Origin of the sequence: Citrobacter sp. Cb023, assembly GCF_030336805.1 — a bacterium.
In the GTDB taxonomy this organism is placed as follows: domain Bacteria; phylum Pseudomonadota; class Gammaproteobacteria; order Enterobacterales; family Enterobacteriaceae; genus Citrobacter; species Citrobacter braakii.
This window is the reverse complement of the sequence record NZ_JAOWCV010000016.1, coordinates 56,694-114,364: the sequence shown is the minus strand read 5'-3', so window position 1 is coordinate 114,364 and position 57,671 is coordinate 56,694. Positions and strand designations below refer to the sequence as shown.

Genomic DNA, 57,671 nt, shown 5'->3' with positions numbered 1-57,671 from the left:
GACATCCATAATTTTGAGGTCAAACAGCACCTCATCGCACTCTCTTGCCAGCGATAACAAACGACTGGCTGGCGCATCGCCAGCCGTTTCAATCGCGCAGCGAACATCCCAGCGCCGCAGACGTTGCAGGAATCGTACGGCAAAGGGCGCTTGCATCAGCACTTCACCACCGGAAAGCGTCACCCCCCCGCCAGAGGTGCGAAAGAAAATATCATCTTTCATCACTTCACGTTCCAGCTCGTCCAGCGAGATATCACGACCGATACGTTCAAACGCACCGGAGGGACACTCATCAGCATCACGTAGACAGGGTGTACAGTGCAGGCATTTACTCTCCCGCCGTACTGTTTCAATTCGTGGGGAGAGAGATTCAGGGTTGGCGCACCACGGGCAGGTATGCGGACAACCTTTAAAGAAGACTACCGTACGAATACCCTGTCCATCATTCAGTGAGTAACGCTGAATATTGAATATACGCGCGACGTCCTCGCCACGTGGGTCAATAACCTCACAGCTGATGCGCGGTGCGGCGAATGATGTCATCCTGGATCTCCTTCGACAGCTCGACAAAGAAGGCGCTGTAACCCGCCACGCGCACCACCAGCCCGGCGAAATCTTGTGGGCGCTGCTGCGCTTCTCGCAATGTGTCGGCATTCACCACATTAAACTGGATGTGCTGGAGCTTGAGCTGGGTAAATGCCCGCAGAAAATCCGCCAGCTTGCGTAAACCAGCCTCACCTTCCAGTGTGGCTGGCGTAAACTTCACGTTCAGCAAAGTCCCATTGGAAAGCAATGTGTTATCCAGCTTGCTGACCGATTTCAATACCGCCGTCGGCCCTTGCATATCCTGCCCCAGCATCGGCGACAGCCCCCCGTCCGCCAACTGTTCCCCGGCGAAGCGACCATCTGGTGTCGCTCCGACGACCGAACCCAGCGGCACGTGCGCAGAGACAGTATATGAACCCGGTGTAAATTGCCCGCCGCGTGGATTCTGGTATTTCTCTACCTCTTTGCAGTAATGACGCAGCAGTTCGGCGCTGATGTTATCTACATCATCAATATCGTTGCCGTATTTTTCGAAGCGGTTAATCAGCCGGGCGCGAATTTTCTCGCCTTCCGGGGTAGCAAAGTTGTCTTTTAGCACCGACAAAAGTTCGTCAAAAGTTAAGCGCTGTTGTTCAAATACCAGTCCATTGAGCGCATGCAGCGAATCGCTCAGGTTCGCAATGCCGATCCCCTGTACGCCGGAGAAGTTATAACGCGCGCCGCCGTCGGTAATATCACACCCTTTATCCAGGCAATCGCTAATAAACGAGGAGAGCAGCGGCACCGGCGCCCAGTCGCGATGACCGATATCGCAGATATTACTGCCTTCGACCATCAACGTAATGTAGTGGCTGATTTTGGCACGAATATGCTTCAACAGGTCTTCGTACGTCAGCGCGCGATTGCCTTCGTTCTCATGCAGGCAGATTTCCATTACTTTCAGCAGATTAAACATGGCGATGTCGTGCAAACCGTATGTTCTGCCTGGAATAGACAGCTCGACACAGCCGACTACCGCGTAATCTCGCGCATCTTCCAGCGAGACGCCACGGTTAAGAAATGCGGGCACCACCACTTCATCATTAAAGATTTGCGGGATGCCGGTCCCGAGGCGAATGGTCTGTGCCGTTTTCATCAGGAACGGCGTATCGATCAACGCGTTCGTGCGCACACCGAGATTTGGTTGCGGCAGTTGTACGCTCTGATAAGCATCAAGACAGAGAAACGACAGTACGTTTACCGCACTACGACCATTTTCCGTCAATCCCCCAAGCAGTGCGGTGTAACCCGTTGGGAAGCCAGCGAAATAACGCGCGCTGCTGGTGGATCGCAGCAGTACAATGTCATTGCATTTCACCCATAGCGATTCGAGGATTTCTTTTAAGAATGCAGGATCTTCCCCCTGCGTCAGCGAGGTCTGATAAAACGGCAGCATATACTGGTCGAAGCGTCCGAGTGAGAGCGAACTGGCGTTGGACTCATATTGCAAAATAATGTTCATGTACCAGAACAGCTGACATGCTTGCCAGAAGGTTTGTGGCTTATGCTGGGCGTTATGCCGGGAGTTTTCTGTAATCGTCAGCAATTCCTGACGTCGCTGCGCATCCGGGCAGTTTTCCGCCATTTTTTCTGCCAGCAGGGCGTAACGCAGAATGTGGCTTTGCGAAGCCTCAAGCAGCAACAGAGCAGCCTGATAAAAGTGGTTATCCGGCTGCTGCAGACAATGCGCCCGCATCTGCGCTACCAGTTCGCCAAGCCCGAGATTCAACAGGCGTGGATAATCAATAATGATATGCCCCTGACCTTTATCCGTCTGGTTAACGCTAAAAATCTGCGTACGGACAGCGGCTTTTACCTCATCGGTCATCTGACCGTTGATGAAATCTTTCATCGACCGCTTTTCCCAGTACGGATACAGCACATCGCGATAGAGATGTTTATCCTCTTCGCTGATGTCAAAACGGTCCTGCGGACGGGTTGGAAACTGCTCCAGCTCGTTGAGCAGCCAGTAAGGATCCATTTCCGGCGACATTATGCCCGCCCGCGGTTTAACGGTACGGTTCCCGGCTATCAGTTCCTCATCACGAATCGATATTTCAACGTGCTCAAGAATATATGCGGTGGCTTTCGCCCGCCGCAGAATAACCGGCTCTCCCTCCGTCTGCTGGTGGCTGGCGGTATATAGCAGCGCACGCTCAAGCGAAATTTCGCGGTTATTCTGAAACAGAGCGTTTTTTAAACGTTGGATACGGTTAGTCATGAGGAACTCCTGTAGAAAAACTGATGCCAGATGGCGCTGTGCTTATCTGGCCTACGTATCAGTAGGCCGGATAAGTCGCCCCCCCCCTCCGGCAAACAAACCGTTATGCGGTTTGCGCAAGGTGTGCGCCAATCTTGTTCATGATGGCGTCGGCACGTTTCACTGCATCGCTGATGTTGACACGAACGATAGTTTTGCCCGCAAAACGCTCTTCAAACTTAATACCAATGTCTTTGGTCAGAATCACCATGTCGGCTTCTGCCACATCCGCCGCGGTCAGTTCGTTTTCCAGACCGATCGACCCCTGAGTCTCAACCTTTACTTCCCACCCCTTGGCTTTAGCGGCGCTTTCCAGCGCTTCGGCGGCCATATAGGTGTGGGCAACGCCAGAAGGACATGCAGTTACTGCGATAATCTTGGTCATGACTCATTCCTCGCTTAATTCATTTCAAAATCTAAATCCAGGTCGTCTTCTTTCTGGTCGACCTGAGACACTTTTTTCCGCGCCAGACTTTTCAGTACGTTAACGCACACAGCGGTCACTACAGCCCCCACGGCAACCGCCGCGATATAACCCAATTTTCCTTCCACGACCGGCAGAACAATCAGCCCGCCCCAGCCGGCATAACACTGCGCACCAAACAGCGCGGCGGTTACCGTGCCGCAGGCGGAACCCACCATAATGGATGGGATAACGCGCAGCGGATCGGCGGCAGCAAAAGGAATTGCGCCTTCCGTTACGCCAACGCAGCCCATCACCAGCGCGGCTTTACCGGCTTCACGTTCTTCAGAAGAGAAATTCTTACGACCAATCAGCGTCGCCAAACCTAAGCCCAGCGGCGGCACGCAGATCCCTACCGCGGCGATTGCCACCACGGTATAAACACCCTGCGCCACGCAAATCAGCATGAAGGCGTAGGCAACTTTGTTAATCGGCCCACCCATATCGAAGGCCAACATCAGTCCCATAATTACCGCCAGCAGCACGATGCTGCCTTGCTGCATACCCTGCAGCCACTCGGTTAGGCTAGTGGTTAACGCACCAACGGGTTCTCCCAGGCCCCACATCATGATGCCTGCGGTGATAAAAGTGCCGACAATAGGAATAACGAAGATAGGCATTACCGATCGCAACACCTTATGTACGGGGATCTTCTTCAGATAATGGACGACGATACCGCCAATAATCCCGGCAATTAGCGCGCCGAAAAAACCTGCGCCGAAGCTGTTTCCCACCCATGCGCCAATCGCACAAGGGGCGAGAGCAGAACGTTCAGCAATGGAATAACCAATGTAAGCGGCAAGGAATGGCACCATCAACGTCAGCCCTGCGACGCCAATATCAAACAGTTTCTTGAGATTAGGATCGGTCGCCGCATCCGGTACCGCGCCCTTGCCATACAACATGACGGAGACCGCCAGCAAAATTCCACCCGCGACTACGAAGGGGATCATATGCGAAACACCCGTCATCAGGTGCTGACGGGTATTTTTCAGGATTTGTACCAACTCTTTCATAAGTCGCTCCCAGGCTGCCTAAAGCCCATATCCATAAACTTGTTGCGGAAAACAATAGGCAATCCGACGCGGCGCAAACAGTGGATAAAAAGGCCATTTGCTGGACTTTTGTAATGTCAGCGCAAAAATGCGATCCGCCTCATAACTTGTAGTTTCTCGGAGTTTATAGAGGACATGCTGACTTGTGAGGGATATCTCACTTTGATGGTTACATTACATTTATCCAGTTTTTGGCAGATTTGTCAGATGGCAGGTTCAGGCGTTGCCCTTTTATCCTGTAGCGAGAAATCGTTATGGGAGATGAGGCTATGGCCCTGATTGTGGAATTTACCTGTGAGCTGCCCAATGGCGTACATGCGCGCCCGGCAAGTCACATAGAAACGCAGTGCAACACCTTTACTTCGCACATTGAGTGGCACAACCTGCGTACCGAACGTAGGGGTAACGCCAAGAGCGCATTGGCACTGATTGGCACCGATACTCTGGCGGGTGATAGCTGCCAGTTGCTGATTTCCGGTGCAGATGAACAGGCAGCCCACCAGCATTTAACCCAATGGTTACGTAATGAATTTCCACACTGCGATGCACCGCTAGCGGAAGCCAAAAGCAACGAGCTGGAGCCACTTCCTGCATCCCTCACCAATCTAAACCCACAGCTTTTTCGCGCTCGCACCGTCTGCAGCGGCAGTGCGGGAGGCGTACTTAGTCTGCTCTCTTCGCTGGATCTCAACGCCCTTAACAATCTCCCATCCGCTAAAGATATTGAAACCGAGCAGGCGGCACTGGATAACGGCTTAACGCTGCTGATGAAGAATATTGCGTTTCGGTTACTCGACAGCGACGGCGCAACCAGTGCGATTCTGGAAGCACACCGCTCGCTGGCAAGCGACCTCTCACTGCGTCAGCACCTGCTCGCTGGAGTATCTCGCGGGTTAAGCTGCGCCCAGGCGATTGTCGAAAGTGCCGGACATTTTTGTGATGAATTCGCCCGCTCCAGCAGCAGTTATTTACAGGAACGTGCGCTGGATGTGCGCGATGTCTGCTTCCAGCTTCTGCAGCAAATTTATGGAGAGCAGCGTTTCCCTGCGCCGGGAAAACTAACCCAGCCTACGGTCTGTATGGCGGACGAGCTCACACCGAGCCAGTTCCTCGAACTGGACAAAACATTGCTGAAAGGCTTGCTGTTAAAAAGCGGCGGTACCACTTCACACACGGTGATTCTCGCCCGGTCATTCAACATTCCTACGCTGGTTGGCGTGGATATTGAATCCTTGATGCCATGGCTGCAGCAAACGGTTTATATCGATGGTAACGCAGGAGCGGTCATTGTTGCCCCTGATGAATCCGTCGTACGTTACTACCAGCAGGAAGCCCGTATCCAGGATGCCATTCGAGAACAACAACGTATCTGGCTGACCCAGGAGGCGCGCACGGGTGATGGCATCCGCATGGAAGTCGCCGCCAACATCGCCCATTCCGTGGAAGCGCAAGCAGCCTTTGGCAACGGTGCGGAAGCGGTTGGCCTGTTTCGCACGGAAATGCTGTATATGGACCGTACCTGCGCCCCGGATGAGAACGAGCTATACAACATTTTCTGCCAGGCGCTGGAGCCCGCGCAGGGACGCAGCATCATTGTGCGCACCATGGATATCGGCGGTGATAAACCCGTTGATTACCTGAATATTCCTGCCGAAGCCAACCCGTTCCTCGGTTATCGCGCGGTGCGTATCTATGAAGAATACGCCGCTTTGTTTACCACACAACTGCGATCGATCCTGCGCGCATCAGCGCACGGTAGCCTGAAAATCATGATCCCAATGATCTCCTCTATGGAAGAGATCCTGTGGGTCAAAGAGAAGCTGGCCGAAGCCAAACAGCAACTGCGTACTGAACACATCCCGTTTGATGAGAAGATCCCGCTCGGTATCATGCTGGAGGTTCCGTCAGTGATGTTCATCATCGATCAATGCTGCGAAGAAATTGATTTCTTTAGTATTGGCAGTAATGACCTGACGCAATACCTGCTGGCGGTCGACCGCGACAACGCCAAAGTTACCCGCCATTACAACAGCCTGAATCCAGCCTTCTTGCGCGCACTGGATTACGCCGTACAGGCGGTACATCGTCAGGGGAAATGGATTGGCCTGTGCGGCGAACTTGGCGCTAAAGGTTCAGTACTACCGCTGCTTGTGGGACTGGGTCTGGACGAGATCAGCATGAGCGCTCCCTCCATTCCCGCCGCCAAAGCGCGGATGGCGCAACTTGACAGCCGCGCCTGCCGTCAGTTGCTGAATCAAGCAATGGCGTGTCGAACGTCGCTGGAGGTCGAACATCTGCTGGCCCAGTTCCGCATGACCCAACAGGATACCCCTCTGGTTACCGCCGAGTGCATCACGCTGGATAGCGACTGGCGTAGTAAAGAGGAGGTCATCAAAGGGATGACCGACAACCTCCTGCTGGCAGGTCGTTGCCGCTATCCGCGTAAACTGGAAGCCGATCTGTGGGCGCGCGAAGCGGTCTTCTCTACCGGATTAGGTTTTAGCTTCGCCATTCCACACAGCAAATCAGAACATATTGAGCAGTCCACTATCAGCGTAGCGCGCCTGCAAGCGCCGGTACGTTGGGGTGATGATGATGCGCAGTTCATTATTATGCTGACGCTCAACAAACACGCCGCGGGCGACCAGCATATGCGTATTTTCTCGCGTCTGGCACGGCGCATTATGCATGAAGAATTCCGTAACGCGCTGGTTAACGCCGTCTCTGCCGACGCTATCGCCAGCCTGCTGCAACATGAACTTGAACTTTAAAGAGGGTGTTTTTGTATGGAACTTTACCTTGATACCGCCAACGTCGCGGAAGTCGAACGTCTGGCACGCATCTTCCCAATCGCGGGTGTCACCACCAACCCAAGCATTGTGGCAGTAAACAAAGAATCCATCTGGGATGTGCTGCCGCGCCTGCAAAACGCCATTGGCGAAGAGGGCATTCTGTTTGCCCAAACCATGAGCCGAGACGCACAAGGCATGGTGGAGGAAGCCAAACGTCTGAGCAACGCGGTCCCCGGTCTGGTGGTAAAAATCCCGGTGACATCCGAAGGTCTGGCCGCGATCAAGATGCTGAAAAAAGAGGGTATCACCACGCTGGGAACCGCCGTGTACAGTGCCTCTCAGGGGCTGCTGGCAGCGCTGGCGGGGGCGAAATATATCGCGCCTTACGTTAACCGTATTGACGCGCAGGGCGGCGACGGAATTCGCACGGTACAAGAACTGCAAACGTTACTGGAACTGCATGCGCCCAACAGCATGGTACTGGCAGCCAGCTTTAAAACCCCTCGTCAGGCGCTGGATTGCTTACTAGCAGGATGCGAAGCAATCACCCTGCCATTAGACGTAGCGCAACAAATGCTCAATACCCCTGCGGTAGAGTCAGCAATAGAGAAGTTTGAACATGACTGGAACAATACATTTGGTCACATCAACCTGTGAGGGAAATAAAGTATGGATCGCATTATTCAATCACCTGGTAAGTACATCCAGGGTGCCGATGTTATTACCCGTCTTGGCAACTACCTCAAACCACTGGCAGAGCGCTGGCTGGTCGTTGGGGACAAGTTTGTCTTAGGCTTTGCCCAGGGCGCACTGGAAAAAAGCTTCCAGGATGCCGGACTGGCGCTGGAGATTGCACCGTTTGGCGGCGAGTGTTCACAAAACGAAATCGACCGTCTGCGCGGCGTGGCAGAAAAAGCGCAATGTGGCGCAGTACTTGGTATTGGCGGCGGTAAAACGCTGGATACCGCCAAAGCGCTGGCGCACTTTATGGGCGTGCCTGTCGCCATTGCGCCAACCATCGCCTCTACCGATGCACCGTGCAGCGCGCTGTCCGTTATTTACACCGATGCCGGTGAATTCGATCGCTATTTGCTGCTGCCCAATAACCCGGACAGGGTCATTGTTGATACCAAAATTGTCGCGGGCGCACCGGCGCGTCTGTTAGCCGCGGGCATCGGCGATGCGTTGGCGACCTGGTTCGAAGCGCGCGCCTGTTCACGCAGCGGCGCAACCACCATGGCGGGCGGTCAGTGCACTCAGGCGGCGCTGGCGCTGGCTGAGCTGTGCTTTAATACGCTGATAGAAGAAGGTGAAAAAGCGATGCTGGCTGCCGAGCAGCACGTGGTAACGCCTGCGCTGGAGCGCGTTATTGAAGCCAACACCTATCTGAGCGGCGTCGGTTTTGAAAGCGGCGGTCTGGCAGCGGCGCACGCCATCCATAACGGCCTGACGGCAATCCCGGATGCGCATCACTATTACCACGGCGAGAAAGTGGCTTTCGGCACGCTGACGCAACTGTTCCTGGAAAATGCGCCGGTCGATGAAATTGAAACCGTTGCGGCGCTGTGTCATTCCGTTGGCCTGCCGATTACCCTGGCGCAACTGGACATCAAACAGGATATTCCGGCGAAAATGCGCATTGTGGCTGAAGCTGCCTGTGCCGAAGGCGAAACCATCCACAACATGCCTGGCGGCGCAACGCCGGACCAGGTGTATGCCGCCCTGCTGGTGGCTGACCAGTACGGTCAACGTTACCTGCAAGAGTGGGAATAACCGGCCAATAAAAATCCCCGCAATTGCGGGGATTTTTTGTTCATACTATGCCGGACCCGCGCAAGCGACATCCGGCATGGTCTGTTACAGCAGATCGAAACGATCCAGGTTCATCACTTTCACCCATGCGGCAACGAAATCTCTCACGAACTTCTCGTGAGCATCGCTGCAGGCATAAACTTCAGCCACTGCGCGTAGTACAGAGTTAGAACCAAACACCAGATCGGCGCGAGTTGCGGTGTATTTTACTTCGCCGCTCGAACGGTCACGACCTTCAAACAGCTCTTGTGACTCATCAACCGCCTTCCACTCATGACGCATATCCAGCAGATTGACGAAGAAGTCAGTGCTGAGTACGCCAGGGCGATCGGTAAAGACGCCGTGCTGGCTACCATCAAAGTTGGTGCCCAGTACGCGCATACCGCCCACCAGCACCGTCATTTCCGGTGCGGTTAGCGTCAACTGCTGCGCTTTGTCGATCAGCAGCGACTCGGTGGTCGACACGTCAGGACGAGCGCGGTAGTTACGGAAACCATCGGCAATCGGCTCAAGCAGTTCAAACATCTCAATATCCGTTTGATCCTGACGCGCATCCACACGACCCGGCGCAAAAGGTACCTTGATGCTGACACCCGCAGCGCTAGCCGCCTGCTCGATACCGACAACACCGGCCAGCACGATAATATCGGCCAACGAGGCAGTATGGGCAGACTTATAAATACCTTCCAGCACAGGCAGAACGCGTGCCGCGGTGGCATTCACATCCCAGCCGCGTTGTGGGTCCAGCGCCAGACGTGCACCGTTAGCGCCGCCACGTTTATCCCCGCCACGGAAAGTCGATGCCGAAGCCCACGCTACCGATACCAGTTCGCCCACGGACAGTCCGGAAGCAGCGATGGTCGCCTTCAGCTTCAGGATATCTTCTTCGCTTGGGTTGAAGAACGCATGCGGCAGCGGGTCTTGCCAGATCAGATCTTCTTTTGGCACTTCCGGGCCAATGTAACGCGATTTTGGCCCCATATCGCGGTGCGTCAGTTTAAACCACGCACGGGCAAACGCTTCGTTGAACGCTTGCGGATCGTTCAGGAAACGGCGAGAGATCTTCTCGAACTCAGGATCGAAACGCAGCGTCAGGTCGGTAACCAGCATCGTCGGCTTGCGTTTTTTCGACGGATCAAACGGATCGGGAATAATTTCTGGCGCGTCAACCGCTTCAAACTGAATCGCGCCTGCCGGACTGCGAGTCTGCACCCACTCATATTTGAACAGGTTCTCGAAGAAATAGTTGCTCCATTGGGTAGGCGTCTGCGTCCACACCACTTCCAGACCAGAAGTAATTGCATCCGCGCCCGCGCCACTACCGTAGCTGCTGGCCCAACCCAGGCCCTGCGCTTCAATCGGTGCGGATTCTGGATCGGCGCCAACGTGCGATGCCGCTGCTGCGCCGTGGGTTTTGCCCAACGTATGACCGCCGCCAATCAGCGCCACGGTTTCTTCGTCGTTCATCCCCATGTTACCGAAGGTCGCGCGAATAGCCGCTGCCGCAGAAAGCGGTTCGCCGCTATGGTCCGGCCCTTCCGGGTTCACATAAATAAGGCCCATTTCGGTGGCGCCCAGCGGCGCTTTTGCCAGCTCTTCCGGGTGACGGTGAGTCAGCCAGGCTTTTTCATCACCCCAGTTTACGTCGAGATCCGGTTCCCAGACATCTTCACGACCGGCACCAAAGCCAAAGGTACGGAAACCTGAGTTTTCCAGCGCCACGTTACCCGCGAGGATAAACAGGTCGGCCCAGGAAATTTTCTGACCATATTTCTGCTTGATTGGCCACAGCAGACGACGCGCTTTATCAAGGCTGACGTTGTCCGGCCAGGAGTTCAGTGGTGCAAAACGCTGCTGTCCGCGACCCGCTCCACCGCGTCCATCGATAGAGCGATAGGTTCCCGCGCCGTGCCATGCCATGCGGATAAACAATCCGGCATAGGTTCCCCAGTCAGCGGGCCACCACGGTTGAGATTCGGACAGAAGGGCTCTGAGATCCCCTTTCAGGGCAGAATAGTCGAGTTTACTAAACTCTTTGCGGTAGTCGAAGTCCTCACCCAGCGGGTTCGAACGGTTGGAATGTTGGTTTAAAAGATCAACGCGGAGTTGATTTGGCCACCAGTCGCGGTTGTTCGTTCCTGCTCCCGCGCTCTGATCGTGACCGCCTTGATGAAAAGGACACTTACCGGCAGTTGATGCGTTTTGGCTATCGTCGGACATGCTCATCTATATGCTCCCTTTACAGTGTTCTGACTACGATATACACCACCAGAGATAAGATATAGTCGAAATAACCCACAGATTCGATAGCTAATTCCTTTTATATTTTAAGTTACAGAGATGTAGATCAAAATGATCAACAAAAAGCCCTCCGTAGAGGGCTGGGGCATCTGTTTAGTTAGGTCTTACACCCAGTGTGTGACAAATAGCGTAGCTCATCTCGGCACGGTTGAGGGTATAGAAGTGAAAATCCTTCACCCCTTCGCGACTGAGAATTTTCACCATATCCATGGCGATATTCGCGCCTACCAGCTTGCGGGTTTCCGCGTCATCATCAAGACCATCAAACATGGTCGACATCCACGCAGGAATGCGGACGTTGGTCATGTCAGCAAATTTTTTCGCCTGCTTAAAGTTAGATACCGGCAGGATGCCCGGAATAATTTCCACATCGATTCCCGCAGACACGCAGCGATCGCGAAAGCGCAGATAGCTTTCTACATCGAAGAAAAACTGGGTGATCGCGCGGTTTGCACCGGCATCAACCTTACGCTTCAGGTTCAGCAAATCCGCCTGAGCGCTTTTGGCTTCCGGGTGCACTTCCGGGTAAGCCGCAACGGAGATATCGAAGTCTGCAACGTCTTTCAGCAGAGTCACCAGGTCGGAAGCATACATATCCGGTTTACCGCTTCCCGGCGGCAGATCACCGCGCAGGGCAACAATATGACGAATACCGTTATGCCAGTAGTCCTGAGCAATGGTACGCAGCTCATCACGGGTCGCATCAATGCATGTCAGGTGCGGGACCGCTTCAAGACCTGTGCGATCCTTAATGCCTTTAATAATGCTGTGCGTACGGTCGCGCTCACCAGAGTTTGCACCGTAAGTAACTGAAACAAACTTCGGCTTCAGGCTGCTCAGGCGATCGATGGAGTTCCACAGGGTTTGCTCCATTTCACTGGTGCGCGGCGGGAAAAACTCAAACGAAACGTTAATCTGACCCTGCACTTCTGCCAGGCTCTGATTCAGGGCTTCCCGCTGGTTGGCGTGAAAAAAGCTCATACCTTACCTCATCAATCTTTTGTCGTTATATGTTGTGTTGTGAACTGCTATACGTTTAGACGTCTAGATGTAAAAATGACGGAAAAGCATGCTGGCGTCAACACAAAAATCATCGTTAAAGGTGAGGAATACTCAGCCAACGTGAAAAAAATTCACATCAGCTTGAAATGGTGAGAGATTGCGTCGCGACCGTCTGTAGCCACTCTACTTTTGTTACGTTCTCAGGCAGCGTCGCTAACCCCATGCTAAGCCGCAATTCTGTATCAGTAAGCGGAAGGAAGATCACGCCCTGACGCTGGATAGCGGAAAAGGAGGCCGGAACCAGGCTCAGACCGTCACCCTGCGCGATCCGTGCCAGCAGCACGTCATGTTCCATCGGCTCCTCAATAAGGGTAGGAGAGTAACCGGCACGACGAAAAATGTGTCGAGTGTAATCAAAAAAAGCAGGGTTACGTTCACGTTTGAACCAGAACAGCGGTCGGTGGTTCAGCGACGTTAACGAGAGCGAAGGCAGAGCCGCCTCTGGCCAGAGCGCGGGTAAGGCGGCGATCATCGATTCTTGCCAGCCGAGCGGCGTGACGCTAAGACCCGAATTCTCAAGCGGTAGCGCCACCAGCGCTGCATCCAGTTTTCCCCGACGCACCTGACGCGCCAGTTCAGGCGAACCATGACGGACAATATGTAGCTTCTGTACACGCGTAGCAAGCTGCGACTCAAGCGCCGCAAAAACGCCCTGCTCAAACGCCGTACTTAGCCCTAAGCGCAGAGATTGCTCTCCCGTCTTCGCTATCTGACTCAACGCCGTCCAGGTTTTATCCTGTAACGCCAATAGCGGGCGCACGATTTCAAGGACGCGCTGGCCGTCCTCCGTCAGCGTAAGTCCACGGGTATGACGGACAAAAAGCGTCACCCCCAGGCGCTCTTCAAGCTGGCGAATGTGGCGACTCAGCGGCGGCTGCGACATAAATAAACGCTGCGCCGCTCGACTCATGTTGTTCTCTTCCGCCACCACGGAAAAATAGCGTAGAAGGCGGATATCCAGAGAGTGCAAAGGCGATGTTGTCATACCGAAAAGGTATCACGGAAACGGTATTACCCCAATCATTCCGCACGCTCTATCCTCATGCCACAGACCACACGAAAGAGGAAGAAATGGTGCCTTCAGAACGCTTTATTACCGGTCAGGAGATGTTGCAAAAAGTAGATGGAAAAGGCGGAGATGCGGTAGTCGAAAGTCTGCAGGATATTGCGCCAGACTTCGCCCAATACCTGATTGAATTTCCTTTTGGCGACATCTATTCAAGGCCGGGGCTGGATTTACGCAGTAGAGAAATTGCCACCGTCGCCGCGCTCACCGCCATGGGTAACGCCGCACCGCAGCTTAAGGTACACATCGCCGCCGCGCTGCACGTTGGCTTAACGCAGGAAGAGATTATTGAAGTGATGATGCAGATGGCTGTTTATGCGGGATTCCCGGCAGCACTCAACGGCCTGTTCGCTGCAAAAGAGGTGTTTGCCTCCCACAGAGGTTAAAACAAAGGCCAGCGGAATATCTGCTGGCCTGACCTCACTACGGTTTCACATCTTCCACACGCATGCCTTTGAGTTGCTCATCCGTCAGCGTATTTCCCGCTTTGAAATAATCCACGACCGCATTAGAGACATAGTAACCGCCGGATGTGTTACGCGCTTTACCTTCAGTAAATGTCGTGAAACCATCACCGCCGTCAGCCAGGAAGCTATTGGTGGCAATGTGATAAACCGTGGCATCCTCAATGGGTTTGCCGTTTAACGTCAATACGCTAACCCGCAGACCAACCGGTTTACTGCTGTCATACTTCATCTCCAGTCCTTTGGACACCTGCAATACACCGTTGCTTAAACCCGCGCCGTGCTCCATCAGGCTACGTAACTGCTTCCCGGTGAGATCCATGGTTGCCAGCTCATTCGGGAACGGGAAGGTGCTAATGACTGCGCCCATGGTGATGACTCCAGCAGGGATTTCATTCCGGATGCCGCCCGAGTTAGTGAGCGCTAACTGGGTATCTTTACCCGCCGCAACCAGCAACGCATCTGCCGCCAGATTTCCCAGCGAAGAAGATTCACCGTAAGCACGCGTCAGCTCAACCGGCGCGTTGGCAACCGTCTGCTGCACCACTTTATCGAGCTTTTTATTCCAGCCATCAATGACCTGTTTCGTCTGCGGGTCTGGCTGCCACTCATCAGCAAAAATGGTTTTCAGCTCGAAGTTCTTCACGGTAAATTGATGCGGTTTTTGCTGGTAATCCAGCACCAGTTTACCCACATCAATGCCGCCGCTGTCGGTAGACAGAATCAGGGTGTTACCTACTTTAATCGGCTCCGGCGTGCCCACATGCGCATGACCGGTGATCAGGATGTCCAACCCCTGCACCTGGCCTGCGGTCTGGATGTCTTTATCCAGCGCACGGCGTACATCGGTGCCCCCCAGACTGGACTGACGCGCTGGCGTGCCTTCATGGATCAGCGCCACGGTGAGATCGACTTTGCCTTTCAGCTCATCGATATAGCGTTGCAACCACTTCACTTCATCCCGCGCCTCGATCCCGACACGTGTCGCAGCGGAAACCGTATCATCAAAAGCAAACACGCCGTGCAGGCCAATCACGCCTATCTTTACGCCATCTTTTTCAATAATGGTGTAAGGCTTATCCCAGAACATTTTGCTGCTGTTTTGGTAAAAGATGTTGCCCTGCACGATCGGAAACTTTGCCTGGCTCAGCTGCAGCAGCGTATTGTCCCAACCGTGATCGAATTCATGATTACCCATGGTGACAGCGTCAAAATTCATGGTGTTCATGATATCGATAATCGCCTTCCCCTTGGTCAGGCTGCTGATATATGGCCCGGTGAAATAGTCGCCAGCATCCAAAAACCAGGTGGCGCTATTTTTCGCTTTCTCCTGCTTCACCATCGCCGAGATATTGGCCCAACCGCCAATATCTCGTGTGCCATTGGCAATCCATGGCACTTTATAAGGTTCGACATGGGCATGGAGATCGTTGGTATAAATAATCGTGACATCTTTGGCACTCGCCCAGAGCGGTAAAGATACCAGAACACCGACAGCAAGCATTTTTAGCTTCATAACCAATCCCTTTCAGTCATATAAAGATTCGCTACGTTACGTTCTGAAAGGTTTTTTTATGTGAGAAAACTCACATCCATCGGTGATAGTTGCAGGCCAAAATCAACGACCATTAAAAATCGTTGGTAACAGGATGACGTCACTGTTCACTATCAATTGCTGCAAATCCTTTGGCTGCAAAAATCTGGGGCTGGCGAGCTCAGCTGATTACAGCTGGCCAGAATATCGGCTGGGTTATGCCGCACTGCATTGCCGGGCATGCGGCAGCCTTCCACCGCTGTTTGATGAGGAACAGTTCCGTTGCTGGTTGTCGGCATATTTAGCGGATTTCGCCGCTAATCGTGGTCAGTTTTGCCCATGTTGCTACCAACGAGAAATCATCCGCTATGGGCATAATCCCCAGGGCAGCCAGCGCGTCCAGTGCCGAAACTGCAAAAAAGTGTGGACACCAAAGCAGGCGCCTCCCACCGGCATCGTTTTGCCAGAACAAATAGCGACGATTCCCTTGCTCGTCCCTTTTCAGGGCGTTAGTGCAGGCCAGCAACTCTATGTATTACTCTCTTTTGACGCTATTCGCGGCAATGTTCTGCATATTTCCAGCAACTTCACGCCGCACACTGCCGGCATATCATTGCTTTACCGCTGGCGTGGCACTGCTGAGCCAACAGTCATTCACGACGATATCATTGAGCGAGTGAGTCAGCGGGAAACCCAGTTTTTACGCCGCAGCCAGTTTGATGAAATCCAGTACGGCAGCGCCATACTCAAACGGAACGCCAGCGGCGCGATTTTACGCCCGGTCATTACTGCCCATGGGCATTTCCGCCTGCTGAGCCATCTGTGGCCAGAGGTAAAAACCCATATTATTGCCCACGAATGCTTCCTGCGCGGCGCAGCGATTACCGCATGGGCGGAACAGTTTCGCCATCATCGCGCCTCGCTGTGGTTTATTGATGAAGAAATGAATAGCGATCAGCGCACGCTGCCCTGGCAATTGCTGGGTAAAACGTATCAGGGATGGTGGCGAAATCAGTGGCAAATCTGGCAACGAGGCGATATGCGTAAAATGGTGTGTTTGTTAACGCAGGGGCGGGTTGAAGAAAGCGCGTCAATAACCCTGGCGGCAAGCCATCATTTTCTCGCCTGGTTGCGGCAACAGACGGAATTTCAGCAAAGTACCCGTTACTCTGCCCATTCGGTGTTTCAGGCGATAAGGTCGCTGGCAGATAAATACAACGCCCTCATTGAGGGCGATGTTTACACATGTTATCCGGCAACAAAAACTACAGCAGTTGCGCCAGGCGGTTGATATCAGACTGAATCGCCCCGGCGGTCACATCGCGGCCCGCCCCCGGTCCGCGAATGACCAGCGGGTTATCACGATACCAACGGCTTTCAATGGCGAAGACGTTATCGCACGGCAGTAGTGCCGCCAGCGGGTGCTCAGGGCGTACCGCTTCAACGCCAACGCGTGCCTTACCGTTAGCGTCAAAACGCGCCACATAGCGTAGCACCAGTCCCATTTCACGTGCCGCTTCCAGGCGTTGCACCATCTGCTCGTTCAGCTCATCGCCATTTTCAAAGAAATGGTCAATAGAACCTGCTTCACAGTGCGCAGGCACCAGCGATTCTACGCGTACCTGGTCCGGTTCGATGTCGTAACCCGCTTCACGCGCCAGAATCACCAGCTTGCGCATCACATCTTTGCCGGAAAGATCCACGCGCGGATCAGGTTCAGTCAGACCCTGCTGCCACGCCTGATCCACCAGATCGGTGAACGGGACCGTGCCATCAAATTGCAGGAACAACCACGACAACGTGCCGGAGAAGATCCCACTGATCGACAGAATAGTATCTCCGCTATCAATCAGATCGCGCACGGTATGGTTGATCGGCAAGCCTGCGCCTACGGTGGCGTTATACAGCCAGTGGCGACCGGTTTTTTCAAAGGCGTCATGAATCTGGCGGTAATTATTACTGCTGCTCGCCCCCGCCAGCTTGTTGGCGCTGATAACGTGGAAGCCATGACTGGCGAAATCCAGATACTGCTCCGCCAACTGCTCGCTGGCAGTGACGTCCAGCACCACTAAATCATCATACGGGTGAGCGCGCATCCACAGGAACAATGACTCTTCATCCTGTTCTACCGCCTCGTCATCGAAGAAGGCCAATGCGCGGCTGGCATCCAGCCCTTCGTAATTCAGCAGGCTACGGCGACTATCAACCACTCCTGCCAGCACGAACTCTAATCCGGTACGCGCCGAGAGCGTGCTCTGCTCGCGGGCAAACAGCTCCAGCCAACGCGACCCAATGTTGCCTTTGCCGAACAGCACCAGACCAATGCGTTTTTCCGCGCGGAAGATTGACTGGTGCAGACCCTGAATCAGGCTCTCCGTTGGCCCGGTACGCAAGACGGCGACCAGACTAATGCCCTCTTCCGACTGCCAGGTGAATTCGACCGGCTGACCTTTCAGCTGTTGCCAAAAGCGATGGCAGTGCAGCGGGTTACGGGTGACGCCCGCCCCAACCATCGCCACCAGCGCCAGCCCCTGGCGCAGACGCAGCTCGCCCGGCAGGCCAGCTTCATCCAGAATTTTCAGTGCGCCATCAGCGACTTCGGAGGTATAGCAAAATTGCAGCAGTTGGCGGTCAGGATGCACACCCACTGCCAGCGGACGCACCTGGGTGCGTTTTAAAATCTGATCAATCTCTTTATAGGCCAGTTTAAAGTCCTGGCCAGTGGGAACCTGAAACTCAATCAGGCAAACGTCGTCATGGCTGGTCACAATACGTGCCCCGGTACCGGAAGCCAGCACGCGTTCAATACGCGTCGATCCCTGCTCCGGCGTATAGCTACAACGCAACTGGAGATCGATATCGCTGCCGGAAACTGGTTGGAGGGTGCGGGCATGGAGAACCGGAGCCGCCAGACGCGCTAGCTCGCTGGCTTCATCCAGACGCAGCAGCGGCAGCAGACAGGCATCTTTTACTTTACGCGGATCCGCGCTGTAAACCCCGGCGACATCGCTCCAGATGGTTACGCGGGAAACCCCCGCCAACGCGCCAACCTGCGTCGCCGAGTAGTCGGAGCCGTTACGCCCCAGCAGTACCGTCTCACCGGCGTTGCTGCGACTAATGAAACCGGTAACGACCAGGCGTTTGCCCGGATGCTGCGCCAGCAGTTGCTGCAGCAATGGGTAAGAAAGACCTTCATCCACCTGCGGCTGAGCGCCGCGCTCGGCACGTAAAAAATCGCGCGCATCCAGCCAGGCTGACTCCAGCCCCTGTTGGTTAAGGACGGCAGACATCAAACGCGCCGACCACACCTCGCCATGCCCGACGACTTCAGCATAGACGGCATCATTCACGCCGCTGTCGAGTAATCCGGCCAGGCGCTCCAGATCGTGAATAAACGCGCCGATCAGCCCATCCGCCACCTCAGGAGGTAACAAACCGCTGATAAGCTCACTCTGATAGCGACGTAACGCCTGTTGAACCTGATGCGCAGACAGACGATCGGTCTGGCTTAATTTTAGCCAGCTAATCAACTGGTTAGTGGTACTGCCTGCGGCTGAAACAACCATCATGTCATCAGGCTGCGAGTACTCCGCCATAATGCCTGCGACACGCAGATAACATTTCACATCAGCCAGACTACTACCACCAAATTTGTGCAGTTGACGACCCTTCGTCCCTGCCTGCGCAATCACACTCATGTTTACCCCTTGTTTGCAGCCCGGAAGCCATTTTCCAGGTCGGCAATTAAATCTTCGCCATCTTCAATACCGGTGGAGATACGCAACAGCGTTTCCGAAATTCCGGCAGCAGCACGCGCTTCTGGCGCCATTCCCGCGTGTGTCATGGTTGCGGCATGGGAGATCAGACTTTCAACGCCCCCTAACGATTCCGCCAGCGTAAACAATGACAACCCGCCGAGGAAGCGACGCAGCGTTTGCTCATCGCCATCCAGCTCAAAACTCAACATCGCGCCAAACCCTTTTTGCTGACGCGCGGCAATCTCATGGCCCTGATTATCCGGCAATGACGGGTGATACAATTTTTTCACCAGCGGCTGAGTTTGCAGATAATCCACAATCGCCTGAGCATTACGTTGCGCCACCTCCATACGAGGTGACAGAGTACGCAGGCCGCGCAACAGCAGATAACTATCAAACGCGCCGCCGGTCACACCAATATTATTCGCCCACCATGCCAGTTCAGTGACCGTTTCCGGATCTTTTGCTATCACCACACCAGCCACTACGTCGGAGTGACCGTTTAAATATTTCGTGCATGAATGCAACACCAGATCGGCGCCTAATGCCAGTGGATTTTGCAGTGCCGGGCTTAAAAAAGTGTTGTCCACCACGCTGACCGCACCAGCCTCGCGCGCCAGCTGGCAGATTTTCGCGATATCCACCACGCGCAGCAGCGGGTTGCTTGGGCTTTCTACCAGCACCAGCTTCGGTTTTTCCGCCAGTGCCGCCTGCAACGCCTGCTCATCTCCTTGATCGACAAACAGTACGCGATAACAGCCACGCTTTGCCAGGCTGTCAAACAGACGATAGCTCCCGCCGTAGCAGTCGTGCGGCGCGACCAGCAGATCGCCAGGCTTGAGGAATACCGTGGTCACCAGATGAATCGCCGACATGCCGGTATTGGTCAGTACTGCCCCCGCCCCACCTTCCAGTTCCGCCAGCGCACGCTGAACGACATCACGCGTTGGGTTACCACGGCGCGAATAGTCATGGGCGCGAGGCTCATTAAAACCGGTAAAGTTATAGGTGCTGGAGAGGTGGATCGGCGGGACAACGCAACCGTATTGTTCGTCGTCATTTAACCCGCTACGCACTGCGATGGTGGCCTGTTTACGCGTCATATTGAGGAGATCCTGGCTGAGTCGGTGAAAAGTCAGACACCAGAGTAATCATAGTTACGATAGCCGTCAATACATCTGGACATCTAAACTTCTTTGCGTATAGATTGAGCAAACCGGAAATAGCCGTTAAAATTATATGCATTAGCGTACATCTGCGTCGGCTTACTTCGTGTCAGGGCCACGCCACTACGATAAACTACGCGCAATTATGGTCCGGGCTCAGGTTCTGGCCTCAATATTAATGACAAAGAGGATTAGGTATCTCATGGCTGAATGGAGCGGCGAATATATCAGCCCATACGCTGAGCACGGTAAGAAGAGTGAGCAAGTCAAAAAAATTACGGTTTCCATTCCTCTGAAGGTGTTAAAAATCCTTACCGATGAACGCACGCGTCGTCAGGTTAACAACCTGCGTCACGCCACCAACAGCGAACTGCTGTGTGAAGCGTTTCTGCATGCTTTTACCGGGCAACCATTACCCAACGATGACGACCTGCGTAAAGAGCGCAGCGATGAAATCCCGGAAGAAGCAAAGGTAATCATGCGTGAACTGGGTATCAACCCGGAAACGTGGGAATACTGATTTTTCAAGACAGATGAGAAAAGGCGGGATTACTCCCGCCGCTTCTCACTACGTTACTTACTGATACCATTAAGCTTATTCAATGTTTCTTCCATTTTGAGCGTCTCTTTACGGTTCAATGGATAGAAATAAATCAGAATGACCGCTGCCAAGAACAGGCATAAAGCCGGTAACAGATTTGCCATCGTATAGATGTTTTCCTGCACAATGCTGGTTTGCACAGCGCCACCCGTTGACGAAGATTGATAACCAATGATGGCCAGCATAAAGCCGCCAATAGCCCCAGCGCACGCCTGGCCAACCTTGCGGGCGAAGAAGTTCACGCCATAAACGGTCCCATCCTCACGATCGCCAGTGACATACTGGTGATAATCACACACATCGGTCATAAACGCCCAAATCATCAGGTTGAATAACCCGGCTCCCAGCGTCGCCAGGAACAGGAAAACCAAATAAACCTTCGCGTCGGTAATGTGGGTGAAGTACATAATCACATACATGGCTACCGCAAAGAGCAGCGCGCCTACGCTGGCTTCTTTCTTACCAAAGCGCTTCGTGAGCCAGGATGCCGAGGGTGCCAGCAAAACCAGAGAGCCAAAGGTGAAGAGCAATGCAACGGACATGGCCTCTTTGTTATGGAAATAGTCATTAAACAGGTAAGTCATGTTGGTACCAGACAACCCCTGATTAATCACAATCAGCAGATCCACAACCACTAAAACAATTAGCGCTTTATTGCGTATCAGCCCCTTCAGCAGCACAGAAACCGGCATGCTCTCTTTTCTTTCCACCCGCACGCGTTCCGTCGTTAACTGACAGGTCAACGTTAAAAAGATAAACCCCAGCACAGAACAACCAATGGCAATCCAGAAGAAATGCTGTCCAGAGATCACCTGGCTTCCGTCCACCAGAGTGGTGTACATCAGGATCGGAATAAAAAAGCCGGTTGTCCCGCCACCGATGGCGGACCCAACGCTGCGCCAGGTTGACAGCGATACGCGATCTTCCGGATTCGAGCTAATCGCCGCAGACATGGCGCCATACGGAATACTCACTGTCGATAACAGCGAACCGTAAATAAAATAGGAACAGCAGATGTAGATAATTTTCGCCGTATAAGAAAAATCATGCACAAACGGCAGGAACAGAACGACCGCAATGATGCAAAACGGGTACTTCATGCGGCGCACCCAGGGGTTAAATCGTCCATGAGCCGTCAGTTTAGAGGTATCACATAAGCGCCCTACGCCAACGTCGACAAACGCATCAAAGAGTTTGGTCACAAAATAGAGTGAACCAACAATAACACCGGAAATACCGAGTACGTTGGTGTAATAAATCATTAAAAAACTATTTACCAGTCCAAGAATAAAACAGGTTCCGAGGTCACCACATAAATAACCGAATTTATCTCTTAATCCGAAAGGCCTGACGGCAATATTTTGATTGCTTCCGATCATTGTTCCATCATTAGACATGATGTTAACTCCTTAGACACATTATTCACGCAAACTATGCGTATACCGATGCTCAGCGTAATAAATCGATACGAAGTGTATTAACGGTCAGAAGTTATAACCGAGACCAACGCGATAGCGGGTCTGACGATCGTCTGTGGTTGTGGTGTTATACCCCGAGGAAACGTTACCCACCTCAACAAATGGAACCCATGAGCCTATTTTATACGCCACACGGAAGTTATATTCGTAATCGTCTTTTCGGTTGTTATATAAATCTTCGCTATCGGCAATTTTATAAATGCCATTTAGCTCAAACATCCAGTCATTGATGTTATAACCGAGCCATGCTTCCGGACGATAGACCATGCGGTCATCCTTGCCGTCAGTGTTTCTGCGCATGTACTCCTGACGATAGCGGAACGCGGTCCACCAATTGTCATTGATGTTATACTGCACGCGGATATAAGGCTTATAAATCGCGATGTTATCGCCCGTTTCGATCGCAATACCCGGCTGCCAGACAAGGTCTTTCCAGGTGAACTGGTAGCTCGCCGTATACTCGTTGCCATTACTTTCCATATTATTCCACGCATCATTAGATTGCGTATTTTCGGAACGTGAAATGGCCTCGACTGCGACACCAAAACCAGTAGCAAAACGATGCGACATATAAACACGGTCGTAATTACGACCATCATCATAATATTCATGTCGATAATCAACATAACCCGCTTGCGCGGCCGCAGAGAATAATGAAATCAGTAATAACGCGGATTTAAATTTCATGACCATCCCTCTTCACACTAAATCTAGGAAATTGCCCATCTCGCTCCGTCCATAAATGAGGAAACGATGAAGGAAAAGAATAATTTTATATTTCCACGAAAGTGTATTTTAGAAAGAAGGAAGAAACCTTTGGTATTTTGCCAAAGATTGGCATAAGTGGCAAAAACAAGAAGATAAAAAGGACGCAGATCACCAGTTGAAACATTTTATCGCAAAAATAAAAACACTGTTTTATTTATTAAATAAAAGACATCATTCAATACATCAATACGAATTTCAGTCTGCAGGCGCAGATACAAAAAAAGCGCCATAAGGCGCTTTTTTCTGACAGCTGAAACTTACTTGCTGCCTGGGATGCTGAAACGCTTGTTGAAGCGATCAACACGGCCACCGGTAGCAACATCACGCTGCTTGCCAGTATAGAACGGGTGGCACTGACCGCACACGTCCAGGTTCAGATCGTGACCGACGGTAGAGCGGATTTTCATGACGTTACCGCAAGAGCAGTTTGCAGTAATTTCTTCGTATTTCGGGTGAATATCTTTTTTCATGGGAAAACCTCGGTTTAAGGCCGCGTCGCTCTTCCAGCCCTAACGCCAGACACCACGCGATGTTAATTATTCCCCGTCACCTTTCACGCTGCATCAACAGCCTGAAACTCTCGGGTAATGGTCATTGTTTGACGCAATCAATTTGCATCAAAGGCGGCGAATCATACAGAAATTAACCTGCTCATGCAAACTGATCCGCATTCTACCCTTCACTAATGTGTATACTAACCCGCCAGATTTCAAGTCAGGATGATTCAATGCCCGTTGCGCACGTTGCCTTACCCGTTCCGCTACCTCGCACCTTTGACTACCTGCTGCCGGAAGGCATGAGCGCCAAAGCCGGGTGTCGTGTACGCGTGCCCTTTGGCAAGCAACAGGAGCGCGTGGGCATCGTTTTATCCGTCAGCGAGCACAGCGAACTGCCGCTGAGCGAATTGAAAGCCGTTCTCGAAGTGCTGGACAGCGAGCCGGTTTATTCGACCTCCGTCTGGCGTCTGCTGCTGTGGGCGGCTGACTATTATCACCATCCTATCGGCGACGTACTGTTTCACGCCCTGCCGATTCTGCTGCGCCAGGGACGCCCGGCGACAAACGCGCCCATATGGTACTGGTTTGCCACTGAAGAAGGTCAGGTTATTGATCTCAACAGCCTCAAGCGCTCTCCCAAGCAACAGCAGGCGCTGGCTGCGCTACGCCAGGGAAAAATCTGGCGCGACCAGGTGGCTGAGCTCGAATTTAATGATGCCGCATTACAGGCGCTGCGGAAAAAAGGGCTGTGCGATCTGGCGAGCGAAACGCCTGGTTTTAGCGACTGGCGTACCCACTACGCGGTTTCCGGTGAGCGTCTTCGACTGAACACCGAGCAAGCCACCGCCGTCGGGGCGATTCACAGCGCCGCGGACAGTTTTAGCGCCTGGCTATTAGCGGGCGTGACGGGCTCAGGCAAAACAGAGGTCTATCTAAGCGTACTGGAAAATGTCCTGGCCCAGGGCAAGCAGGCGCTGGTAATGGTGCCGGAGATTGGCCTGACGCCGCAAACTATTGCCCGTTTTCGCGAACGCTTCAATGCGCCGGTCGAAGTCCTGCACTCCGGTTTGAACGACAGCGAACGTCTTTCGGCCTGGCTGAAAGCAAAAAATGGCGAAGCGGCGATTGTTATCGGCACGCGCTCGTCACTGTTTACACCGTTTAAAAATCTCGGCGTGATTGTCATCGACGAAGAGCATGACAGCTCTTATAAACAGCAGGAAGGCTGGCGCTATCATGCGCGCGATCTCGCGGTTTATCGCGCCCACAGCGAGCAGATCCCGATTATTCTCGGCTCAGCCACTCCGGCTCTGGAAACGCTGTGCAACGTGCGACAGAAAAAATATCGCATGCTGCGCCTGACGCGCCGTGCCGGAAATGCGCGCCCCGCCACTCAGCACGTGCTGGATCTCAAAGGTCAGCAGGTGCAGGCCGGACTCGCCCCTGCGCTTATCACCCGTATGCGTCAGCACCTGCAGGCGGATAACCAGGTGATTCTGTTTTTGAACCGCCGGGGCTTTGCTCCTGCGCTGCTGTGTCATGACTGCGGCTGGATTGCCGAATGTCCGCGCTGCGATCACTACTACACGCTGCATCAGGCACAGCACCATTTACGCTGCCACCACTGCGACAGCCAGCGCCCAATACCACGTCAGTGCCCTTCCTGCGGCTCAACGCATATAGTTCCGGTTGGACTCGGCACCGAACAGCTTGAGCAGGCTCTGACCCCTTTTTTCCCCGGCGTGCCAATCTCACGCATCGATCGCGACACCACCAGCCGTAAAGGGTCGCTGGAGCAGCATCTGGCGGAAGTACATCGCGGCGGCGCACGAATTCTGATCGGCACGCAAATGCTGGCCAAAGGCCACCACTTCCCGGACGTCACCCTGGTGGCGCTTCTGGACGTTGACGGCGCACTATTTTCTGCAGATTTCCGGTCGGCAGAACGCTTCGCCCAGCTTTACACGCAGGTCTCCGGGCGAGCAGGACGCGCCGGGAAACAGGGCGAAGTGGTGCTACAAACGCACCATCCTGAGCATCCGCTGCTGCAAACTTTGCTGTACAAAGGTTATGACGCGTTTGCCGAGCAGGCGCTGGCCGAGCGACAAACGCTCCAGCTTCCACCGTGGACCAGCCATGTGATCGTGCGGGCAGAAGATCATAACAACCAGCATGCGCCAATGTTCTTACAACAGTTGCGAAATCTGATCCAGGCCAGTCCGCTTGCCGATGACAAACTGTGGGTGCTCGGCCCGGTTCCCGCCCTGGCCCCCAAGCGCGGCGGTCGCTATCGCTGGCAAATTTTGTTGCAACATCCGTCGCGAATTCGCCTGCAGCATATCGTCAGCGGCACGCTGGCGCTGATCAATACGTTACCCGATGCACGTAAGGTTAAATGGGTGCTGGATGTCGATCCCATCGAGGGATAATCCCTCACGATGCGAGGCGGATCGTAAAATTAAAGATCCATCACACTTTTTATGAAAATTCTGTAACCGCTTCCATTAACTATCTGATAAAAATGTTTCAGATGAAGGCTATTCAAGGACGAGTCTGTGCCAGCAGCTCTCTGGCGAGGAGAAAGAGTGAAACCGAATAAGCAGGTTGCCGCCGCTACGATGAAAGATGTTGCTCTGAAGGCGAAAGTCTCAACGGCAACCGTATCCCGCGCATTAATGAACCCGGACAAAGTCTCGCAGTCAACCCGTAACAAGGTTGAACAGGCTGCGCTGGAAGTGGGATATTTACCCCAATCAATGGGACGCAACGTTAAGCGTAATGAATCACGTACCATTCTGGTGATTGTGCCGGATATCTGCGATCCGTTTTTTAGTGAAGTGATTCGCGGCATAGAAGTGACCGCCGCTGAGCAGGGATATCTGGTGCTTATCGGCGACTGCGCCCACCAGAATCAGCAGGAAAAGACCTTCCTCAACCTCATTATCACCAAACAGATCGATGGCATGGTGCTGCTCAGTTCGCGACTGCCGTTTGATGCCAGCGTGGAAGAGCAGCGCAACTTGCCGCCGATGGTCATGTCCAACGAGTTCGCGCCAGAGCTGGAACTCCCCACCGTGCACATTGATAATCTCACCGCCGCCTTCAACGCGATGAACTATCTGCTGGAACTGGGGCATAAACGCATTGGCTGTATCGCCGGACCAGAGGATATGCCGCTGTGCCATTACCGTCTGCAAGGTTACGTTCAGGCATTGCGTCGCAGTGGAATTACGGTCGATCCGCATTTCATCGCGCGTGGTGACTTTACCTATGAAGCGGGAGCCAATGCGCTTAAGCAACTCCTTGAGCTTCCACAGCCACCTACTGCGGTCTTTTGCCACAGCGATGTCATGGCGCTGGGGGCACTCTCTTACGCCAAACGTCAGGGTCTGAAGGTACCTGACGATTTATCCATCATTGGCTTTGATAATATTTCGCTCACGGAATTTTGTGATCCACCCCTGACAACCGTCGCACAGCCGCGTTTCGATATCGGACGTGAAGCTATGCTGTTACTGCTCGATCAATTACAAGGTCAGAACGTCAGCAGTGGCTCACGTTTACTGGACTGCGAGCTTATTATTCGGGGCACTACCCGGGCACTGACGTAAAGTAAAGTGCTTTCGGACTCCCCTGTCTGGTCAAAGGCCCGCCGCTTAAGTAACATGGCGGGCTGACGAACGAATAAATACAGCGAAACGATAGTGGCACAACGAGATTATGTACGTCGCGGCCAACCGGCACCTTCGCGGCGCAAGAAGAGCACATCACGGAAAAAACAACGCAATACGCCTGCGGTATCGCCCGCTATGGTTGCTATTGCTGCAGCCGTACTCGTGACCTTTATCGGTGGTCTGTACTTCATTACGCATCACAAGAAAGAAGAGTCCGAAACGCTGCAAAACCAGAAAGTCACCGGTAATGGCATCCCGCCAAAACCGGAAGAGCGCTGGCGATACATCAAAGAGCTGGAAAGCCGTCAGCCTGGCGTACGTGCGCCTACCGAACCGTCTGCAGGCGGCGAGGTACTGAACGCCGATCAGCTTACCAATGAGCAGCGCCAGTTGTTGGCGCAAATGCAGGCCGATATGCGCCAACAGCCAACGCAGCTCAACGAAGTACCATGGAACGAACAAACTGCGGAACAACGCCAGCAAACGCTGCAGCGTCAACGTCAGGTGCAACAGCAGCAGTGGAATAACACCCAACAGCAGGCTCAACAGCCGCGCCAACGGGTAACGGAACAGCCGTACCAGCAGCAGCAAACGCGTACTGCGCAAACCGCACCGGTACAGCAGCCGAAGGCGCAGCCAAAACCTGCGGCCCAACAGCCGTATCAGGATCTACTGCAAACACCTGCGCATACCACCGCCGCTCAGCCGAAAACGCAGCCGGCCGCGCCGATAACAAATGAAACGCAGCCGCCAAAACAGACGGCGGAGAAAAAAGATGAACGCCGCTGGATGGTACAGTGCGGCTCATTTAAAGGCGCTGAGCAGGCAGAAACCGTGCGCGCGCAGTTGGCTTTTGAAGGCTTCAACTCACGTATTACCACCAATAACGGCTGGAATCGCGTGGTCATTGGTCCGGTCAAAGGCAAAGAGAATGCCGACAACACCATCAGCCGCCTGAAAGTTGCTGGTCACACAAACTGCATTCGACTCGCCACTGGGGGTTGAAACCCCCAAAATCCCCCCCATCTATACTTGCATTACGCCCCGCATACTGCGCGGGGCCTGTGTTTTGCATTTGTAACCAAGGGGTCTGCTCGTGACAACAATAGTAAGCGTACGCCGTAACGGCCATGTGGTAATCGCCGGTGATGGTCAGGCCACACTGGGTAACACCGTAATGAAAGGCAACGTGAAGAAAGTCCGCCGTCTGTACAACGACAAAGTCATCGCGGGCTTTGCGGGCGGTACTGCGGATGCATTCACGCTGTTTGAACTGTTTGAACGCAAGCTGGAAATGCACCAGGGTCACCTGGTGAAAGCTGCCGTTGAACTGGCAAAAGACTGGCGTACCGACCGTATGCTGCGCAAACTCGAAGCGCTGCTGGCCGTTGCGGATGAAACTGCATCACTCATCATCACCGGTAACGGCGACGTCATACAGCCAGAAAACGATCTGATTGCCATCGGCTCCGGCGGTCCCTACGCCCAGGCTGCTGCACGCGCTCTGCTGGAAAACACCGAGCTTGGCGCACGCGAGATTGCTGAGAAAGCGTTGGATATTGCAGGGGATATCTGCATTTATACCAACCACTTCCATACCATCGAAGAATTGAACTCCAAAGCGTAAGGATCCCCCATGTCTGAAATGACTCCACGCGAAATTGTCAGCGAACTGAACAAACACATCATCGGCCAGGACAACGCTAAGCGTTCCGTGGCGATTGCCCTGCGTAACCGCTGGCGCCGCATGCAGCTCAACGAAGAGCTGCGCCATGAAGTTACGCCGAAAAACATTCTGATGATTGGCCCAACCGGCGTCGGTAAAACCGAAATCGCCCGTCGTCTGGCAAAACTGGCCAACGCGCCGTTCATCAAAGTTGAAGCAACGAAATTCACCGAAGTCGGCTATGTTGGTAAAGAAGTTGACTCTATCATCCGCGATCTGACCGATGCTGCCATCAAAATGGTCCGCGTTCAGGCCATCGAGAAAAACCGCTTCCGTGCCGAAGAGATGGCGGAAGAGCGCATTCTCGACGTGCTGATCCCACCGGCTAAAAATAACTGGGGACAGTCAGAGCAGCCGCAGGAACCTTCAGCAGCGCGTCAGGCGTTCCGTAAAAAACTGCGTGAAGGCCAGTTGGATGATAAAGAGATCGAAATCGATCTCGCGGCCGCACCGATGGGCGTTGAAATCATGGCGCCTCCGGGAATGGAAGAGATGACCAGCCAGCTACAGTCCATGTTCCAGAACCTGGGCGGTCAGAAGCAAAAACCGCGTAAGCTGAAAATCAAAGACGCGATGAAGCTGCTGATTGAAGAAGAAGCGGCCAAACTGGTGAATCCGGAAGAGCTGAAACAGGAAGCTATCGACGCCGTTGAGCAACACGGAATCGTGTTTATCGACGAAATCGACAAAATCTGTAAGCGCGGCGAATCCTCCGGCCCGGACGTGTCCCGTGAAGGCGTACAGCGCGACCTGCTGCCGCTGGTTGAAGGCTGCACGGTCTCCACTAAACACGGTATGGTGAAAACAGACCACATTCTGTTTATCGCCTCTGGCGCATTCCAGGTAGCGAAACCGTCTGACCTGATCCCGGAACTGCAGGGTCGTCTGCCGATTCGTGTCGAGCTGCAGGCGCTGACCACCAGCGATTTTGAGCGTATCCTTACCGAACCGAATGCCTCCATCACCGTCCAGTACAAAGCGCTGATGGCGACCGAAGGTGTGGACATCAACTTCACCGAATCGGGCATTAAACGCATTGCCGAAGCGGCCTGGCAGGTCAATGAAACCACCGAAAACATCGGTGCACGTCGTCTGCATACCGTTCTCGAGCGTCTGATGGAAGATATTTCCTATGATGCGAGCGATTTAAACGGCCAAAGCATCACAATTGATGCCGAATATGTGAGCAAACATCTGGATGCGCTGGTCGCAGATGAAGATCTGAGCCGTTTTATCCTATAATCGCGTTCAATGCATTTTCATCACTGTTGATGGGGCTGATAAAGCCCCATTTTTATTGGCGCTAAATATGACTGAACAACAAAAAATTAGCCGCTCACAAGCCTGGCTGGAAAGTTTACGACCTAAGACCTTACCGCTCGCCTTCGCGGCGATCATCGTCGGTACGGCATTAGCATGGTGGCAAGGATACTTCGATCCGCTGGTTGCTCTGTTGGCATTGATTACAGCAGGACTGCTGCAAATTCTGTCCAACCTCGCTAACGACTATGGCGATGCCGTCAAAGGCAGCGACAAGCCCGACCGCATTGGACCACTGCGCGGTATGCAAAAAGGGGTTATCACCCAACAGCAGATGAAGCGTGCGCTGATCGTTACCGTGGTGTTGATCTGTCTGTCGGGTCTGGCCCTGGTTGCTGTGGCCTGTCACACGCTGGCGGATTTTGTCGGTTTCCTGGTACTTGGTGGCCTGTCGATTATCGCGGCGATCACCTACACCGTGGGTAATCGCCCTTACGGATATATCGGTCTGGGCGATATTTCCGTGCTGGTATTCTTTGGCTGGCTTAGCGTGATGGGAAGCTGGTATCTGCAGGCGCATACGCTGATTCCGGCGCTGATTCTGCCTGCCACCGCCTGTGGCCTGCTGGCAACTGCCGTGCTCAACGTCAACAACCTGCGCGATATCAACAGCGACAGAGAGAACGGCAAGAACACGCTGGTAGTACGTTTAGGTGCCGTCAATGCCCGCCGCTACCATGCCTGCCTGCTGATGGGTACGCTGGTCTGCCTGGCGCTGTTTAACCTGTTTTCGCTACAAAGTCTGTGGGGATGGCTGTTTATCCTTGCCGCTCCGCTGCTTTTCAAACAGGCGCGTTACGTGATGCGCGAAATGGATCCTGCGGCAATGCGTCCGATGCTGGAACGCACCGTAAAAGCGGCACTATTAACTAACTTGCTGTTTGTCGTTGGAATTTTCTTAAGTCAGTGGTCTCTTTAACTGACAAATATCAATTAACAATTGATGATTTTGCCAACAGTACACATAGCGCGATATACTAAAAATTCTCGCAGCAACTGAACGTTAAGCCTATGAAATACGATACATCCGAGCTTTGTGACATCTATCAGGAAGATGTCAACGTCGTGGAACCGCTGTTCTCTAACTTTGGAGGACGGTCGTCGTTTGGCGGACAAATCATCACGGTAAAATGTTTCGAGGACAACGGGTTGCTGTACGATCTGCTCGAACAAAATGGCCGTGGTCGCATTCTGCTGGTCGATGGCGGCGGTTCTGTCCGTCGTGCGCTGGTCGATGCCGAACTGGCACGACTGGCCGTACAGAATGAATGGGAAGGTCTGGTCATCTACGGCTCAGTCCGCCAGGTAGACGATCTGGAAGAACTGGATATCGGCATTCAGGCGATTGCCGCAATTCCGGTAGGTGCTTCAGGAGAGGGGATTGGGGAAAGCGATGTGCGCGTCAACTTTGGCGGCGTGACATTCTTCTCCGGCGACCACCTGTACGCCGACAACACCGGGATAATCCTCTCCGAAGACCCGCTCGATATCGAGTAAGTGAAAAAGGCCATCAGCAAGTTTGATGGCCTTTTATTTTCTTCATTCATCCGATTTGTAGTGAATGACCTTAACATCATAATTCCCAGCTCTTGCTTCAACAACGACACTCATCATCTCGCGACTTGCAGGATAAGATTCAACGTATGCGTTTAATTTTTCTTCTGCTCTGTGAATATCATTCTTAGGTATCCCCGTAAAAACTATTTCACTGCGTTGAAGATGGCTACCCTCATCTGTATGGCTTACAAAAAACCAGTCGCTGGATACCCTTGGAACCTGTTTAATCAATTTCGGCGTTAATAACTGATAAATTAATAAATCATGCTGCGTATAACATTTTTTTGTAAAGACACTCACCATGAAATAACAATAAAGCAGCGCAAAAAAAAGCATAGATACAATAATAACACCTAATCGTCGAAACGTCATATACGGCGTTCCCGAACATAATTTGGATTCACAACTGGTTTTATTACATCCATAAATAAGTGTAAGGCCAAAAATCCTGTAAGGATTCGAAACGATGTGACGTACTCAAGAATATAGACAAAGCAATACCTTGCAGAATTCGCTCCTGCAATCCTCGTCGCACCATGAATCTACGATATATACCAGCATTGATATTTAGACCGTGAATGCTTTTAGACATACTTTGATGGTAATTTACTTCATAAAATTCACTATCACCACCACGAGGTCTTGTCATTTCAAACCATAATTTTTCAGCGCCTGCCGGATTAGCGTGGCCTAAATCAATCCACCCTAGATTATCTGTATAGATAAGACCATATCTAATATCTCTGGTGATAAATCGATCCGAATTATCAATAATATCGTTTCTTTTTGTCATATCGTATTCTTTGAAATTTGAGAATTACGATATCCTAAAGTCTACATAGTAAAAAGGCATCCATTATGGATGCCTTTTTAAAGAAATCAGAATTAGACTTCTTCCATACGCCCCAACAGGGCATGCAGACGATCCTGCCAGCCGTTCTGCTGTTCTTTCAGGTTGTTGTTCTCACGCTCCAGCTCTTCACGCTGCTGCTGTGCAGACTGAACTTCCTGCGACAGTGAGTTGTTCTTTTCTTTCAGCTCTTCGATTTCCATCTGCAACAGCGTGATGGTATCAATCGCCTGCTGTACTTTTGCTTCCAGTTTCTCAAACACTTCTAATGACATCGTCATACCTCTCCTGAATTGCAAGGCGTTGATGGATAAAAATCCTCGTCCCGATAACCGGCGACGCCTTAATAAAAACGAGCGCACTCTACTTAACACCGATTGTATGAAGCCGCGTCATCCCTGTCCAGCGGCATCCCGCGCAGATTGCGGTTTGCAACACTTTTCGTCTTTCTCCTGGTGACATTACTATCATAACTCTTAAGTGTTAACGAATTGATCATTGAAATGATTCAGCTCACACTATTTTTGTATAACAAATACCGCGAAATGGCGCGATAACGCTCATTTTGTTGATGGAGTACACACATTTCAATTTCGATATTTCTCGTTTTTGAGCGTTAACGATAAATTAACAGTGTGCCTACCGGCTCCGGGGATGTCAGTGACCTTCTCGCATACAATAAACATTAAACTCTCTTCAGGATCCGATTATGAGTCAAACATCAACCTTAAAAGGCCAGTGCATTGCTGAATTCCTCGGTACCGGGTTGTTGATTTTCTTCGGTGTGGGATGTGTCGCTGCACTCAAAGTTGCTGGGGCTACTTTTGGTCAGTGGGAAATCAGTATCATCTGGGGTCTGGGGGTAGCGATGGCTATCTATCTGACTGCAGGCGTTTCTGGTGCACACCTGAATCCAGCGGTAACCATCGCACTCTGGCTGTTCGCCTGTTTTGATAAACGCAAAGTTGCACCTTTTATTATTTCGCAAATTGCCGGCGCCTTTTGCGCAGCGGCACTGGTTTACGGGCTTTATTACAATCTTTTCATCGATTTCGAACAAACTAACCATATCGTGCGCGGCAGTACCGAAAGCCTGGGTCTGGCAGGTACTTTCTCGACCTATCCGAACCCGCATATCAATTTTGTGCAGGCCTTCGCGGTTGAAATGGTCATTACCGCTATTCTAATGGGGCTGATTCTGGCTCTGACCGACGATGGTAACGGTGTACCTCGTGGTCCGCTGGCACCACTGCTGATCGGCTTGTTGATCGCCGTTATTGGTGCTTCCATGGGTCCGCTGACAGGTTTTGCGATGAACCCGGCACGTGACTTCGGACCGAAACTCTTCGCCTGGATGGCCGGATGGGGTGAGATTGCCTTCACGGGTGGTCGTGATATCCCTTACTTCCTGGTCCCAGTGTTTGGCCCGATTACCGGCGCGATTTTAGGCGCATGGGCATATCGCAAACTGATTGGTCGCCATTTACCGTGCGATGTCTGCGCGATTGAAGAGAAAGACGTTGCGACCAACACTCAACAAAAAGCTTCGCAGTAATGTGACTACGGGACAAATAATCATGACTGAAAAAAAATATATCGTTGCGCTCGACCAGGGCACCACCAGCTCCCGCGCGGTCGTAATGGACCACGATGCGAATATCGTTAGCGTTTCACAGCGCGAATTCGAGCAAATCTACCCGAAAGCAGGTTGGGTAGAACATGACCCAATGGAAATTTGGGCGACCCAAAGCTCCACGCTGGTAGAAGTTCTGGCGAAAGCCGATATCAGTTCCGATGAAATTGCAGCGATCGGTATTACCAACCAGCGTGAAACCACCATCGTCTGGGAGCGTGAGACCGGTAAACCTATCTATAACGCAATTGTGTGGCAGTGTCGTCGTACCGCGGATATCTGCGAAAAGCTCAAGCGCGACGGTATGGAAGAGTACATCCGTAATAACACGGGTCTGGTAATTGACCCATACTTTTCTGGCACTAAAGTGAAGTGGATCCTCGACCACGTAGAAGGCTCACGTGAGCGCGCTCGTCGCGGCGAACTGCTGTTCGGTACGGTAGACACCTGGCTTATCTGGAAAATGACGCAGGGACGCGTACACGTAACGGATTACACCAACGCCTCACGTACCATGCTGTTCAACATCCACTCCCTGGACTGGGATGACACGATGCTGGATGCGCTGGATATTCCGCGTGCAATGCTGCCAGAAGTGCGTCGTTCTTCTGAAGTGTACGGCCAGACCAACATCGGTGGTAAAGGCGGCATTCGTATTCCTATCTCCGGTATTGCCGGTGACCAGCAGGCCGCTCTGTTTGGCCAGCTGTGCGTAAAGGAAGGGATGGCGAAAAACACTTACGGTACCGGCTGCTTCATGCTGATGAACACTGGCGAGAAAGCCGTTAAGTCCGAAAATGGACTACTGACCACCATCGCCTGTGGACCGACCGGGGAAGTGAACTACGCGCTGGAAGGTGCGGTATTTATGGCTGGCGCATCCATCCAGTGGCTGCGCGATGAAATGAAACTCATCAGCGATGCATTCGACTCTGAATATTTCGCCACCAAAGTGAAAGACACCAACGGCGTATACGTCGTTCCGGCATTCACAGGCCTTGGCGCACCGTACTGGGACCCGTATGCACGCGGAGCCATCTTCGGCCTGACCCGTGGCGTAAACTCCAACCACATCATCCGCGCAACGCTTGAGTCTATCGCTTACCAGACCCGTGACGTACTGGAAGCGATGCAGGCTGACTCCGGTATTCGCCTGCACGCCCTGCGCGTCGATGGCGGTGCGGTCGCCAACAACTTCCTGATGCAGTTCCAGTCCGATATTCTCGGCACGCGCGTTGAGCGCCCGGAAGTCCGCGAAGTCACCGCATTGGGTGCTGCGTACCTTGCCGGTCTGGCAGTAGGTTTCTGGCAGAATCTGGATGAACTGCAGGAGAAAGCGGTCATCGAGCGTGAATTCCGCCCTGGCATCGAAACCACCGAGCGTAATTTCCGTTACAGCGGCTGGAAAAAAGCAGTCAAACGCGCCATGGCGTGGGAAGATCACGACGAGTAATTCGTCATTGCCGGATGGCGACGTTACCTTGTCCGGCAATATCTTCGTGCGGGGGCAACCCCGCACACACATCAATAATCTAGTCCCCTCCCCTGTGCTACACTTCGCGCCATTCCTTTCTGCTACGAGTTTGCAATGAGACGAGAACTTGCCATTGAATTTTCACGCGTGACCGAAGCGGCCGCGCTGGCTGGCTATAAATGGCTGGGCCGCGGCGATAAAAATACCGCTGATGGCGCGGCGGTGAACGCCATGCGTATTATGCTCAACCAGGTCAACATCGACGGCACCATCGTGATTGGCGAGGGTGAGATTGATGAAGCGCCGATGCTGTTTATCGGCGAGAAAGTCGGAACCGGCCACGGTGATGCGGTCGACATCGCCGTCGATCCTATCGAAGGCACGCGTATGACGGCAATGGGCCAGGCGAATGCGCTGGCGGTGCTGGCTGTAGGCGATAAAGGCTGTTTCCTGAACGCGCCAGACATGTACATGGAAAAGCTGATTGTCGGCCCTGGCGCAAAAGGGTCCATCGACCTGAACCTGTCGCTGGAAACCAACCTGCGAAACATTGCAGCCGCGCTGAACAAACCACTGAGTGACCTGACCGTCACCATCCTGGCAAAACCACGCCATGACGAGGTTATTGCAGAGATGGCGAAACTGGGCGTGCGCGTCTTCGCCATTCCTGACGGCGACGTTGCGGCCTCGATTCTGACCTGTATGCCTGACAGCGAAGTTGACGTGCTTTACGGTATTGGCGGCGCACCGGAAGGCGTGGTTTCCGCGGCCGTCATCCGCGCGCTGGACGGCGACATGCAGGGCCGCCTGCTGGCGCGCCATGACGTCAAAGGCGACAGCGAAGAGAACCGTTGTATTGGCGAACAGGAACTGGCCCGCTGCACCGCGATGGGCATTGAAGCGGGCAAAGCGCTGCGTCTGGATGAAATGGCGCGCAGCGACAACGTCATTTTCTCCGCTACCGGCATCACCAAAGGCGATCTGCTGGAAGGGATTAGCCGTAAAGGCAATATCGCAACCACCGAAACGCTGTTGATCCGCGGCAAATCACGCACGATCCGCCGCATTCAGTCGATTCACTACCTCGATCGCAAAGATCCCGATGTGCAGGCGCACATCCTGTAATTGATTTGATCAATAGAGCCTTCCAGCCCATCCGGGCTGGAAATCTTTCGTCCAACGAACGAAGATAAGGCAATCAAAGCAGACAGGAGAAAACCATGGCAGATTGGGTAACAGGCAAAGTCACAAAGGTGCAGAACTGGACCGATGCCCTGTTTAGTTTGACCGTGCAAGCTCCGGTTCTTCCTTTCACTGCAGGTCAGTTCACCAAGCTTGGCCTTGAGATCGACGGTGAGCGCGTCCAGCGCGCCTATTCCTACGTGAATGCGCCCGATAACCCCGACTTAGAATTTTATCTGGTGACGGTTCCCGACGGCAAACTCAGCCCTCAACTGGCGGCGCTAAAGCCTGGCGATGAAGTTCAGGTGGTGAGTGAGGCCGCTGGATTCTTCGTGCTGGATGAAGTCCCTGATTGCGAAACGCTATGGATGCTGGCAACCGGCACGGCTATCGGCCCGTATTTGTCGATTCTGCAACTAGGCAAAGATCTGGGTCGCTTTAAAAATCTGGTGCTGGTCCACGCCGCACGCTATGCCGCCGATTTGAGCTACCTGCCATTGATGCAGGCGCTGGAAAAGCGCTACGAAGGTAAATTACGCATCCAGACGGTTGTTAGCCGTGAGACAGCCGTAGATTCGCTGACCGGGCGTGTACCGGCGCTGATTGACAGCGGTGAACTGGAAAAGGCGGTAGGGCTGCCAATGGATAAAGAAACCAGCCATGTGATGTTGTGCGGAAATCCACAAATGGTACGCGACACGCAGCAACTGCTGAAAGAGACCCGGCAGATGACCAAACACCTGCGCCGTCGACCGGGCCATATGACTGCTGAACACTACTGGTGAGGGTTGCCGGGAGGCGCTTGCGCTTCTCCGGTCGACAACTACTGGCGCTCGGCTTTGTACTTTACGTCCTGCGTATCCTTACCATATTTATTTTCGTCCTGGGTGCCAACGAACGCGCCCAGATCGATGAGCATACCGACCAGAATGAGCGTCGGAACAAAGCGACCAACCGCCCATTGCCAGACGCCGGGTAACACCGCCCAATTTCCGGCCAGCAGCATCCACGCCAAAATCATCAGCAGCGCCCACGCTCCAGAACGTCCCCGATCGTGCAGGCGTTTTACCGTCACTGCCGCCGTCGGCCATAGCAGACAAACCAGACAAAATGCCGCAGTCTGAATATCGAGTAATTGCTTGCTCGCCAGCGAGAACAGAACCAGCATTCCGACGATCCACAGACCTATCCAAATCCAGAAATCACGGCGCCCGATGCGCCCTTTAAATGAGAATAACCACTGCTGTATGGTCATGTAAGTTCCTTTATTATTACCTTCCAGAACAGTTTACCCTTTTGACAAGCCCGACAGTTACCGTTTTAATCGTGAGCAGTCATAACGAAAGGTACGATTGATGAAGCAAGGATTTACACTGTTTTTATTATTGTTTTCAGCCTTCACCGCGAGCGTTGCGGCACGGGCGGAAGAGCCATCGACGGCAACCACGGCCCCCTATTTACTGGCGGGTGCGCCGACCTTTGACCTGTCGATTAGCCAGTTTCGCGAAAACTTTAATACGCAGAATCCGAAGCTTATCCTGAATGAGTTCCGCGCCATCGACAGCAGCCGCGATCGGGCAAACCTCACCCGCGCGGCCAGTAAAATCAATGAAAACCTGTATGCGTCCTCCGCCCTTGAGCGCGGCACGCTAAAAATCAAAAGTATGCAGATAACCTGGTTGCCGATTCAGGGACCAGAACAAAAGGCGGCCAAAGCGAAAGCGCTGGAATACATGACCGCCGTCATTCGTACCGTCGCGCCGCTACTGACGAAAGAGCAGAGCCAGAAAAAGCTGCAAAAACTGCTCGCTGCCGGCAAAGGTAAACACTATTACGCCGAAACAGAAGGCGCAATTCGCTATGTTGTGGCAGATAACGGTGAAAAAGGGCTGACCTTCGCTGTTGAACCGATTAAGCTGGCACTATCAGAAAGTCTTGAGAAGGCGAATTGATGACAAAAAGCAAAGCCTTTCCGCAGACGAATCTCTATACTGTTTCACAGACCATGCTGCCCTGACGGGCGGCCATATTCCTTAATTCGCTGACAAGCGTGGAGAAATGAAATGCGACATCCTTTAGTGATGGGTAACTGGAAACTGAACGGCAGCCGCCACATGGTAAACGAACTGGTTGCTAATCTGCGTAAAGAACTGGCTGGCGTTGCTGGCTGTGCAGTAGCAATCGCTCCGCCGGAAATGTATATCGACCTGGCGAAACACGCCGCTGCCGGTAGCCACATTATCCTGGGCGCGCAGAACGTTGACCTGAACCTGTCTGGCGCATTTACCGGTGAAACAAGTGCTGAAATGCTGAAAGATATCGGCGCGCAGTACATCATTATCGGTCACTCTGAGCGTCGTACTTACCACAAAGAGTCTGACGAGCTGATCGCTAAAAAATTCGCCGTACTGAAAGAACAAGGTCTGACTCCGGTTCTGTGCATCGGTGAAACCGAAGCAGAAAACGAAGCGGGCAAAACTGAAGAAGTCTGTGCACGTCAGATCGACGCCGTTCTGAAAACTCAGGGCGCGGCAGCATTCGAAGGCGTCGTTATCGCTTACGAACCAGTATGGGCTATCGGTACCGGTAAATCTGCAACTCCTGCTCAGGCTCAGGCTGTTCACAAATTCATTCGTGACCACATTGCTAAAGCTGACGCGAAAATCGCTGAACAAGTTATCATCCAGTACGGCGGTTCCGTAAATGCAGCTAACGCAGCAGAACTGTTCGCTCAGCCGGACATCGATGGCGCGCTGGTTGGCGGTGCTTCTCTGAAAGCAGATGCCTTCGCGGTCATCGTTAAAGCAGCAGAAGCGGCTAAACAGGCGTAATGCTGTTGAGGCGGGTAGCGCTTCGCTGACCCGTCCTCCAAGACTGTAGGCCCGGTAAGCGTTAGCGCTACCGGGCTTTTTTTTACAACTTACCCAACACGCTAAACCACAGATAATCCAGCGGCAGAAGAAGCAGATATGTTGCCGTCGCCAGCGCGATACACAGCAGCATCCCCGCCCTCGCAGGCACTTTCCCAAGCGCCATCGCCACCACAATCGGCGAAGCCTGATACGGCAGTAGCGGTGTGGAATACCCCAATACCTGAATCATAATTACCGACAGCAGCGGGAACCCAGTCGCATCGGCAAAACTTTGCGCCAGAGTGGTATACAGCGCCGGAACGCCGTTCGCCGTCATAATAAAATTGAGTGCGGTGGTAATGCCGGTCAGCGCGAGAAAGCTGGTAAATGGTTTTTCCGCATCCAGCGGCATCACCTGTAACAGCGCCTCGCCCACTGCATTGCCAATGCCGGTCTGGGTAACGGTAATTGCCAACCCCAGAATCCCCGCCACGTAAATGCAGGTCCTGATATTTACCCCGGAGGAAAACTCGTCGCCATTGATAAAACCAACCCGTGGTAGCAGCGTGATAACCGCCGCCGCCAGCCCGGTCCACGCAGGCCCTATACCGTGCCAGCTTTCACTTACCCACAGCAGCAGCACCACTGCTAGCATCCAGGCCAGGCGTTTTTCATCCCGGCTCATTGGTTCCGCTGGCGTGAGATCGCGCGGTGCGTGGGGCTTGCCAGGGAACAGCCAGCAGATAAGCATGATGAGCACCGCGCCTTTAAGCCAGCCCAGAACCGGCGTATGCAGCAGCAAATAGGGAAGATAATTGAGGTGGATGCCGTAAGAGCCTTCCGCCGCGCCGCTCATTACCAGATTGGGCACGTTAGCGGGTAAAATGGTCGCGGAAAGCTGGAACGTCCCAAACCCGACGGCCAGCGCCAGACCATACCAGGCGCGCGTACCCTCGTTAATTCCGGCACGCTTCGCCATTGCGGCAACAATCGGCATCAGCAGCGCAATACGCCCCATATTGGACGGCATCACAAACGCCAGCGCGTAACTGAGCAGCACCACGCTCGCCACCATTAACGGCCAGGAATCGGTCAATCGCGATGACAGCGCTCTCGCCGCCCTGTCCGCCAGCCCCGTTTTGCGAATCGCGATACCCAGCACAAAACCACTAAAGACCAGCCAGAATGCCGAAGACGCAAATCCGCCAAAGATCACATCCGCAGGGGCGATTTTGGCGACCATTGCTACGGCAAAGAACAGCAGCGCCGTTATAAACTCCGGCAGTAGCGACGTAGCCCAGAGCAGGATGGTAATGCCAATCACCAGAGAGGGGATAAACAGAGGGTGTGTAAGCCAGAGCGACATGCCTGTCTCCTGTTGTTTTTTTCAACAAGAATACGGGGACAGACATGCGGAGTAAATGCCAGATTAGGTGGGGTTAACGCAGAATATCACATTGATGATCCTGAATTTCCTCAGCGGAGGCGAGATTGAGCGACAACAGATTGCGCTGGGTCGCCAGCAGGACAAAGGACTCATCGCTCTGACGCACCATCGCCAGCGCATAGCTGCCCATGTGCTCACGCGCATCCGGCACCTCTTCTGCCAGCATCATAAACGGGCTGCGTTGCGCCAATTCATTTTCCGTGACGCGACGCGCCAGATATTCATGACCGCGCAGCCCATCCGGTAATGGCAGCCAACGAGTGCTGATTTTCGCCAGATTGTCATCCAGCTGTTTTCTGACATCGGTTCGCAGGCAGGAGATATGAATATGCAGATGATTTTGCGTACGCCCGCTACGCGAGTTAATGGTCAGCGATACCGCTTTGTCAGGGATTTCCGGACCGTATTTTTGGCTCATAAAGCTGCGCGCCTGCCAGGCCAGCCAGAAAAAGTTCGGCGTACCTGATTTCAGCAGCAGCGGGCTTTCCGTTCCGTTGATGCGCCAGGTCGGCATCAACAGGTATTGCAGTGGGCCGTTACGATCTTTGAACACCACATATCCGGCATCCGGCTTCACTTCGGCGCACGGCGTGGGATCCTGCTGCTGCAACTGGTGCGGCAGGCATTGCTGAAGAACAATCTGGCGTAATGCGTCCGGGTTACCGGTGAATTTCCAGTACCCGATACCTGCAGCAGCGGCGACTACAATCACCGCCAGTAAAAGATAGCCTGCTTTTTTCATTACGCGTTCCCTGTATCTCATTGAAGGGCAAGAGTAACGCAAAACCATGACAAATAAAAAACCCGGTCGCGTTATGCCACCGGGTCGGTAAATCACAGACTTATTTAGCGCTTGCTGATCTGGTCAAACGTACCACCGTTAGAGAAGTGCTCTTTCTGCGCTTTCGTCCAGCCGCCAAACTCTTCGTCGATGGTGAACAGTTTCAGCTTCGGAAATGCATTTTCGTATTTCTTCGCAACGTCTGCATCACGCGGACGATAGTAGTTTTTCGCTGCAATTTCCTGACCTTCCGGTGAGTAGAGATATTTCAGGTAGGCTTCCGCCACCGTTTTGGTGTCTTTCTTTTCCACGACTTTGTCGACCACGGAAACGGTCGGTTCCGCGAGGATAGATTCACTCGGCGTCACTATCTCGAATTTGTCTTTGCCCAGCTCGTTTGTCGCCAGCAGGGCTTCGTTTTCCCAGGCGATCAGCACATCACCGATACCGCGCTCAACGAAGGTATTGGTTGAGCCACGCGCACCGGAGTCCAGCACTTCAACATTCTTATACAGGGCCTTCACGAAGTCTTGTGCCTTGGCCTGATCGTTGTTGTTGTGGTGCAAGGCGTAGCCCCATGCCGCCAGATAGTTCCAGCGTGCGCCGCCTGAGCTTTTCGGGTTTGGTGTAATGACCGACACGCCTGGTTTGATCAGATCGTTCCAGTCATGAATTTGTTTGGGGTTGCCTTTGCGGACCAGGAAAACGATGGTGGAGGTGTATGGCGCGGAGTTATCCGGCAGACGCTTAATCCAGTTTTTATCGATACGACCACGTTCAGCAATGGCATCCACGTCGTAAGCCAGCGCCAGCGTCACGACATCGGCTTCAATACCGTTAATGACGGAGGTCGCTTGTTTACCCGAACCGCCATGCGACTGGCGGATCACGACGTTGTCGCCCGTTTCCTGCTTCCAGTGCGCGCTAAAGGCCTTATTGTACTGCTCGTACAGTTCACGCGTTGGATCGTACGATACGTTAAGTAACTGAATATCCTTTGCCAGAAGGCTGGTCGATGCCAGCAATAATGTTAACCCTACGCCCCATTTGTTCATCGCCCAGCTCTCTTATGTGGTGTTGTGATGAGCAAAGCGTGCCAGAAAGGTATCCAAACATTAAAGAATAAAAAAAGATTTGCTATAACTTGGGGGAATAAATGCGGGGAATTGTGCCGAATGGTGGTTAGCGGCTCATCAGGCCTACAAGTCTTTGCAACCTGTAGGCCTGATGCGCTTAGCGCCATCAGGCGCGGAAAAAACAATCAGTACAGTTTTTTCGCGCAGTCCAGCCAGTCACCTTTGAACGGACGCTTCATGTTTTCAATCGCGTCGATGATGTCGTGGTGAACCAGTTGCTCGTTCTGAATACCTACACAGCGACCGCCGTGACCGGCCAACAGCAGTTCAATGGCATATGCGCCCATACGGGACGCCAGGATACGGTCGTAAGGCACCGGAGAACCACCACGCTGGATGTGACCCAGTACGGTTGAGCGCGTTTCACGACCCGTTTCTTTCTCGATGTAATGCGCCAGTTCGTCAACGTCACACATGTGCTCAGTGATCGCCACAATCGCGTGTTTTTTACCTTTCGCGATGCCTGCTTTGATTTCAGCAACCAGATCGTCACGGCTGAATTCCACTTCCGGAACCACCACGAACTCACAGCCGCCAGCAATGGCAGCCGCCAGGGTCAGATCGCCACAGTAGCGGCCCATCACTTCAACGATGGAAATACGCTGGTGAGAAGAAGAGGTATCACGCAGACGGTCAATCGCTTCGACTACGGTACCCAGAGCGGTGAAATAACCGATGGTGTAGTCGGTGCCTTTGATATCGTTGTCGATAGTGCCCGGCAGACCGATGCATGGGAAGCCCATTTCAGTCAGGCGTTTTGCCCCCATGTATGAACCGTCACCACCGATAACAACCAGCGCGTCAATGCCACGCTTTTTCAGGTTTTCGATAGCCACGGCACGCACGTTTTCGTCGCGGAATTCCGGGAAGCGGGCAGAACCGAGGAATGTACCGCCACGGTTGATCATGTCGGACACGCTGTAGCGGTCAAGTTGAACCATACGGTCTTCATACAAACCCAGGTAGCCATCATGGATCCCCATGACTTCCAGCCCTTCCGTCAACGCTGCACGTACAACACCACGGATTGCTGCGTTCATGCCCGGCGCATCACCGCCGCTTGTCAACACACCGATTTTCTTAATCATGACTACCTCTGAACTTTGGAATGCAAAATGAAATCTGCTGCCGGAAGTCGATTCCGCATATCGAAACGATCCAACGAATATGCAGATAGTATAACAATCACTTCCTGCTGAATTGATTCAGGTCAGGCCAAATGGTGGTAATTTATACACAAAATGCTGGCCCGGTTCACTTTTTTTACAACGAATTATAAAAGCTCAAACATCTTGCCTTCCTTGGGTACGACCGAACAGGGATCCTGATGAATGATGACATCCGATCCCGGGAAACGCCGTAAAATTGCCTGCTCTACCTGTTCAGCCACTAAATGCGCCTGAACGAGCGGCAGATTATCTTCCATTTCCAAATGAATCTGAATAAAGCGGGTCGGCCCTGACTGCCGCGTGCGAAGATCGTGAGCGCCGCTGACTCCAGGCCATGACGTCACAATATCAATAATTTCCTGACGTTCTTCATCGGGTAAAGCGCGATCCAGCAAAGACTGTACCGCCTCATAACCCATGCGTAATGCACTATATAAAATATAGATGCCAATCCCGAGCGCAAACAAGGCATCTGCGCGATGCCAGCCGTACCATGCCAGCCCAAGCGCCACGAGAATTGCACCGTTCATCATAACATCAGACTGATAATGAAGCATATCCGCCCTAACGGCCTGACTTTGCGTGCGCTTCACCACCCAGCGCTGAAACGAGACCAGAATGATTGTACACACTAACGCAATGATGGTGACAACCACCCCGACGCCAGGATCTTTCATTGGCGTGGGTTGGATGAGATGCTGAATCCCGGTCAGGAATAAAAACAGCGCCGAACCGGAAATAAACATGCTTTGCGCCAGCGCCGCCAGCGATTCCGCTTTTCCGTGTCCGAACGTATGTTCATCATCGGCCGGTTGCAAAGAATAGCGCACCACCAACAGGTTGGTTAACGACGCGGCGATGTCCACCAAAGAATCCACCAGCGCTGCCAGAATACTGACCGATCCGGTGTACCACCACGCAAAAATTTTGATCAAAAGTAACAGCGATGCCATCACGGTCGCCGCGATTGCCGCCCGGCTAACCAGCCGCCCATAGGTTTGATTCATAAACACTCCTGCCAGGATATGCCGCTAGTATAACGGATGAAGTAAAACAGTCAGGCAATAACCGAGTGACAAATTTTGGGCAAAAAAAACCCCCACATCATGTGGGGGAAGACAGGGATGGTGTCTATGGCAAGGAAAACAGGGTTACTACTGGGAACGTGAGTTGCTACTACTCAATAAATTCAACGATGAGCTTTTTTTCCAGTGCGCTACGTCGCGCAGTTGCTCCATTCGTTGTTCATGTCTCTCATTTAAAACCGCTTGCTGCTCGGGCGTTAACAGGCGATACATCTGGTTGCGAACCTTGGCTATTTCAACCTGGCGGGCAACCTGTTCTTGCGCCATTCTTTCTGCCTGAGCGCGCACAGCGCGTTCATCAAATTTCTCTGCGGTGACAAGGCGATGCATTGTCTCCATTTCGCTAACATTAACAGGAGGCTGTTCGTGTCTTGCCTGCTGCATTAAATCTCGCATCTGTTGACGTTGATGTTCGGTTAAACTGATACCGTCGAACATGTGGCTCTGAACGCTGCGTTGCGCGGAGCCTTCACCCAGGTGCCAGTGATCGCCTGTGACGACTTCAGCTGCATGGCTTAAAGTACTCAGTGCCAGCGTTGAGGCCATGACGGCAGCGGTAACTTTGCCCATCACTTGCTCCCAAAATCTTTTCTGTCGCGATTCAACGAGAGACAGTTTACGATTCGGGCTGCAAACATGCGTCAGGGGGTGTAAAACAACGTAAAGTCATAGATTAGCGACGCCTGATGACGTAATTTCTGCCTCGGAGGTACGTAAACAATGAATAAAATCCTGTTAGTTGATGATGACCGAGAGCTGACTTCCCTGTTAAAGGAGTTGCTCGAAATGGAAGGTTTCGATGTGCTGGTTGCCTATGATGGGGAACAGGCGCTTGAGCTTCTGGATGACAGCATCGATTTACTTTTGCTCGACGTCATGATGCCGAAGAAAAATGGCATTGATACGCTGAAAGCACTTCGTCAGACACACCAGACACCCGTAATCATGCTGACCGCTCGCGGCAGCGAATTGGATCGCGTACTTGGCCTTGAACTGGGCGCGGACGACTATTTACCCAAACCGTTTAACGACCGTGAACTGGTCGCGCGCATCCGCGCTATTTTGCGTCGCTCACACTGGAGCGAACAGCAGCAGAACAGCGACAACGGTTCGCCGACTCTGGAAGTGGATGCGTTAAGCCTTAATCCGGGTCGCCAGGAAGCCAGCTTTGACGGGCAAACCCTGGAGTTAACCGGCACCGAATTCACCCTGCTCTATTTGCTGGCACAGCATCTCGGTCAGGTGGTTTCGCGTGAACACCTGAGCCAGGAAGTGCTGGGCAAACGCCTGACGCCTTTTGATCGCGCGATCGACATGCATATCTCGAACCTGCGTCGTAAGCTGCCAGAACGTAAAGACGGACACCCGTGGTTTAAAACCCTGCGCGGTCGCGGCTACCTGATGGTCTCCGCTTCATGATAGGGAGCTTAACCGCACGCATCTTTGCCATCTTCTGGTTGACGCTGGCACTGGTGTTGATGTTGGTACTGATGTTACCCAAGCTTGATTCACGCCAGATGACCGAGCTACTGGACAGCGAGCAGCGCCAGGGGTTGATGATTGAGCAACACGTTGAAGCTGAACTGGCGAACGATCCACCCAACGATTTGATGTGGTGGCGTCGCTTGTTTCGGGCGATAGACAAGTGGGCGCCGCCAGGACAGCGGTTATTGCTTGTGACGACGGAAGGACGCGTGATCGGCGCAGAACGCAACGAAATGCAGATCATTCGTAACTTTATTGGTCAGGCCGATAACGCCGACCATCCGCAAAAGAAAAAATACGGTCGCGTTGAGATGGTCGGGCCTTTCTCCGTCAGAGACGGCGAAGATAACTACCAGCTGTATCTCATTCGACCTGCCAGCAGCTCACAATCTGACTTTATCAATCTGCTGTTCGACCGACCGCTGTTGTTGCTGATTGTCACCATGTTAGTCAGCTCTCCGCTACTGCTCTGGCTTGCCTGGAGTCTGGCGAAACCGGCGCGTAAGTTGAAAAACGCGGCAGATGAAGTGGCCCAGGGCAACCTGCGCCAGCATCCGGAACTGGAAGCCGGTCCGCAGGAATTTCTGGCGGCAGGCGCCAGCTTTAACCAGATGGTGACGGCGCTGGAGCGAATGATGACCTCGCAGCAACGCCTGCTGTCGGACATCTCCCACGAGTTGAGAACGCCGTTGACGCGTCTGCAGTTGGGCACCGCGCTGCTGCGCCGTCGTAGCGGTGAAAGCAAAGAGCTGGAGCGTATTGAAACAGAAGCGCATCGACTGGACAGCATGATCAACGACCTGCTGGTGATGTCACGTAATCAGCAGAAAAACGCGCTGGTCAGTGAAACGGTGAAAGCCAATCAGCTGTGGGGCGAAGTGCTGGATAACGCCGCCTTTGAAGCCGAGCAGATGGGTAAATCACTCACGGTGAATTTCCCGCCGGGCCCGTGGCCGCTGTACGGCAACCCAAATGCGCTGGAAAGCGCGCTGGAAAACATTGTGCGCAACGCCCTGCGTTATTCACACACGCAGATTGAAGTTGGCTTCGCGGTGGATATCGATGGGATTACCATCACCGTAGACGACGATGGCCCGGGCGTTAGCCCTGAAGACCGAGAACAGATTTTCCGTCCGTTCTATCGTACCGATGAGGCGCGCGATCGCGAGTCTGGCGGAACAGGTCTGGGTCTGGCGATTGTTGAAACCGCAATCCAACAGCATCGTGGCTGGGTGAAGGCCGAAGACAGCCCGCTGGGTGGTTTGCGGCTGGTAATTTGGTTGCCGCTGTATAAACGCGCTTAACAGGCTTCCCCGGTAACGTCGTACCGGGGAAGTTCTCACATTATGCTGCCACAGTCGCAGCCGCTAGCTTTTGCTTTTTAATCCGCTTCACCAGAATGGTCGAACAGATAAAGCCCATTAAGCTGAACGCAATCATCACGCTAAAGACATAGTTATAGCCCGTGATGCCGCTATTGGTATCCAGTAAATAGCCGTATAACGTATACGCAAACATGGCGGGCATATAACCGATAATACAGCCAAATGCCATCGCCGAACCGGCATATTCACGCGGGGTACCAATCTCATCCATTGGTGCAAAGAAAATGGCGCGCTGTGAGAAAATAATCGCCCCAAATCCTAGCGTCGCCGCCATACCGATATACACATTCATCGTTTGATGTGGCAACAGCATAAAAACAACCATAGCAGCAGCAGAGATCAGAAACGTCCACTTCAGGTAAACCGTAGGTGATTTAGCAACCTTATCCGCCAGCAGCCCACCAATCGGCCCTCCCACCATTTTCAATGCATACTGGTTGATGATGCCGTACGCGCCGACGAGTGCTACCGGCAGCATGTAGATATCTTTTAAGAATGGGATGAAGTAAGTCAGGCCACAGTACGCGGCGTAAACGAAGAAAATCCCTAAAGAAGCCAGCCAGACGTTAGGGCAGGACAACACATGTTTGATACCCTTTAAGACTTCCATGTTGGCACTGGTTTTCTCGCCGCCTTTCACTTTGTCATCATCGACAATAAAGTAAGTGAGAACGCCCGCAGCCAGCGTAATTAGCGTATAAAACAGCAGTCCAGCCTGCATCCCCGCTTTACCTTCACCAAACTGGACGAAAACAAACAGAGCGCCAGAAGCGACGATAACATCCACCACGCCGCGTCCTGCTTCTAAAAAGCCAAACATGCGCCCTTGTTCTTCTTGCGTACCTAGCAGACGCACAGCTTTCAGTAACACCGGCCAATAAACCACATCGGCAAAGAACGCCATTGCGGCAAAGCAAATAAGATAACCGGTAAATGACGGTAGCGTCGCCAAATATAAACCGCATAGCCCAACGCCGATCAGACCAAATGGTAATAATATTTTCTTGGAATAACGGTCTGCGATATAGAGCGACAGAAAAAGCCCGGTTGTCTGAACAATCGTATAAACAGTAAAACTTAAACCAATTTGCGTATTGGTTAAACCCCAGTCACTTTGCATTGGCACATAGAAAACATCTTTCATACTTGAAAGTTTGAATATTGTGCCGCCGCCTAAAATTAAAAAACAGAGCCTTGCCCATTTGTTCATGAACATAATTAAACCCTCATTGCTTGTTGAGAGAAATATTTAAATCAAATCATATAACTAATAAATTAAGAGAGTTATTTTCATAACCCTTTTCGCATTTAATAATATTTAAAGAAGTTTATTTATTACTTGTGAACTTGTCGCATAAATCACGGATATACTTTATTTGAGCAAGAGCATGTTCTTTTTCCTGCGCCAGTCGCGCATCAATCATGTTACTGTCGGGCAGCGGCGTATAGCTTGCATCGCGCCATGGGATCCAGGGATTATCACCTTCATCATCAAAACGAAATGCCGGAGCATAATATTCAACTTCCTCTTCCAGACCAAAAGCATTTACTTGCGGTTTATCCTCACCTAAAAGTAATAATGCCTTAAGCATCTCTTCCATTGGTAAGTCACCGTATCCTGAACGACAAGCCTCATGCCCCCAGCCTTTACCTTCTTTAATAATTTTTGCGTCTTTGATATGCACCTGAGTGATTAGAGGGGACATGACTTCTAACGCAGAAAGCGGCTGCTCATTGGCGTTAATCATGTTGCCAAAATCAAACAGAATAGAGAGATTCTTCATTCCACTATTATTAACCAGCGTCACCAGTTCATGGCCTTGCAGATCTTCATGCTGTTCGATAGTAAAGCTTAGTCCGCAATCGTCATACTGAGACAACCACGCAATATCATTGGCAATCTTTGCCATGACATCGTTGAGATGTCCTTCATAGCGCGGGTAGAAACGTACTGAAGTTGCGCCAGTTGCCACAGCAATACGGATCGCATCCGTCAATGTCGCCTTGTCCGATGCGCTCGTTTCAATATGTACATCGAGGTTATATTTTTTTGCCTTTTCTTTAAAATCGTGCAACTGCCGATCGTTTAGTTTCTGCAGCGATTGGGACTCACCATCCTCAACATGTATTTTCACTCCCTTTAATTGTTGCTGATGCGCAATATCCAGAAGATCGCCCGGAAGGACTCTCTCATAGCGCATATTCAGATGAAAGGCATAAGCATGTAGGTACAGTGGTATATTTCTCGCACGTTCAGCGAGAAGTTCTTGGTTGCATTTTCCCATTATTTTTCTCATTCATCACGAATAACAAGTTCCACAGATTCAAGTCGCCAGTATTCAAAATCAACCTGAACCACTTTTTTATCTCGGGTAGCCCGATGTTTTTCTACTAAAATTCCATAAGTATTAGGCGCAACGCCCAACTCTTTGCAGGCCACTTCTGGCATATTGACCGGTTTAAAAATCATTTCTTTGATATTTAAAGCATGACCAAACGCATCTTCCCAGACGCTGGCAAAAGACTGATTGCCCAATTTGTTAATGAATCCTGGCGCAACATCAGCATCAATATAGGACTCATGGTAAAACACTTTATGCGAATCAAGACCACACCAACCGGTAACTAAATAGCGATCACCGGAGGAGAGAAAAACATCATCAACATGGTGCGGAACCGTCGCAATCGTTTCTTTGGTTAAATAACCCCAAAAAGGCTTGCGCCCCTGAGCACAGGCTTCAGCATTAAAGCTGGAAAGTGATTTGGGATTATAAATAAATCGCTTCGATGAAATAAACCAACCACTGCGGTTCTTTCGGAAGATACGCGCATCGATCTCAAGCTCAATCAGAACCTGACGTAAAGTCATGCGCTTCGCATCCAGCAACTCACATAACTCTCTCTCCGAAGGCAATTTAGAGCCCGCTGGCAAATTATTCTCGTTTAACCAGCTTTCAAAGCGCTCTCTAAGCACATCAACATTGTTTTTCTTTTTCATCTTGCCCATCTGGTTTAAACCAATTTAAAGCTAAGATATTTGAGTGCAGGAAATACTCAAGTTTTTTTTCAACGCAGAGTTTCTTTTTGTGGGCCAGGTATCAAGAATGGACTGAAAACATGGCGTGACAGGCAGGTTTTTTACCCGCTTTAGTATGCAGAGATAAGAACCACGAGAGAGGCAAATCAGGTGTTACCACCTGTTTTAATTGCATGGCCAGAATGGCTTTATTTTCCCCACAAACGGCGGGAATTGTCTTCGTTCTTGCCGCTTAAACGACGCTTTTGCATCGTTCTGGTCCAGCTTTTCGATAACCCGGCAGCCGAGAGTAAACGGTGATATTGTGAGTCATCAAACGGCATATGCCAGGCAATGGCAATCGCCTCCTGCACGCTGACGTCGCTGACGCGTGAAGCCAGGATCAACGGCGCGTCCGCCGACACCTGGCCTGGAGCGATGACGCTGCACAACCAGCCCGTCTTGCCTGCATCCTGCATCTGGCTAGCCATATCGCTGATGCCAAAATGGAAATTCAGCTTAAAGCACGGCGAGCGCGGCTGCGTGACCTGAATCAGCGCATCTCCCCACTGGAAAATGTCGCCAATAAATACATTCTCTTCCGTTAGCCCCTGAGTAGAGAGATTCTCGCCAAACGCGGGCGCGACAAAGCGCTCTGCCTGCTCCGGAAACTCTTGTCTCCAGTGCTGATAGTGTTCACGCGGATAGTGGCACAGCGCGCGATCCGGCCCACCGTGAATTTTCGTTTCCGCCTGTTCATCACCCGTCAGCCCCAGTTCGGTCAGCATCAGCTCGCCGTCAACCTGGACCTTAGCAATCGCGCTGGGACGGCTTCCCATGTAGTCCCGAACCTTGCCTGTAAAAACATCGACCGGATATCGCATCTGTTCCCTCTCCCGATAAATTTCCCCCATTACACCACATTTATTTTACCCCAGTCGCTCAAAATGAGAGCACGGTTCACATGAAACTTAGGGACACATGCTATCAATGTAATCTGGTTTTGAAACATCATTTCAAATAAGGAGTCAACAACGTGACTGGTCAATCGCAATTTGCTGGCGTCTGGTGTCCTTCCATTACGCCAATGGATAATGACGGCAAGATCGATCTTAACGGTCTAAGCCAGCATCTCAAACGCCTTACCGAGGCCAAAATCGACGTGATTTTGCTGATGGGTAGCATCGGGGAATTTGCCTCCTTTACGCTCGAAGAAAAGCTGTTACTAATCCGCGAGGCCCGCGCTATGAGCTCGCTGAAGATGGTCGCCAACGTCTCATCCACCTGCCAGAATGATGTGCTGTTGATGGCGCAGGAAGCGTATCGCGCCGATTACGATGCCGTGATGATCCTGCCGCCTTACTACTATGGGCAAACGGCAAAACAGCTGCTGAGCTACTTCCGTCAGTTGGGGCAGAAGCTCAGCGGTAAATGGTTTGCCTATAACTTTCCGGCGCGCACTGGCTGCGATTTAACACCTGAACTGGTTGCCACCCTCGCCGCCGAGTTCCCCAACTTCGCAGGCATTAAAGATACCGTCGACTGCCAGTCCCATACTCGCAGTATGATCCAGACCACCCGCGCCGTACGGGAGGATTTTGCCGTGTTGTCCGGCTATGACGAATACTACATTCCTAACCTGCTGGCAGGCGGCGCGGGGGTGATTTCAGGATTAAACAACGTCATGCCTGAACTGTTTGTCAGCGCACGGGAAGCATTTAAACAGGGCGACCTGACAGCACTTCGCGACATTCAGGACCAGATTGGCACCTACATGTCCATCTACGCCATCGGCGAAGATTTCGTCACCACCATCAAAACCGTGGTATCGCGTAAGTTTGGCTATTGCACCGGCGTGTCACGAAATGCCGGCGGAGAGTTGAACGAGGGTGAGTGTCGGACCATCGATGAGGTATTTGTCGTCAAAGCGTAAATCGTTAAGCCGGATGGAACAGACCATCCGGCAAAAGAGGCTTACTTCACGGCGCTACGAATATCAATTTCCGCCGCCCTGGATTTTACTCTTTTCGACCAGATGGAAGTGATAATCGGCACCAGAATGGAGGTTACAATCACCGACGTGGCGACAAGGGAAGTTGCTGCCGGCGCCATCGGTTTAAATGCCGGAACCATTTCAGCAATCAGCACTGGCGTAGCGACCGCCGCACCAGCTGAGCTGGAGGCCGCAATCCCCGCTGTGCCATCGCCGCCGCCAATCAGTTTATCGGCGATAATCAATGGAATACCGGTAATAATAATTACCGCCACGCCCAGCAAAATACCCAGTACACCGGTCTGCGCAATCACGCTCAAATCAATGGTGTTACCAAGTGCGAAGGCAAAGAAAGGAATCAATGTCTGCACCGCTTTGCTGAAGAACTCCCGCAGCTCAGGGTCCAGATTCCCCAGCGCAAAGCCAATCAGGAACGGTAATACGGCCCCCACAAACACGTGTGGTTCAAACGAAGCGATCCCGGCGGTTCCCAGAATCACCATAGTCATCAGCGGGCCAGACTCCAGCGACATCAGGACAAACGCCCCGGCCTCTTCTTTGGTGCCGTACTGCTGCATAATCGAGGCATACAGCCCGCCGTTGGTCATATCCATGGCTGCCACCAGCGCCAGCGTAGACAAGCCGGCGAAGAAACCAACTTCTACACCATGTTCCGGCAGAATACGTGAAGCAATCGCCGCGACCACCCACGCTACCAGAATCTTGGTTATGACCAGCGTGCCTGATTTACGCAGCACGGTACCGGTGGCGCTTAGCTTGATCGACGCCCCCATACAAAAGAACCAGACCGCCAGAATAGGCACCGTACCGGTGATCATACCGTTGGTAAAGGAGCCGAAGTATTTCCCGGCGCCGGGGGAAAAGGTGTGACACAACGCGCCCAAAAAAAGCGGCACCAGCATCATGCCGCCTGGGATTTTCTCTATCGTTTGTTTGATCTGCATTTCCATCACCTGTAGACATAAAAATGGGGCAATTTTTATGGGCGATTGCATCTTGCTTATGAGATGCGCCCGTCTTGATGAAACGAAGATAGACATTCATAGAGACTATAAAAGTGATCCCACTCGCATAATAAAACCTTGTTTCAATTTAAATGGATCATTGTTTTTATGTTGATTTTGATCACAAAAAAACCCCCACAAGCATCGCTTGCAGGGGCTTACTAAAGCGTAGAACTTATTTTTTCGCTGCGAAACGCGCGGCAGCTTCGTCCCAGTTCACCACGTTCCAGAACTCTTTGATGTAGTCCGGGCGGCGGTTCTGGAATTTCAGGTAGTAAGCGTGTTCCCAAACGTCCAGGCCCACGATCGGGAAGCCGGAGGTGCCAGAGATAGCTTCACCCATCAGCGGGGAATCCTGGTTAGCAGTGGAAACAACAGCCAGTTTGTCACCTTTCAGAACCAGCCACGCCCAGCCGGAACCAAAACGGGTTGCCGCAGCTTTTTCAAATTCAGCTTTGAAGTTGTCCACGGAGCCGAAGTCACGTTCGATAGCCGCTTTCAGGTCGCCCTGCAGCGTAGTACCGGTTTTCAGACCTTTCCAGAACAGGCTGTGGTTAGCGTGGCCGCCCGCGTTGTTACGCAGTACGGTTTTCTTGTCTGCTGGCAGTTGATCCAGTTTGGTGATCAGCTCTTCAACAGGCAGGCTCGCGAATTCAGGCAAGCTTTCCAGCGCAGCGTTCGCGTTGTTTACGTAAGCCTGGTGGTGTTTGGTATGGTGGATTTCCATCGTCTGCTTATCGAAGTGCGGTTCAAGGGCATCATAAGCGTACGGCAGGGATGGCAGTGTATAACTCATAATCATCTCCAGTATTGTCGGGCGGCCAGTGTTAACGCCGCGTAAGCAGTTGGGTCATTATAGTTAATTAAATGATATTGAAAATGATTATCAATGCCGTACTTTTTACAAGGTTTTGATGACTCAAGTCCATTGCTAAAGATGTGAGCCGAATCACCCACTTAACGTGATGATTGCCAACATGCGCCAAATGGCGGCAATCGTTAAAAGGTTAACTACCTGCATAATTTTTAAACTCGTTTGGTCGGAGGGGTAATTACCGACGATAAAAAATAACGAGGATTAAGTCATGAGTAACGCGATTACGATGGGTATCTTTTGGCATTTGATAGGCGCAGCCAGTGCCGCCTGTTTCTATGCCCCGTTCAAGCAAGTCAAACATTGGTCATGGGAAACGATGTGGTCGGTTGGCGGGATCGTCTCCTGGCTTATCCTCCCATGGACCATCAGCGCCATGTTACTTCCCGATTTCTGGGCCTACTTCAGCTCCTTTAGCCTCTCCACGCTGGCGCCGGTGTTTCTGTTCGGTGCGATGTGGGGGATTGGTAATATCAACTATGGCCTGACCATGCGCTATCTCGGTATGTCGATGGGCATCGGCATTGCGATTGGTATTACGCTGATTGTCGGCACGCTGATGACCCCGATTATTAACGGCAACTTTGATGTACTGATCAACACCTCTGGCGGACGCATGACGCTGCTTGGCGTGCTGGTCGCGCTGATTGGCGTGGGCATTGTTACCCGTGCGGGTCAGTTAAAAGAACGCAAAATGGGCATCAAAGCGGAAGAGTTCAATCTGAAAAAAGGTCTGGTTCTGGCGGTCATGTGCGGCATTTTCTCTGCCGGGATGTCATTTGCGATGAACGCTGCTAAACCAATGCACGATGCCGCCGCCGCGTTGGGCGTTGATCCGCTGTATGTCGCCCTGCCAAGCTATGTGGTTATCATGGGCGGTGGCGCGCTAGTCAACCTGGGTTTCTGCTTCATTCGTCTGGCAAAAGTGAAAAACTTGTCGATAAAAGCTGACTTCTCGTTAGCCAAACAGCTAATTATCACCAACGTGCTGCTCTCCGCACTTGGTGGCTTGATGTGGTATCTGCAATTCTTCTTCTACGCTTGGGGCCACGCTCGTATTCCGGCACAGTATGACTATGTAAGCTGGATGCTGCACATGAGCTTCTATGTTCTGTGCGGCGGAATTGTCGGACTGGTATTGAAAGAGTGGAAAAACGCGGGTCGCCGTCCGGTCAGCGTGCTAAGTCTTGGCTGCGTAGTGATCATTGTCGCGGCAAACATTGTTGGTCTGGGAATGGCCAGCTAATCATGTTGGGTACTGAGATGACGCCACTGGCTCGGCGTCATCCCGGTTTCGCGCGTGAATACCACCGAAAAGTAGTTACTATCCTCAAAGCCGCAGCGCATGGAAATCTCACTAATCATCAACCGACTATGCTTGAGCAGATACTGTGCATGGCACACCCGCACCTGGCGCTGATACTGGTTGATAGTCATCCCGGTCTGGCTACGGAACTGCTGGCGCAAAACGCGTTCGCTGCACCGTTCACGCTCGCAAAACGTATCCAGTTCGAACGCATGCTCATGGCTACCGGCTAACGCGGTGATCAGTTTATCCAGCAGCGTTTCACTTGACGTCGCCGGGAGCGTATCCGTGGCATAACGATGACGTTTAAGGTGAGTTACCAGTTGACCAAACAGCAGCTCAGCCATAGTAAAGGCCTGCGCATCGCGCTGATTACTTTCATGCTCAAGCTGGCTTATCACCTGTCTGGCCTGGGTCATGCCAACGCTGCCGAGTCGCCAGTGCGGCTGCCTCGGCGTACCGTCAAATCCGGGGATCGCCCCTTGCCAGTCAACATTCAGCGTTAACCGCTCCGGGCAGTAGATGATATTTTGCAGCACAAGGTCGTTAACGGAGGTGTAGGAGTGTTTATCTTCGGCGCGAATGTAAAACAGATCGCCACGGGTTATCCGGTACGGACGATCGTTTAGGACATGCAGACCATTGCCGCGCCAGACCAGAACCAGCTCGCAAAACTCGTGGGTATGCTCAGCAAAGACATCCTGCGGATAACGATCGGCCACGGCGACAGCCTGCTGCTCATGCGCAAAAAAGTCTGATTTCGAAAGAACCAGATGATTCGCCATCACATCACCTCAACCTGTACGCTTGCCGGATGCGCTGCGCTTATCCGGCATGAAAGGGTATGATTATCAGCAAACGGACGGTAAAAAACGTTGATAGCTTTCGCGTTACTGAAGGCTGCTTCCCGCTATAAGGTCACGCCCCTGACGAATATCGCGTGGCGACCACTCGAACTCTCGGCGAAAAAGCGTCGAAAAGTGGTTACTGTCACCGAAACCGCAGAGATAAGCGATATCAGTCACGCTGTCATCACTGT

At 52.5% G+C, this 57,671-nt stretch carries 54 protein-coding genes (2 of these 54 cut by a window edge); 23 read left to right on the top strand and 31 right to left on the bottom strand.

What is annotated here, in order from left to right:
• The 4 genes from OGW44_RS00625 to OGW44_RS00610 form a co-directional block, all read right to left on the bottom strand.
• A protein-coding gene (locus OGW44_RS00625; protein ID WP_115191119.1) for a [formate-C-acetyltransferase]-activating enzyme crosses the window boundary here: on the bottom strand, positions 1-543 show its 5' portion. It extends 336 nt beyond the left edge of the window; 543 of the gene's 879 nt are visible here — the first part of the coding sequence; the start codon lies at positions 541-543; its stop codon lies off the left edge, out of view.
• Positions 509-2,806 (bottom strand): formate C-acetyltransferase, encoded by a 2,298-nt coding sequence (locus OGW44_RS00620; protein WP_185655080.1) that lies wholly within the window; start codon positions 2,804-2,806, stop codon positions 509-511. The genes OGW44_RS00625 and OGW44_RS00620 overlap by 35 nt, the downstream gene beginning before the upstream one ends.
• Before the next feature lie 103 nt (positions 2,807-2,909).
• On the bottom strand, positions 2,910-3,230 hold the full coding sequence (locus tag OGW44_RS00615; RefSeq protein ID WP_016155279.1) for a PTS fructose-like transporter subunit IIB: 321 nt from the start codon (positions 3,228-3,230) through the stop codon (positions 2,910-2,912).
• 14 nt (positions 3,231-3,244) lie between these two features.
• Complete coding sequence (locus tag OGW44_RS00610) at positions 3,245-4,324, bottom strand: PTS fructose transporter subunit EIIC (RefSeq protein WP_003825153.1); 1,080 nt, start codon at positions 4,322-4,324, stop codon at positions 3,245-3,247.
• Positions 4,325-4,632: 308 nt separating this feature from the next.
• Between OGW44_RS00610 and ptsP the strand changes: the two genes are divergently transcribed.
• From ptsP to gldA, 3 genes are read left to right on the top strand one after another with little or no spacing between them, the layout of a single operon-like run.
• Positions 4,633-7,134 carry a phosphoenolpyruvate--protein phosphotransferase gene (gene ptsP / locus OGW44_RS00605; RefSeq protein WP_185655087.1) on the top strand — a complete coding sequence of 834 codons (2,502 nt, stop codon included), beginning with the start codon at positions 4,633-4,635 and terminating at the stop codon, positions 7,132-7,134.
• A gap of 15 nt (positions 7,135-7,149) precedes the next feature.
• Entirely contained in the window at positions 7,150-7,812 is a 663-nt protein-coding gene (fsa, locus tag OGW44_RS00600) for a fructose-6-phosphate aldolase (RefSeq protein WP_185655079.1), read from the top strand.
• A 12-nt stretch (positions 7,813-7,824) separates the two neighbouring features.
• Positions 7,825-8,928: a bifunctional L-1,2-propanediol dehydrogenase/glycerol dehydrogenase gene (gene gldA, locus OGW44_RS00595; protein ID WP_185655078.1), complete on the top strand. Its 1,104-nt coding sequence runs from the start codon at positions 7,825-7,827 to the stop codon at positions 8,926-8,928.
• A gap of 84 nt (positions 8,929-9,012) precedes the next feature.
• On the opposite strand, the gene katG is transcribed toward gldA, so the two are convergent.
• From katG to OGW44_RS00580, 3 genes are all read right to left on the bottom strand, one after another.
• On the bottom strand, positions 9,013-11,193 hold the full coding sequence (gene katG, locus OGW44_RS00590) for a catalase/peroxidase HPI (RefSeq protein ID WP_016155274.1): 2,181 nt from the start codon (positions 11,191-11,193) through the stop codon (positions 9,013-9,015).
• A gap of 168 nt (positions 11,194-11,361) precedes the next feature.
• A complete protein-coding gene (metF, locus tag OGW44_RS00585; RefSeq protein WP_016155273.1) occupies positions 11,362-12,249 on the bottom strand; it encodes a methylenetetrahydrofolate reductase in 888 nt (295 codons plus the stop codon).
• 157 nt (positions 12,250-12,406) lie between these two features.
• Complete coding sequence (locus OGW44_RS00580; RefSeq protein ID WP_185655077.1) at positions 12,407-13,315, bottom strand: LysR family transcriptional regulator; 909 nt, start codon at positions 13,313-13,315, stop codon at positions 12,407-12,409.
• An 89-nt stretch (positions 13,316-13,404) separates the two neighbouring features.
• Between OGW44_RS00580 and OGW44_RS00575 the strand changes: the two genes are divergently transcribed.
• Positions 13,405-13,782 carry a carboxymuconolactone decarboxylase family protein gene (locus OGW44_RS00575; RefSeq protein WP_185655086.1) on the top strand — a complete coding sequence of 126 codons (378 nt, stop codon included), beginning with the start codon at positions 13,405-13,407 and terminating at the stop codon, positions 13,780-13,782.
• 37 nt (positions 13,783-13,819) lie between these two features.
• Here OGW44_RS00575 and OGW44_RS00570 read toward each other — a convergent pair whose 3' ends face one another.
• Entirely contained in the window at positions 13,820-15,376 is a 1,557-nt protein-coding gene (locus OGW44_RS00570) for a bifunctional metallophosphatase/5'-nucleotidase (protein WP_019077905.1), read from the bottom strand.
• A gap of 133 nt (positions 15,377-15,509) precedes the next feature.
• Between OGW44_RS00570 and OGW44_RS00565 the strand changes: the two genes are divergently transcribed.
• Complete coding sequence (locus OGW44_RS00565) at positions 15,510-16,685, top strand: cytoplasmic protein (protein ID WP_185655076.1); 1,176 nt, start codon at positions 15,510-15,512, stop codon at positions 16,683-16,685.
• On the opposite strand, the gene metL is transcribed toward OGW44_RS00565, so the two are convergent.
• Together metL and metB are read right to left on the bottom strand one after the other, a co-directional pair.
• Positions 16,660-19,092, bottom strand: a complete 2,433-nt coding sequence (gene metL, locus OGW44_RS00560; protein ID WP_016155268.1) for a bifunctional aspartate kinase/homoserine dehydrogenase II — start codon at positions 19,090-19,092, stop codon at positions 16,660-16,662. The two genes, OGW44_RS00565 and metL, sit on opposite strands and share 26 nt — an antisense overlap.
• A 2-nt stretch (positions 19,093-19,094) precedes the next feature.
• Complete coding sequence (gene metB / locus OGW44_RS00555) at positions 19,095-20,255, bottom strand: cystathionine gamma-synthase (protein WP_003028818.1); 1,161 nt, start codon at positions 20,253-20,255, stop codon at positions 19,095-19,097.
• A gap of 265 nt (positions 20,256-20,520) precedes the next feature.
• Between metB and metJ the strand changes: the two genes are divergently transcribed.
• Entirely contained in the window at positions 20,521-20,838 is a 318-nt protein-coding gene (gene metJ / locus OGW44_RS00550) for a met regulon transcriptional regulator MetJ (RefSeq protein WP_003825168.1), read from the top strand.
• Positions 20,839-20,891: 53 nt separating this feature from the next.
• Here metJ and OGW44_RS00545 read toward each other — a convergent pair whose 3' ends face one another.
• From OGW44_RS00545 to rpmE, 3 genes are all read right to left on the bottom strand, one after another.
• The gene (locus OGW44_RS00545) at positions 20,892-22,316 is read right to left on the bottom strand and encodes an MFS transporter (RefSeq protein WP_131347343.1); all 1,425 of its coding nucleotides are present in this window, start codon (positions 22,314-22,316) and stop codon (positions 20,892-20,894) included.
• 87 nt (positions 22,317-22,403) lie between these two features.
• Positions 22,404-23,084: an oligogalacturonate-specific porin KdgM family protein gene (locus OGW44_RS00540; RefSeq protein ID WP_016155265.1), complete on the bottom strand. Its 681-nt coding sequence runs from the start codon at positions 23,082-23,084 to the stop codon at positions 22,404-22,406.
• A gap of 338 nt (positions 23,085-23,422) precedes the next feature.
• Positions 23,423-23,635 carry a 50S ribosomal protein L31 gene (rpmE, locus tag OGW44_RS00535; RefSeq protein WP_008787040.1) on the bottom strand — a complete coding sequence of 71 codons (213 nt, stop codon included), beginning with the start codon at positions 23,633-23,635 and terminating at the stop codon, positions 23,423-23,425.
• Between the two features lie 257 nt (positions 23,636-23,892).
• On the opposite strand from rpmE, the gene priA reads away from it, so the two are divergent.
• The 7 genes from priA (at position 23,893) to rraA (ending at position 31,879) form a co-directional block, all read left to right on the top strand.
• A complete protein-coding gene (gene priA, locus OGW44_RS00530; protein WP_185655075.1) occupies positions 23,893-26,091 on the top strand; it encodes a primosomal protein N' in 2,199 nt (732 codons plus the stop codon).
• Positions 26,092-26,247: 156 nt separating this feature from the next.
• Positions 26,248-27,273, top strand: coding sequence for a DNA-binding transcriptional regulator CytR (gene cytR / locus OGW44_RS00525; protein WP_016157916.1), 1,026 nt, complete (start codon positions 26,248-26,250; stop codon positions 27,271-27,273).
• A gap of 93 nt (positions 27,274-27,366) precedes the next feature.
• The gene (ftsN, locus tag OGW44_RS00520; RefSeq protein WP_071600361.1) at positions 27,367-28,341 is read left to right on the top strand and encodes a cell division protein FtsN; all 975 of its coding nucleotides are present in this window, start codon (positions 27,367-27,369) and stop codon (positions 28,339-28,341) included.
• Positions 28,342-28,432: 91 nt separating this feature from the next.
• Complete coding sequence (hslV, locus tag OGW44_RS00515; RefSeq protein ID WP_003028805.1) at positions 28,433-28,963, top strand: ATP-dependent protease subunit HslV; 531 nt, start codon at positions 28,433-28,435, stop codon at positions 28,961-28,963.
• Between the two features lie 9 nt (positions 28,964-28,972).
• Complete coding sequence (gene hslU / locus OGW44_RS00510) at positions 28,973-30,304, top strand: ATP-dependent protease ATPase subunit HslU (RefSeq protein WP_003028803.1); 1,332 nt, start codon at positions 28,973-28,975, stop codon at positions 30,302-30,304.
• A 67-nt stretch (positions 30,305-30,371) separates the two neighbouring features.
• The gene (gene menA / locus OGW44_RS00505; protein WP_016157915.1) at positions 30,372-31,301 is read left to right on the top strand and encodes a 1,4-dihydroxy-2-naphthoate polyprenyltransferase; all 930 of its coding nucleotides are present in this window, start codon (positions 30,372-30,374) and stop codon (positions 31,299-31,301) included.
• A 92-nt stretch (positions 31,302-31,393) separates the two neighbouring features.
• Positions 31,394-31,879 carry a ribonuclease E activity regulator RraA gene (gene rraA, locus OGW44_RS00500; protein ID WP_008787034.1) on the top strand — a complete coding sequence of 162 codons (486 nt, stop codon included), beginning with the start codon at positions 31,394-31,396 and terminating at the stop codon, positions 31,877-31,879.
• Between the two features lie 42 nt (positions 31,880-31,921).
• On the opposite strand, the gene OGW44_RS00495 is transcribed toward rraA, so the two are convergent.
• The 3 genes from OGW44_RS00495 to zapB form a co-directional block, all read right to left on the bottom strand.
• Positions 31,922-32,311, bottom strand: coding sequence for a hypothetical protein (locus OGW44_RS00495; RefSeq protein WP_047415575.1), 390 nt, complete (start codon positions 32,309-32,311; stop codon positions 31,922-31,924).
• A gap of 43 nt (positions 32,312-32,354) precedes the next feature.
• The gene (locus OGW44_RS00490) at positions 32,355-32,732 is read right to left on the bottom strand and encodes a hypothetical protein (protein ID WP_233623859.1); all 378 of its coding nucleotides are present in this window, start codon (positions 32,730-32,732) and stop codon (positions 32,355-32,357) included.
• Positions 32,733-32,824: 92 nt separating this feature from the next.
• On the bottom strand, positions 32,825-33,070 hold the full coding sequence (zapB, locus tag OGW44_RS00485; protein ID WP_019077914.1) for a septal ring assembly protein ZapB: 246 nt from the start codon (positions 33,068-33,070) through the stop codon (positions 32,825-32,827).
• Between the two features lie 428 nt (positions 33,071-33,498).
• Here zapB and OGW44_RS00480 point away from each other — a divergent pair, with 428 nt between their 5' ends.
• From OGW44_RS00480 to fpr, 4 genes are all read left to right on the top strand, one after another.
• Positions 33,499-34,344, top strand: a complete 846-nt coding sequence (locus tag OGW44_RS00480; RefSeq protein WP_016155255.1) for an MIP/aquaporin family protein — start codon at positions 33,499-33,501, stop codon at positions 34,342-34,344.
• Positions 34,345-34,366: 22 nt separating this feature from the next.
• Positions 34,367-35,875: a glycerol kinase GlpK gene (glpK, locus tag OGW44_RS00475; protein WP_016155254.1), complete on the top strand. Its 1,509-nt coding sequence runs from the start codon at positions 34,367-34,369 to the stop codon at positions 35,873-35,875.
• Positions 35,876-36,010: 135 nt separating this feature from the next.
• Positions 36,011-37,021 (top strand): class II fructose-bisphosphatase, encoded by a 1,011-nt coding sequence (gene glpX, locus OGW44_RS00470; protein ID WP_103928813.1) that lies wholly within the window; start codon positions 36,011-36,013, stop codon positions 37,019-37,021.
• A gap of 95 nt (positions 37,022-37,116) precedes the next feature.
• A complete protein-coding gene (fpr, locus tag OGW44_RS00465; protein ID WP_185655074.1) occupies positions 37,117-37,863 on the top strand; it encodes a ferredoxin--NADP(+) reductase in 747 nt (248 codons plus the stop codon).
• Between the two features lie 38 nt (positions 37,864-37,901).
• Here fpr and OGW44_RS00460 read toward each other — a convergent pair whose 3' ends face one another.
• Entirely contained in the window at positions 37,902-38,333 is a 432-nt protein-coding gene (locus OGW44_RS00460; protein WP_046276397.1) for a DUF805 domain-containing protein, read from the bottom strand.
• Positions 38,334-38,433: 100 nt separating this feature from the next.
• Between OGW44_RS00460 and OGW44_RS00455 the strand changes: the two genes are divergently transcribed.
• The gene (locus OGW44_RS00455) at positions 38,434-39,030 is read left to right on the top strand and encodes a YiiQ family protein (protein WP_016155250.1); all 597 of its coding nucleotides are present in this window, start codon (positions 38,434-38,436) and stop codon (positions 39,028-39,030) included.
• A 111-nt stretch (positions 39,031-39,141) separates the two neighbouring features.
• Positions 39,142-39,909, top strand: a complete 768-nt coding sequence (tpiA, locus tag OGW44_RS00450) for a triose-phosphate isomerase (protein ID WP_003028783.1) — start codon at positions 39,142-39,144, stop codon at positions 39,907-39,909.
• Positions 39,910-39,991: 82 nt separating this feature from the next.
• On the opposite strand, the gene OGW44_RS00445 is transcribed toward tpiA, so the two are convergent.
• The 6 genes from OGW44_RS00445 to cpxP all read right to left on the bottom strand — a co-directional run bounded on the left by OGW44_RS00445 (position 39,992) and on the right by cpxP (position 46,118).
• Positions 39,992-41,296: an SLC13 family permease gene (locus tag OGW44_RS00445; RefSeq protein ID WP_016157906.1), complete on the bottom strand. Its 1,305-nt coding sequence runs from the start codon at positions 41,294-41,296 to the stop codon at positions 39,992-39,994.
• 73 nt (positions 41,297-41,369) lie between these two features.
• Complete coding sequence (locus OGW44_RS00440) at positions 41,370-42,119, bottom strand: CDP-diacylglycerol diphosphatase (RefSeq protein WP_185655073.1); 750 nt, start codon at positions 42,117-42,119, stop codon at positions 41,370-41,372.
• A gap of 104 nt (positions 42,120-42,223) precedes the next feature.
• Positions 42,224-43,213: a sulfate/thiosulfate ABC transporter substrate-binding protein Sbp gene (sbp, locus tag OGW44_RS00435; RefSeq protein WP_016157904.1), complete on the bottom strand. Its 990-nt coding sequence runs from the start codon at positions 43,211-43,213 to the stop codon at positions 42,224-42,226.
• 206 nt (positions 43,214-43,419) lie between these two features.
• The gene (gene pfkA / locus OGW44_RS00430; protein ID WP_003028778.1) at positions 43,420-44,382 is read right to left on the bottom strand and encodes a 6-phosphofructokinase; all 963 of its coding nucleotides are present in this window, start codon (positions 44,380-44,382) and stop codon (positions 43,420-43,422) included.
• Positions 44,383-44,567: 185 nt separating this feature from the next.
• Positions 44,568-45,470, bottom strand: a complete 903-nt coding sequence (gene fieF / locus OGW44_RS00425) for a CDF family cation-efflux transporter FieF (RefSeq protein WP_016155246.1) — start codon at positions 45,468-45,470, stop codon at positions 44,568-44,570.
• A gap of 147 nt (positions 45,471-45,617) precedes the next feature.
• Positions 45,618-46,118 (bottom strand): cell-envelope stress modulator CpxP, encoded by a 501-nt coding sequence (gene cpxP / locus OGW44_RS00420; protein ID WP_016155211.1) that lies wholly within the window; start codon positions 46,116-46,118, stop codon positions 45,618-45,620.
• A gap of 150 nt (positions 46,119-46,268) precedes the next feature.
• Between cpxP and cpxR the strand changes: the two genes are divergently transcribed.
• Both cpxR and cpxA read left to right on the top strand, forming a co-directional pair.
• A complete protein-coding gene (gene cpxR / locus OGW44_RS00415; RefSeq protein ID WP_006686193.1) occupies positions 46,269-46,967 on the top strand; it encodes an envelope stress response regulator transcription factor CpxR in 699 nt (232 codons plus the stop codon).
• A complete protein-coding gene (gene cpxA, locus OGW44_RS00410) occupies positions 46,964-48,337 on the top strand; it encodes an envelope stress sensor histidine kinase CpxA (RefSeq protein ID WP_016155210.1) in 1,374 nt (457 codons plus the stop codon). Before cpxR ends, cpxA begins: the two co-directional genes overlap by 4 nt.
• A gap of 40 nt (positions 48,338-48,377) precedes the next feature.
• On the opposite strand, the gene OGW44_RS00405 is transcribed toward cpxA, so the two are convergent.
• From OGW44_RS00405 to yiiM, 4 genes are all read right to left on the bottom strand, one after another.
• Positions 48,378-49,628 (bottom strand): MFS transporter, encoded by a 1,251-nt coding sequence (locus OGW44_RS00405; RefSeq protein ID WP_029139693.1) that lies wholly within the window; start codon positions 49,626-49,628, stop codon positions 48,378-48,380.
• A gap of 118 nt (positions 49,629-49,746) precedes the next feature.
• Positions 49,747-50,703 carry a sugar phosphate isomerase/epimerase family protein gene (locus tag OGW44_RS00400; RefSeq protein WP_016155208.1) on the bottom strand — a complete coding sequence of 319 codons (957 nt, stop codon included), beginning with the start codon at positions 50,701-50,703 and terminating at the stop codon, positions 49,747-49,749.
• An 8-nt stretch (positions 50,704-50,711) separates the two neighbouring features.
• Positions 50,712-51,416 (bottom strand): GntR family transcriptional regulator, encoded by a 705-nt coding sequence (locus OGW44_RS00395; RefSeq protein WP_019077919.1) that lies wholly within the window; start codon positions 51,414-51,416, stop codon positions 50,712-50,714.
• Positions 51,417-51,643: 227 nt separating this feature from the next.
• Entirely contained in the window at positions 51,644-52,318 is a 675-nt protein-coding gene (yiiM, locus tag OGW44_RS00390) for a 6-hydroxyaminopurine reductase (protein ID WP_016157901.1), read from the bottom strand.
• A 152-nt stretch (positions 52,319-52,470) separates the two neighbouring features.
• On the opposite strand from yiiM, the gene OGW44_RS00385 reads away from it, so the two are divergent.
• The gene (locus OGW44_RS00385; protein ID WP_016155205.1) at positions 52,471-53,367 is read left to right on the top strand and encodes a dihydrodipicolinate synthase family protein; all 897 of its coding nucleotides are present in this window, start codon (positions 52,471-52,473) and stop codon (positions 53,365-53,367) included.
• Positions 53,368-53,408: 41 nt separating this feature from the next.
• Here the strand turns inward: OGW44_RS00385 and kdgT are convergent, their stop codons facing one another.
• Complete coding sequence (kdgT, locus tag OGW44_RS00380) at positions 53,409-54,392, bottom strand: 2-keto-3-deoxygluconate transporter (RefSeq protein ID WP_104651887.1); 984 nt, start codon at positions 54,390-54,392, stop codon at positions 53,409-53,411.
• 235 nt (positions 54,393-54,627) lie between these two features.
• Positions 54,628-55,248 carry a superoxide dismutase [Mn] gene (sodA, locus tag OGW44_RS00375; RefSeq protein WP_185655072.1) on the bottom strand — a complete coding sequence of 207 codons (621 nt, stop codon included), beginning with the start codon at positions 55,246-55,248 and terminating at the stop codon, positions 54,628-54,630.
• A gap of 289 nt (positions 55,249-55,537) precedes the next feature.
• Between sodA and rhaT the strand changes: the two genes are divergently transcribed.
• On the top strand, positions 55,538-56,572 hold the full coding sequence (gene rhaT, locus OGW44_RS00370; RefSeq protein ID WP_046276208.1) for an L-rhamnose/proton symporter RhaT: 1,035 nt from the start codon (positions 55,538-55,540) through the stop codon (positions 56,570-56,572).
• Here the strand turns inward: rhaT and rhaR are convergent.
• Positions 56,569-57,417, bottom strand: coding sequence for an HTH-type transcriptional activator RhaR (gene rhaR, locus OGW44_RS00365; protein WP_131380439.1), 849 nt, complete (start codon positions 57,415-57,417; stop codon positions 56,569-56,571). The two genes, rhaT and rhaR, sit on opposite strands and share 4 nt — an antisense overlap.
• 105 nt (positions 57,418-57,522) lie before the next feature.
• Positions 57,523-57,671, bottom strand: the 3' portion of a protein-coding gene (gene rhaS, locus OGW44_RS00360; protein WP_016157890.1) for an HTH-type transcriptional activator RhaS. Its footprint extends 700 nt past the window's final position; 149 of the gene's 849 nt are visible here — the last part of the coding sequence; its start codon lies off the right edge, out of view — the gene reads right to left on this strand; it ends in the stop codon at positions 57,523-57,525.

Bases quoted from the DNA above. Each gene is read 5' to 3' on its own strand.
- OGW44_RS00620 (WP_185655080.1), bottom strand. From the start codon at position 2,806: ATGACTAACCGTATCCAACGTTTAAAAAACGCTCTGTTTCAGAATAAC.
- OGW44_RS00615 (WP_016155279.1), bottom strand. From the start codon at position 3,230: ATGACCAAGATTATCGCAGTAACTGCATGTCCTTCTGGCGTTGCCCAC.
- OGW44_RS00610 (WP_003825153.1), bottom strand. From the start codon at position 4,324: ATGAAAGAGTTGGTACAAATCCTGAAAAATACCCGTCAGCACCTGATG.
- ptsP (WP_185655087.1), top strand. From the start codon at position 4,633: ATGGCCCTGATTGTGGAATTTACCTGTGAGCTGCCCAATGGCGTACAT.
- fsa (WP_185655079.1), top strand. From the start codon at position 7,150: ATGGAACTTTACCTTGATACCGCCAACGTCGCGGAAGTCGAACGTCTG.
- gldA (WP_185655078.1), top strand. From the start codon at position 7,825: ATGGATCGCATTATTCAATCACCTGGTAAGTACATCCAGGGTGCCGAT.
- katG (WP_016155274.1), bottom strand. From the start codon at position 11,193: ATGAGCATGTCCGACGATAGCCAAAACGCATCAACTGCCGGTAAGTGT.
- metF (WP_016155273.1), bottom strand. From the start codon at position 12,249: ATGAGCTTTTTTCACGCCAACCAGCGGGAAGCCCTGAATCAGAGCCTG.
- OGW44_RS00580 (WP_185655077.1), bottom strand. From the start codon at position 13,315: ATGACAACATCGCCTTTGCACTCTCTGGATATCCGCCTTCTACGCTAT.
- OGW44_RS00570 (WP_019077905.1), bottom strand. From the start codon at position 15,376: ATGAAGCTAAAAATGCTTGCTGTCGGTGTTCTGGTATCTTTACCGCTC.
- OGW44_RS00565 (WP_185655076.1), top strand. From the start codon at position 15,510: ATGACGTCACTGTTCACTATCAATTGCTGCAAATCCTTTGGCTGCAAA.
- metL (WP_016155268.1), bottom strand. From the start codon at position 19,092: ATGAGTGTGATTGCGCAGGCAGGGACGAAGGGTCGTCAACTGCACAAA.
- metB (WP_003028818.1), bottom strand. From the start codon at position 20,255: ATGACGCGTAAACAGGCCACCATCGCAGTGCGTAGCGGGTTAAATGAC.
- metJ (WP_003825168.1), top strand. From the start codon at position 20,521: ATGGCTGAATGGAGCGGCGAATATATCAGCCCATACGCTGAGCACGGT.
- OGW44_RS00545 (WP_131347343.1), bottom strand. From the start codon at position 22,316: ATGTCTAATGATGGAACAATGATCGGAAGCAATCAAAATATTGCCGTC.
- OGW44_RS00540 (WP_016155265.1), bottom strand. From the start codon at position 23,084: ATGAAATTTAAATCCGCGTTATTACTGATTTCATTATTCTCTGCGGCC.
- rpmE (WP_008787040.1), bottom strand. From the start codon at position 23,635: ATGAAAAAAGATATTCACCCGAAATACGAAGAAATTACTGCAAACTGC.
- priA (WP_185655075.1), top strand. From the start codon at position 23,893: ATGCCCGTTGCGCACGTTGCCTTACCCGTTCCGCTACCTCGCACCTTT.
- hslU (WP_003028803.1), top strand. From the start codon at position 28,973: ATGTCTGAAATGACTCCACGCGAAATTGTCAGCGAACTGAACAAACAC.
- menA (WP_016157915.1), top strand. From the start codon at position 30,372: ATGACTGAACAACAAAAAATTAGCCGCTCACAAGCCTGGCTGGAAAGT.
- rraA (WP_008787034.1), top strand. From the start codon at position 31,394: ATGAAATACGATACATCCGAGCTTTGTGACATCTATCAGGAAGATGTC.
- OGW44_RS00495 (WP_047415575.1), bottom strand. From the start codon at position 32,311: ATGACGTTTCGACGATTAGGTGTTATTATTGTATCTATGCTTTTTTTT.
- OGW44_RS00490 (WP_233623859.1), bottom strand. From the start codon at position 32,732: ATGACAAAAAGAAACGATATTATTGATAATTCGGATCGATTTATCACC.
- zapB (WP_019077914.1), bottom strand. From the start codon at position 33,070: ATGACGATGTCATTAGAAGTGTTTGAGAAACTGGAAGCAAAAGTACAG.
- OGW44_RS00480 (WP_016155255.1), top strand. From the start codon at position 33,499: ATGAGTCAAACATCAACCTTAAAAGGCCAGTGCATTGCTGAATTCCTC.
- glpK (WP_016155254.1), top strand. From the start codon at position 34,367: ATGACTGAAAAAAAATATATCGTTGCGCTCGACCAGGGCACCACCAGC.
- glpX (WP_103928813.1), top strand. From the start codon at position 36,011: ATGAGACGAGAACTTGCCATTGAATTTTCACGCGTGACCGAAGCGGCC.
- fpr (WP_185655074.1), top strand. From the start codon at position 37,117: ATGGCAGATTGGGTAACAGGCAAAGTCACAAAGGTGCAGAACTGGACC.
- OGW44_RS00460 (WP_046276397.1), bottom strand. From the start codon at position 38,333: ATGACCATACAGCAGTGGTTATTCTCATTTAAAGGGCGCATCGGGCGC.
- OGW44_RS00455 (WP_016155250.1), top strand. From the start codon at position 38,434: ATGAAGCAAGGATTTACACTGTTTTTATTATTGTTTTCAGCCTTCACC.
- tpiA (WP_003028783.1), top strand. From the start codon at position 39,142: ATGCGACATCCTTTAGTGATGGGTAACTGGAAACTGAACGGCAGCCGC.
- OGW44_RS00445 (WP_016157906.1), bottom strand. From the start codon at position 41,296: ATGTCGCTCTGGCTTACACACCCTCTGTTTATCCCCTCTCTGGTGATT.
- OGW44_RS00440 (WP_185655073.1), bottom strand. From the start codon at position 42,119: ATGAAAAAAGCAGGCTATCTTTTACTGGCGGTGATTGTAGTCGCCGCT.
- sbp (WP_016157904.1), bottom strand. From the start codon at position 43,213: ATGAACAAATGGGGCGTAGGGTTAACATTATTGCTGGCATCGACCAGC.
- pfkA (WP_003028778.1), bottom strand. From the start codon at position 44,382: ATGATTAAGAAAATCGGTGTGTTGACAAGCGGCGGTGATGCGCCGGGC.
- fieF (WP_016155246.1), bottom strand. From the start codon at position 45,470: ATGAATCAAACCTATGGGCGGCTGGTTAGCCGGGCGGCAATCGCGGCG.
- cpxP (WP_016155211.1), bottom strand. From the start codon at position 46,118: ATGGGCAAAGTTACCGCTGCCGTCATGGCCTCAACGCTGGCACTGAGT.
- cpxR (WP_006686193.1), top strand. From the start codon at position 46,269: ATGAATAAAATCCTGTTAGTTGATGATGACCGAGAGCTGACTTCCCTG.
- cpxA (WP_016155210.1), top strand. From the start codon at position 46,964: ATGATAGGGAGCTTAACCGCACGCATCTTTGCCATCTTCTGGTTGACG.
- OGW44_RS00405 (WP_029139693.1), bottom strand. From the start codon at position 49,628: ATGAACAAATGGGCAAGGCTCTGTTTTTTAATTTTAGGCGGCGGCACA.
- OGW44_RS00400 (WP_016155208.1), bottom strand. From the start codon at position 50,703: ATGGGAAAATGCAACCAAGAACTTCTCGCTGAACGTGCGAGAAATATA.
- OGW44_RS00395 (WP_019077919.1), bottom strand. From the start codon at position 51,416: ATGAAAAAGAAAAACAATGTTGATGTGCTTAGAGAGCGCTTTGAAAGC.
- yiiM (WP_016157901.1), bottom strand. From the start codon at position 52,318: ATGCGATATCCGGTCGATGTTTTTACAGGCAAGGTTCGGGACTACATG.
- kdgT (WP_104651887.1), bottom strand. From the start codon at position 54,392: ATGCAGATCAAACAAACGATAGAGAAAATCCCAGGCGGCATGATGCTG.
- sodA (WP_185655072.1), bottom strand. From the start codon at position 55,248: ATGAGTTATACACTGCCATCCCTGCCGTACGCTTATGATGCCCTTGAA.
- rhaT (WP_046276208.1), top strand. From the start codon at position 55,538: ATGAGTAACGCGATTACGATGGGTATCTTTTGGCATTTGATAGGCGCA.
- rhaR (WP_131380439.1), bottom strand. From the start codon at position 57,417: ATGGCGAATCATCTGGTTCTTTCGAAATCAGACTTTTTTGCGCATGAG.